Genomic DNA, 56163 nt, shown 5'->3' with positions numbered 1-56163 from the left:
CCGCCACCGCTGCCGTCGTTGCCAGCAGTGCCAAGTGAACCGCGACTGAACCGTTGCCGCTGTGGCGTCAGCCATGCCACTTTTTCTTTTATTTCACCCAATGAGCATCACCATGAGCCAACTTCCCGAAGTCATCCGTGACATCGAACGCGTCAGCGCCGATGTCGTTGCCAAAGCCAGTACCTTCCAGGCTGCCATCCTGGCCGACGTGGCAGGCCGCCGCGGCACCATGCACGCCCGCGTCGCCCCCGTGCACCAGGACATGAAGGTGGCAGGCCCCGCCTTCACCGTCGAGGTGCGCCCCGGCGACAACCTGATGATCCACGCCGCCATCGCGCTGGCGAAGCCCGGCGACGTGCTGGTGATCGATGGCAAGGGCGACCAGACGGCCGCCCTGATGGGCACGCTGATGCTCAGCGCCTGCAAGAAGATTGGCCTGGCCGGCGTGATCGTTGACGGTGCCATCCGCGACAAGCTGGAAATCCTGGACCTGGACTTCCCCGTGTTCAGCGCCGGCTTCAACCCCGCCGGTCCCACCAAGTACGTGCCCGGTCGCATCAACCACCCCATCTCGGCCGGCGGCACCGTGGTGAACCCCGGTGACCTGGTGGTGGGCGACGCCGACGGCGTGGTCGTGATCGAACGCGCCAAGGCGCCCGCCATGATGGCCCTGGCCGACAAGAAGGTGGCCGACGAGGCCGCACGCATCGAAGCGATCGCGCGTGGCGACACGGCATCGAAGTGGCTGCCCGCCGCACTGCGCGCCGCCGGCGTGCTGAAGGAAGGAGAATCGCTGTGAGCACCAAACCCGCCCTCATCATCACAGGTGCCGACCTGGCGCAACAGGCGCTGGACCTGCTCACCGGCTACGAGATCGTTTACGCCGGCAAGGCCCCCACCGAAGAGGACATGCTGGCCTTGTGCAAGCAGCACGACCCTGTGGCCATCATCGTGCGCTACGGCAAGGTGGGCGCGGCCGTGATGGACGCGGCCCCGTCGCTCAAGGTCATCTCCAAGCACGGTAGCGGCACCGACACCATCGACAAGGTGGCGGCGAAAGCGCGTGACATTGAGGTGGTGGCCGCTGTGGGCGCCAACGCCGCCGCCGTGGCCGAACAGGCCCTGGCACTGTTGCTCGCCTGCGCCAAGTCGGTGGTGCAGCTCGATGCCCGCATGCACGCCGGCCACTGGGACAAGGCCACGCACAAGAGCCTGGAGCTGGGTGGCCGCACCGTGGGCCTGGTGGGCCTGGGCGCCATCGGCCTGCGCTTCGCCAAGATGGCCGACGCCCTGGGCATGCGCGTGATCGGCTTCGACCCGTTCGCCAAGCACCTGCCGGACTATGTGCATAGCGTTCCGCTCGAAACCATCTGGCGCGAGGCCGATGCCATCTCGCTGCACTGCCCGCTGACCGACGAGAACCGCGGCATGCTGAACGCTGCCACGCTGGCGCAGTGCAAGCCCGGCGTGATCGTGGTGAACACGGCGCGCGGTGGCCTGATCGACGAAACCGCACTGTTGGACGCTGTGCGTTCCGGCCAGGTGATGGCTGCTGGCCTGGACAGCTTTGCGGTGGAGCCGATGACGGCCGGCCACCCCTTTCAGGGCGAGCCACGCTTCATCCTCAGCCCCCACATCGGCGGTGTGACCAGCGATGCCTACGTCAACATGGGTGTGGGCGCCGCGCGCAACGCGCTGGCGGTGTTGCACCGAACTGCCACGGTCTGAGAGGGGGCAATGGATCCGTCATGCGGATTCATTGCCCTTTCTGATGTGCATCCATTTCAATTCCAAAGGAGACCATAGGCCATGAATCGTCGCAATTTCAATGTGTTCGCCGCTGTCCTGGCAGCCTCAGGATTCGGCGCGCTTCCCGCTGCAGCATCGAACTGGCCGAGCAAGCCGATCACGCTGGTGGTGCCCTACGCACCGGGTGGCACTGCCGATGCTCTGGCTCGGGTGCTGGCCCAGCATCTGGGGACCAAGCTGCAAGTGTCTGTCGTTGTCCTGAACAAGGCGGGTGCCAGCGGTGTCATCGGTGCGGCATCGGTCGCGCAGGCTGCGGCGGATGGCTACACGGTGCTGTACGACGCAACACCGTTGTCTATCAACCCCCATCTGCAGAAGCTACCGTTCGATGCTGCGAAGGACCTGGAGCCGGTGGCGTTGGTTGGCGTGACGCCGATGCTGGCCGTGGTGCCCAAGAATTCGCCCTACAACACGCTGCAGGAACTCATCGCCGCAGCAGCCAATGCGCCAGGCAAGCTGACCTTCTGCTCCGGTGGCCAGGGCACGGTGCAGTACATGGGCTCCGAGCTGTTCAGCCAGGGCGTAGGTATCAAGATGTTGCACGTGCCGTACCGCGCTGGCGGATTGGCGTTGCAGGCGATTCTGGCGGGTGAAGTGGAAATGGGATTTTTCAACCTGCCCGCGCTGAGCAGCCACATCAAGGGTGGGGCGCTCAAGCCTCTGGCCATCACCTCGGGCAAGCGCAACCCTTTGTTTCCTACGGTTCCCACGATCAGCGAAACCGGTGTGAAGGGCTACGAGGTCTATGAGTGGAACGGCATGTTCGTGCCCAGCGCCACGCCCGCTGACATCGTGACCCGGCTCAACGCCGCCGTTCGGGAAGTGCTGGCGATGCCCGAGGTCAAGGCGCGCTTCGAAGCGCTGGGCTCTGAGATCGTGGGCTCGCAGCCGGATGAGTTCCGTAAGCGCCTTGCAGCAGAGTCTGCACGGTGGGCCGAGACCATCAAGGCCGCTGGCATCAAGAAAGAGTAGGCCTTTCTCAATCTAATCCTCGCCTGGAGCTTTACGGATAAGTAATAAATGCTATTTAATAAATAGCAAAAAGAGCCTGGTTTGCACAGGCCTAGCCTTTCAAGCCGGTGCAGTGGGTGTTTGGCCTTGCCGCCAGCGGCCCCACCGGCGTGGTGCAGAACAAGCCAGGCGCCAACGCCATCTTGGCGCGCAGCCTGGCATTTCCAATGGAGACAAAGCCCATGAATCGCATGAAATTAACCCTGTGCGCCGTCCTGGCGCTGGCTTGTGCCGCTGCCGGTGCACAGGCGCAAACGGCGTATCCGGAAAAGCCCGTCAAGATCGTCGTGCCGTACCCGCCCGGCGGCGCCGTGGACCAGGTGACACGCCGCATCGCGCAGAAGCTCACCGAGCAGACCGGTCAGAGCTTCTATGTGGAGAACAAGGCCGGCGCCACCGGCACCATCGGCGCGGCGCAGATGGCGCGTTCGCCCGGCGACGGCTACACGCTGATGGCCAACGACACCACGTACTCGATCCTGCCGCATGTCTTTAAGAAATTACCGTGGGACTATGCGCAGGACCTGGTGCCCGTGGCCGGCTTCAACTTCGCGCCCACGGCGGTGGTGGTGGCCGCCAACTCGCCGTTCAAGACACTGGGCGACATGGTGGCGTACTCGCAGGCCCAACCCGGCAAGCTCAACTACGGCACGGGTGGCGCCGGCACCATGCCGCACTTCGCCACCGTGGCGCTGGAAGGTGCCAGCGGATTGAAGGCCACCCACGTACCGTTCAAGGGCGCGGGCGAGGCCACGATGGCGTTGCTGAGCGGCACCATCGACTTCCAGATCGCCTCCACCCCCGGTGTGATGGGGCAGGTGCGCGGCGGCAAGGTGCGCCTGCTGGCCGTGAGCGGCGACCAGCGGCTGAAGGCAATGCCGGGCGTCCCCACCTTCGCCCAGGCGGGCGCACCCGCCTACAAGGTCGTCAATTTCACGGGCCTGTGGGCTGCCAAGGGCACGCCCGAGCCAGTGCTGGAAAAGCTGCGCAAGGAAATCGCAACCGCGATGGCCAGTGCCGATGTGCAGGCCTTCGCCGACGACCTGGGCGCGGTGCCCGGCGTGGTCAGCGGCCCGGCCTTCGCCGACAAGCTCAAGGCCGATGCGCAACTGTGGGAGGCCGTGGCCGCCAAGGTCGGCCTCGACAAGCAATGACCGCTGCCGTACCGCATTCCGTGGGCCTGAACCGGCCCGCGCGCGCGCTGCCGCCGCTGGCCTGCGACAGCCACATGCACATCTTCGACCCGCGCTTCGCCCCGTCGCCGCACTGGGAGCGCACACCGCCCGATGCGCCCGTGGCCGCCTACCGGCAATTGCAGCAGCGCCTGGGCACATCGCGCACGGTGGTGGTCACGCCTTCGACCTATGGCACCGACAACGCCTGCACCCTGGATGCGCTGGACCAGTTCGGCGACGATGCGCGTGGCGTGGCCGTGGTGGCACACGATGTGGCCGCGGCCGAGCTGGACCGCCTGCACGCGCGCCGGGTGCGTGGCCTGCGCGTGAATTTTGTCTCGCCGCAGTCCTGGGGCGAGACCACCACTGAAATGCTGACCACCCTGGCGCGCAAGGTGGCGCGCCTGCCGGGCTGGCACCTGCAGGTTTTCATGCACCCGCAGCAGATCGTGGCGTGGGCCCGCGTGCTGGCCGCGCTGCCCGTGCCGCTGGTCATCGACCACCTGGGCCGCATCGACCCGGCCCAAGGGCCGGCCGCCGAGGCCTGTGGCGCGCTGCGCCGGCTGCTGGATGGCGGCAACACCTGGGTCAAGCTCTCGGGGGCCTACATGCGCTCCACGGTGCACGGCCCCAGCTATGCCGACACGCTGCCACTGGGCCGCGCCCTGGTGCAGGCGGCGCCCGAGCGGCTGGTGTGGGGCAGCGACTGGCCGCACACCACCGAGGCCCCTGGCACGGTGAACGATGCCGACCTGGTGGACCTGCTGCAGGCCTGGTGTGGCGCCACGGCGGTCATGGACCGCATCCTGGTGGACAACCCCGCCCAGCTCTATGGCTTCGGCCACTGTTGACAATTTCATCGCCGGTCCCGACCCTGGGCACTGCAAGCCCAGGCCGGTCGGGCCCTGATTCCATCCCGAAGAAAGCTGCTTTCATGTTTTTGCTGCACCCTCCCGAAGTTCGTGAACTGGACACGTTCAGCACCATGCCCGATGCCTTCCGCCGTGCCCAGCGCAGCGCCTGGGCCGATGCCAACCGGGGCGGCACCATCACCGACTCCTTCCTCGAAGGCCCTGTGCTGGACGAGGCCGGCCATCTGTACGTGACCGACATCCCCTGGGGCCGCATCTTCCGCATCGATGCGCAGGGCGCCTGGAGCCTGGTGGCCGAGTACGACGGCGAACCGAATGGCATGAAGTTTCTGCGCCCCGGCACCCTGCTCATCACCGACTACAAGAACGGCCTGATGCAGCTGGATGTGGCCAGCGGTACCGTCACCCCCTTCCTGGAGCGGCGCAACAGCGAACGTTTCAAGGGCGTGAACGACCTGGTCTTCGATGCCGAAGGCAACCTGTACTTCACCGACCAGGGCCAGAGCGGCCTGCACGACCCCTGCGGGCGCCTGTACCGCCTGCGCCCGAATGGTCAGCTGGACCTGCTGCTGCACAACGTGCCCAGCCCGAATGGAGTGGCCCTGTCGCCCGATGGCTGTGTGCTGTACCTGGCGGTCACCCGCGGCAATTGCGTGTGGCGCGTGCCCCTGCTGCCCGATGGCAGCGTGGCCAAGGTCAGCCAGTTCTTCACCTCGTACGGGCCCAGTGGCCCGGACGGTCTGGCGGTGGACGCCCAGGGCCATGTCCTGGTGGCCAACCCGGGCCTGGGCTACGTCTGGGTGCTGAACCACCGGGCGGAACCGGTGCAGGTGCTGCGCGGCGTGCCGGGCAGTTCGACCACCAACCTGGCGTTTGGCGGCACCCTGCGCACGCAGCTCTTTGTCACCGACTCCACGCACGGCCGCATTCTGACCACCGTGCTGGACACCCCCGGGCTGCCGATCCACCGCGGTCCCGCGGGCTGAGTCCGTCGAACGATGGGGGCAGAAGTCCACGGCGGGCAGCGTCTGCACACAGGGTCACCAGCATCGGTGCCAGTGCCAGGCCGCCTTTCCGGGTGCTGCATGCAGCCAAATGTTGCATAAAATGCATGGAAAGGCGCTTAGTGCTTGAGCAGCATGCTATGCATTAAAAAGCGGTTCGGGGAGTGATCGGTATAAGTCGTGGGGCCGCATTCGTCTGGCGAAGTCGAAGCCCTGGTTTTCCAGGCCGGGGGGCAGTTGTGCCTAAGCATCGCCTCGGACCACACCGACCGCAAGCTGGAAGCCCACAGCGTGGCCTTGTCCAAGCAGGTCTGCGCCAAGCCCGCGGCCACCGATGCCTGGCTGTACGCCGATGTGGCGGACCACATCGATGCGCTGGTCCTGCGCTCGTGGATCGTGGAAGATGGCGAGCGCAAGCCCTACCAGGATGGCAGCATAGCCACGTTGCGCACCCCCGAAGACCTGATCCAGGGCTATCTGGGGGCGACCGGTGCCACGGCGTTTGCCGAAGGTCATGTCATGACCTGCGGTACCGTACCGGCCATCGGGGGTATCCGCCCCTCTCAGAATTTCGAGATGGAATTGCACGACCCCGTGCTGCAGCGCTCGCTGCGCCACCGTTACGAAGTTCAAGTTTTGCCCGAAGTCGCCTGATAAAACCGCCATGACCACGACCTCCCTCGAACGCACCCGCGCCGCTTTGCAGGCGATTGCCGATGCTGGCGCCGAAGGTGCGCGCATCTTCACCCAGGTGTATGCCGACACGGCCTTGCAGGCCGCCGCGGCGGCCGATGCTCGCGCGGCTGCTGGCATTTGCCTGGGGCCTCTGGATGGGCGCATCGTGTCCGTCAAGGACTTGTTTGATGTGGCGGGAGAGACCACGACTGCGGGCTCCAAGGTGCGGCATACGGCAGCGCCGGCCGAGCGCGATGCCGTGATCGTGCAGCGCCTGCGTGCTGCGGGCGCAGTCATCATCGGCAAGACCAACATGACCGAGTTCGCGTTCTCGGGCATCGGCATCAATCCGCATTACGGCACGCCGGGCAATGCCCGGGATGCAGCGCGCATTCCGGGGGGCTCTTCGTCCGGGGCCGGCGTGGCCGTGGCGCGGGGGATGTGCGAGATCGCCATCGGTTCGGACACCGGCGGTTCCATCCGCATTCCCGCAGCCTTGAACGGGGTGACCGGGTTCAAGCCCACGCAGGCCCGGGTGCCACGCGAGGGGGCGTTCCCGCTGTCGTTCTCCCTGGATACGGTGGGCCCGCTGTCGCGCAGCGTGCTGGACTGCGCCCAGACGGACGCCGTGCTGGCCCAGCAGCCCTGGGCGCCCCTGGTGCCACGCACGGTGGCGGGCCTGCGCGTGGCGGTGCCACGTGGCCTGCTGTTCACCCAGACGGAGGACCAGGTGCTGGCCGCGTTCGAGCAGACCCTGGCCGGGCTGCGCGCTGCCCAGGTGCGCACCACGGATGTGAATCTGGACGCTTGGCTGGGCGCACCGTTCCAGTTGCAGGAGCAGGGCACGTTGATCGCCGCCGAGGCCGCACACATCCACCGCGAGCTGCTGGCCGCGGGCCAGGCCGACCAGCTGGATGCCCTGGTGCTGTCGCGCATTCGCCGCGGCGAGACCATCACGGCCACCCATTACGTCGGGGTGCAGCAGGCCCGGGCGCAGTTGCAAACGCAGCTGGATGCCGCGCTGGCCGACTTCGACCTGCTGGCTCTGCCGACCGTGCCGGTGGTGGCGCCGACCATCGAGAGCCTGGACGATGCCGACACCTTCCACCGCACCAACATGCTGGTGCTGCGCAATCCCTCGGTGTTCAACTTCTACGATCTGCCCGCGGTCTCGCTGCCCCTGCCGCGCGCCGCCGGGGAACTGCCCGTCGGCCTGATGCTGGTGGGCAAGCGCCACAGCGACCGGGAGCTGCTGTCCGTGGCGGACGCGGTGCAAGCCCACCTGGCACGCTGAGCCTGGCTCCGGCCCCCACTGTATCGGCAGGCCTGCCCTGGACCACCCCGGGTCGTTTCCACGGGCGGCCTGCAGCGCCTCAGGGGCTGAACGGCCGTGTGGACAGGGCCTGCACGATGTGGTCCACAAAGCAGGTGATGCGTGGGGCCAGTGCCGTGTTGCGGTAGTAGACGGCATGGATGGCCTGGCGCACATCCAGCGTCGCGGCGGCAAACAGCGGCACCAGCGCCCCGCTGCGGCGGTCTGCGGCCGTCATGAAGTCCGACAGGCAGACGATCCCCAAGCCCTCCAGCGCCATCTGGCGCAGCGTCTCGCCGCTGGACGAAGCAATGCTGGGCTGGATGTGCACGCTGGCGCCACTGGCATCGCGCAGGGGCCAGTCGTTCAGGGTTTCGGGTTGGGTGAACCCCAGCAGCGCATGCTGGGCGAGCTGGCCGGGGTCCCGGGGCGTGCCGTGGCGCCGCAGGTAGTCGGGGCTGGCCAGCACCCGCACACGGCTGCTGCCCACCGGGCGGGCGTGCAGCGTGGAGTCTTTCAGCGCCCCGATGCGGAAGGCCACATCGGTGCGTTTTTCCAGCAGGTCGATGAAGCCCTCGTTCGAGGTCAGCTCCAGCTCCACCTCCGGGTAGCGCTCGCGAAAGCCCGCGATCAGCGGCACCAGCACATGCAGCATGAACGGGGTGGCGGCATCGACCCGCAGCCGGCCGGCCGGGCACGTGCGGCGTGCCGCCATCAGCTCTTCCGCCTCGTCCACGGACGCCAGGATGGCGCGGGCACGCAGCAGGAAGGCGGCACCTTCCTCGGTCAATTCCAGGCGCCGCGTGGTGCGGCGCAGCAACGTGGTCTGCAGCTTGTCTTCCAGCCGGGCCAGGGAGCGGCTGGTGGCCGACACCGTCAGCCCCAGCAGCTCTGCCGCGGCCGTGATGGAGCCCGCATCGACCACGGCCACCAAGGCCTGCAGCTCGTCGAGGGTGGTTTTCATTGTTGAATTGAATTCAAAAGAATTTGGCTGATAAGGGGCTTAATCTGCAAATATTAAGCGGGCACACTGCTGGCCATGAAATCTTCTCTTGCTTTGTTTGCGTTGGCCGTGGGTGCATTTGCCATCGGCACGACCGAGTTCAGTCCCATGGGTCTGCTGCCGGTGATTGCCGAGGGCGTGCAGGTCAGCATTCCCACGGCCGGCATGCTGGTGTCGGCCTATGCCATCGGCGTGATGCTGGGCGCGCCGGTGATGACCCTGCTGTTCAGCCGCTGGGGCCGCCGCAAGGCGCTGGTGGCGCTGATGCTGATCTTCACGGTCGGCAACCTGCTGTCCGCCCTGGCGCCGGGCTACACCAGCCTGCTGCTGTCGCGGCTGATCACCAGCCTCAACCACGGGGCGTTCTTTGGCATCGGGGCCGTGGTGGCCGCCAGCGTCGTGCCCAAGGACAAGCAGGCCAGCGCGATCGCGGCCATGTTCATGGGCCTGACCGTGGCCAACATCGGTGGCGTGCCGGTGGCGACCTGGGTCGGGCAGCAACTGGGCTGGCGCCTGGCGTTCGGCGGCACCGCCGTGCTGGGCCTGATCACGATGGTTGCCCTCTGGCTGGCACTGCCCGCAGGCGAGGCCGGCCCGCGCCCCAACGTGCGCCGTGAGCTGGCGGTGCTGGTGCAGCCGTCCGTGTTGCTGGCCATGGGGACCACGGTCCTCGGGTCGGGGGCGATGTTCGCGCTCTACACCTACGTGGCACCGGTGCTGACCGAGCTGACGCAGGCCAGCCCCGGCTTTGTGGCCCTGGCACTGGTGCTGATCGGGGTCGGTTTCACCCTGGGCAACAGCCTGGGAGGACGGCTGGCCGACTGGTCGCTCGACGGCGCCACCCTGCTCATCCTGGCGACGCTGGCCCTGACCATGGCCGTGCTGCCGCTGCTGCTGATGACCCAGCTGGGGGCCGCCATCGGTCTGGTGGTGTGGGGGGCAGCGGCCTTTGGCATCGTGCCGCCGGTGCAGATGCGGGTGATGCAGGCGGCAGCCCAGGCGCCCAGTCTGGCCTCGTCCGTGAATGTGGGCGCCTTCAACCTGGGCAACGCCCTGGGGGCGGCGCTGGGTGGGCTGGTGATCAGCCTGGGCTGGGGCTATGCCGCCGTGCCCTTGGTGGGCGCGGCCCTGGCCGCCAGCGGCCTGGGGCTGGCCTGGCTGGGCCGGCGTGACCGCAGTCCGGCGGCTGTCTGCACTTCTTCCTTGTGATTTTTCTGGAGTCTTGATATGACCAACATCCCTTGCTTTGGCGTCGGCACCTTTCGCCTGAACGGCCAGACCGTGATCGACTCGGTGCGCAATGCGCTGGACGTGGGCTACCGCGCCATCGATACCGCGCAGATCTATGGCAACGAGGCCGAAGTCGGCCAGGCCATCGCCGAGAGCGGCGTTCCGCGTTCCGAGCTGTTCGTGACCACCAAGATCTGGACCGAGCACTACAGCCGGGCCCGGCTGGTGCCCAGCCTGCGCGAGAGCCTGGCGAAGCTGCGCACCGACCAGGTGGACCTGACGCTGATCCACTGGCCTGCGCCCGGCAACGGCGTGGCACTGGCTGAAACGATGGCGGCCCTGGCCGAGGCCAAGGCCCTGGGCCTGACCCGCCAGATCGGCATCTCCAACTTCAACATCGCGTTCACGCAGCAAGCCATCGACATCGTGGGCCCCGGCGAGATCGCCACCAACCAGATCGAGCTGAGCCCCTACCTGCAAAACCACCGGCTGACGGCCTTCCTGCAGGCGCAGGGGATTGCCGTCACCTCGTACATGACGCTGGCCTACGGCAAGGTGCTGCAGGACCCGGTGCTGGCCCGGATTGCGGCCAAGCACCAAGCCACCGTGGCCCAGGTGGCCCTGGCCTGGGCGCTGCAGCTGGGCTATGCGGTGATTCCCTCCTCGACCCGGCGCGAGCACCTGGCCAGCAATCTGCGCGCGCAGGATCTGACCCTGGATGCCGAGGACATGGCCGCGATCGCCACGCTGGAGCGCCATGGCCGCGAGGTCAACCCCGAAGGGCTGGCGCCCGCCTGGGACTGAGGCGCGGGGCGCTCCCCCGCCACCGTGCCGTGTCAGTCGCGCGCCTGGGCCACGGCGTGGACCAGGCGCTGCACGGCCTGCTCGATCTGCGGCACATCCGGCGCGGCGAACGACAAGCGCATGGTGTGGCGGTCCGGGGCGTGCGGGAAGAACGCCTGCCCCGGCACGTACAGCACCTGGGCGGCCACGGCCGCGTCAAACAGGCGCTGCGGGTCGATGCCGTGGTCGATCTGGGCCCAGACAAACATCCCGCCCGCCGGTGGGCTGCAGCGGATGTGGCCGGGCAGGTGCTGCTGCAAGCCCTGCACCAGGGTCTGCATGCGCTGCTGGTAGGTGGCGCGCGCGCGCTCCACCGTGGCCGGGTAGCGGCCGCTGTGCAGGTAGCAGGCGGCCATGGCCTGGGTCAGCGGCGCGGTGCACAGGTCCACGGTCTGCTTGGCGATGGTGCAGCGGCGCAGCACGGCGGCATCGCCCAGCATCCAGCCCACGCGCAGCGCCGGCGCCACGGTCTTGGACAGGCTGGACAGGTAGAGCACCGGGTTGCGCCCTGCACCCACCGCCTGCTGGGCGGTGGCGTAGACGGTGGCGGGTGGGGGCGTTGCGTCCCCGCCGGCGGCATCGAAGCGCAGTTCACCGTACGGATCGTCTTCCACCACCCAAAAACCATAGCGCTGTGCCAGCTCCACCAGGGCGCTGCGGCGCGCTGCGCTCAGCAAGGTACCGCGGGGGTTGGAGAAATTGGGCACCGTGTACAGCAGCTTGGGCCGCTGTGCGGCGGGCAGCTCGGCCAGCAACTGCGCCAGGGCCTCGGTCTGCAGCCCCTCGGCGTCCATGGGCACCGGCACGATGTGCGCCTGCGCCAGGCGCAGGGCCTGCAAGGTGGCGGGGTAGGCGGGCACTTCCACCAGCACGGTGTCGCCGGGGGCCACCAGCACGCGCACCAGCAGGTCGAACGCCTGCTGCGAGCCGGTGGTCACCAGGATGTCGCTGGCGGCGGCCGCCATGCCGCGCGCCTGGCATTGGCCGGCCAGGGCTTCGCGCAGCACGGGCAGGCCTTCAGTGGCGCCATATTGCAGCAGCGCCGGGCCCTGGCCCAGGGCCTGGGTGGCCGCGGCCGCCAGTCCCTCGGCATCGAACAGGCTGGGCGAGGGATAGCCCCCCGCCAGGGAAATCATGCCGGGGCGGCTGAGGTAGGGGAACAGCTCCCGGATGGGCGAGCCCGCGGGCTCGGCAAACAGCGGGGCGAAGGCGGCCATGCCGTCCGCCGTGGAAGGGGTGTGCATACAGGGCAATCCAGTCAGGTGGCGGCCGGATCGCTCCGGCCGCCGGGGCCAGGCGGGGCGTTCAGGCGGCCACGGCGCCCAGGGCGGCGCGCACGGCGTCGATGGAGCGCTGCTGCGCCTGCGCGTACAGCGCGATCTCGTCGAGCACCGGGGCACCGAGGTCGGCCTCGAAGGCCTGTTGCGCGGCGTGGGCCTGGTAGTGCTTTTGCTCATCCCCGCCCAGGTTGGACTGGAAGATGCCGGCTGCGCTCACGGGCAGGAAGTCTTCGTAGGTGATGGGGTCGGCCTGGGCCAGGCCTTGGGCCAGCAGTTGTTCCAGGTCGGCGTCGGCCGCCAGATCGCCTGCCTGCGCCTGGCCCTGGGCCGTCAGGCTGTAGCGGTAGAAGGCCAGGCCCTGGCGGCGCAGCTCGGCGTGGCTGTCGGGGAATTGGGCGAAGGCCTGTGCCAGGCGCGTGGGGTAGTCGGCCGCGGCGCTGCCGGCATTGCCCATGCTGCGCACCTCGCCCAGCAGGCGGTCGTACAGGGCGCGGCCCTGGTGCGTCAGGGCGACGCCGCGCTGCTCGATCTCGCCGAAGCGCGCGGTGTGCGCACCGGCACGGTCCGCCCCGGCATCGGTGAAGCGCACGGCCTCCTTGAGGGCCTTGAAGCTGGTCTGACGCAGCAGGATGGGGCAGGCGCGGCGCGGCGGGCCTTCGACCACGTCCTTGGCATCCATGCCGCGTGCGGGCATGGCGGCTTGGGCGGCGTCGATGTCCAGGGTGCGCGGCGTCAGGTGGTTGATGTGCGGGCCCTTGAAGCACACCACATCGGCCACCAGGCGGTGGGACTTTTGCAGCGCGTCGTAGGTGGCGGCATCCACGGTGGCCTCGCTGTGCCAGCGGAAGGTTTCCAGCGCTTCCCGCACGAAGCGGTCGGCGTCGGCACTGTCCAGGCCGCCGGCGGCTTCGGCCTGGACGATCAGCTCCAACACACCGGGGGTGAAGATGTTGCGCCGCGCCAGGATGGCGGCCGCCTGCGCGCGCAGGGCCGGGTCGGCGATCAGCTCCAGGCGCAGCAGCGAGGTGAAGACGCGGAACGGGTTGGCCAGCAGGGCCGCATCCGTGACCGGGCGGAAGGCGGTGGAGTGCACGGGCACGCCGGCCACCGACAGGTCGTAATAGCCCACGGGCTGCATGCCCATGACGGCAAACAGGCGGCGCAGCGTGGCCAGCTCCTGGGCCGTGCCCACGCGGATGGCGCCGTGGCGCTCCACGTCCAGGCGTGGCAGCTCGCCGCTGTGCGCCATCTGCGCCTGCAGGGCAGGGTCGGCCTGCAGCACCTGGGCGTTGATGTCGGCCACCAGCTCCACCAGCGTGCCGTACTGGGGCACTTCGGTGCGGTACATCTCGGACATGGCGCGCGAGAAGCGGGTGCGAATCTCGTCGCTGGAGACCAGGTGGGCAGGGGTGTGGTGCGTGGTGCTCATGAGGGGGGGCAGTCGGGTTCCGGGGGAAAGGGGCGGGGCGGCCATGTGGCGGCACCGGCAGCGCCCCTGCGTATGGGGGAATGTAGGGGGGCGGATTGACCTGGGTCAAACGATAATCTGACCCCCAGGTCATACCCATACAGAATGACCTGCGGCGCGCAGCCCGCTGGCGGGCGCGTGCCGCCCTTGTTCCCCCGGAGTGTTCTTCCATGCAGCTGTCCCGCCGTTTCCTGCCCCCCATGTCCCTGCTGTGCGCCTTCGAGGCGGCGGCGCGGCACCAGAGCTTCACGGCAGCGGCAGCCGAGCTGCACCTGACGCAAAGCGCCGTCAGCCGGCAGATCCGCGCGCTGGAAGAGCGCCTGCAGGCCGAGCTGTTCGTGCGCGAGCGCCAGACCGTGCGCCTGAGCCCCGCCGGCCATGCCTATGCGCAGGAGATCCGCGGCGCGCTGGCGCGCATCGCCAGTGCCACGCTGGGCTTCAAGGCCAATCCCCAGGGCGGCAGCCTGAACCTGGCCATCCTGCCCACCTTCGGCACGCGCTGGCTGGCGCCGCGGCTGCCGCAGTTCCTCAGCGCGCACCCTGGCATCACCATCAACCTGACCACGCGGCTGTCGCAGTTCGACTTCCAGCTCGAGGCTGTGGACGCCGCCATCCATTTCGGCCTGCCGCACTGGCCGGGGGCCGAGATGGCGCTGCTGATGACCGAGACCGTGGTGCCGGCCTGCAGCCCGCAGGTGCAGGCGCAGTACGGCTTCAGCCAGCCGCAGGATCTGCTGCAGGCGCCGCTGCTGCACCTGGCCTCGCGCCCGGATGCGTGGCGGCGCTGGCTGCACGGCCATGCCGTGACCAGTGGCGATCCGCAGGGCATGCTGTTCGACCAGTTCGCCACCGCCGCGCAGGCGGCGATTGCCGGCGTCGGCGTGGCGCTGCTGCCGCGCTTTCTGATCGAGCGCGAGCTGGCCCAGGGCGACCTGGTGCGCGCCCTGCCGCAGCTGCCGGAGATGGAAAGCGCCGAGCGCTACTACCTGGTCTGGCCCACCAGCCGCGGCGACTACCCGCCGCTGCAGGCGCTGCGCACCTGGCTGCAGGCGGCCGCGGGCGATTTCATGCTGGCCTCGGCCGAAGGCTGGTCGGTGCCGGCGAAGCCATAAAAAAAAGGAGCTGCTGGCGCAGCTCCTGATTCGGTTTCAAGTCGCAATGGGTGTGAAACCCATGTTTGGCGTGCGCCAGCCGCTTTGGTTTACATAGCTACCGAGCGGCCGAGTGCGCAGCCCGTTCAGCTGGCGTAGGCTTCCAGCGGCTTGTCGTTGGGCTCCTGCATCAGGCGCTTGAGCGTGTCGCCCATGGGCAGGTTCAGCGGCGCACCCTTGGGCGGGATGGGCTGCATGAACCACTTGTCGTAGATCTTGGCCACTTCGCCAGACTGCATCATCTGGCGCAGCGCCCCGTCCACGGCCTGCTTGAAGCTCGGGTCGTCCTTGCGGAACAGCAGGGCGATGGGTTCCGAGCCCAGCACCTCGCCGACGATCTTGTAGCCCTGGGGCGCCTTGGAGTTGGCGATCACGCCGGCCAGCAGGTTGTCGTCCAGCACAAAGGCTTCGGCGCGGCCCGACTCCAGCATCAGAAAGCTTTCAAAGTGGTCCTTGCCCAGCACGGTGGGCAGTTCCACGTTGTGCTCGCGGCCGTACTTGCGCAGCAGCTGCACGGCGGTGGTGCCGGCCGAGGCGGCCACGGTCTTGCCGTTGAGCTGCTTGAACGAGGTCACGGGCGAATCCGCGCGCACGGCCATGCGCACCTCGCTGACGTAGGTGGTCAGGGCGAAGGCCACCTGCTTTTGGCGGCCCAGGTTGTTGGTCGTCGGGCCGCAGCCCAGGTCCACCGTGCCGTTCTGCACCAGGGGCAGGGTGTTTTGCGCCGTCATCGACAGGTATTCGATGGTGGCCTTGGGGGCGATCTGCGCCAGCACCTTCTCGCACAGCTCCACGTGGTAGCCCACGAACTTGCTGTTGGAGCCCAGCGCATAGGCCATCGGGGCCGAGCTTTCGCGCACCCCGATCACGACCTTGCCGGCCTTCTCGATCTTGGACAGCGTGCTGCCCTCCACGGATTGGGCATGGGCGCCCAGGGCGGCGGTCAACAGCGAACAGGCCAGGGTGAGGCGACGTACCAGAAAGCGCATTCTTCTTTTCCTTCCAAAACAGCAGGCGGGGCAAGGGTCGTGCTGATCGCGGCAGATCGTGGTGGCTGCGCTGCGTCAAGCACTTGCATCAACTATCCCGTAAATGCTGGCCCTGTCATAACGATGAAACGGAAGGAGGTCATGTGGGCCCTGCATGACCCCGCCCTGCCATGGTGCGCTGGCGGCCAGCGCCGTGCCCGGGCTGCGCCTGCAGCGCTGAGGCTGTCAGGGGGCCTGGTCTGCCACCCGGCGCAGCCCGGTGGCCGGGGTTGGTGGTTGGCGATGGTGGGGCGTGGGGCCTGCAGGCGCTGCCGCCACCGCAGCAGCTTGGGCCCGCGCAGCAGGCTGGTGCAGGTGGACCTGTGGGGCGCTCGCTGCTAGGTGCCATCGAGTTGCGGCGCCACCCTGCCGCCGGTGCCGGTGTATGCGGCCGCGCTGCCGCCGTGCAGCGCTGAAAAAAATAGCGGCCTGCGCACGCTGTATCTGCGTGGCAGGCCGTTGCGGCATGCAATCGCCCGGCTCAGGACGGCATGCGCGGCACGTCCACGAAGTCGTCCAGACGCAGGCCTTTTTCCTGCAGCAGGGCTTCCAGCACCGGCTTGAGGCGGCCCAGGCTGGCCTCGACGGTCTCGCGCACCGTGTCCACCACCACCTGGGTGCTGCGTTCGATCTCGATGTTGACCAGGTCGCCCACGCGCTTGTGGCCGAAGACCGTCATGCGCAGGGTCTCGGGGATCAGCCAGACCTCGAACCAGCCGGCCTGGCGGTCCACCTCGGCCACCGTCAGGCTGGCGCCATTGATGGCGATGTAGCCCTTGGCGAACACGTAGGGGCGGAAGGCCTCGGGGATGCCGAAGCGGATCTTGTGGTTGGTTTCGGTGCTCAGCACCTCCAGCACCGACGCGGTGAAATCGACGTGGCCGGACAGCGGGTGGCCGCCGATCTCGGCGCCATCCTTGGCGGCGCGCTCCACGTTCAGCACGTCGCCCACCTGGTACTGGCCCAGCGTGGTGATGGCCAGGCTCTGCTGCATCACGTCGAAGGTGGCGCGGGTGGGCGACAGCAACTCGGTCACCGTCAGGCACACGCCGTCGTGCGAGACGCTGGCGCCAATCGCCAGGTCCTGGCAGAAGCCTGCGGGAAATTCCATGGTGAAGGTGCGCAGACCGTCCTGGTCGTGCAGCGCGGCAATGCTTGCCACGGCTTGGATGATGCCGGTGAACACGGGGTGGGCCCTCGAAGAAACAGTGACTGCGCAGTGTACGGCGCGCCGCCGCGGCACGGCGGCGGTGCGGGCAATCAGCCGCCGAAGCGCTGGTACAGTGCCGCCGCCCAGACGCCGCCGCACAGCAGCAGGCTCAGCAGCACGGCGGCGCTGCCCACGTCCTTGGCCATCTTGGACAGGGCGTGCCATTCCGGGCCGATGCGGTCGATGGCCGCCTCGATGCCTGTGTTCAGCAGCTCGGTGATCAGCACCAGCACCACGACCACGGCCAGCAGCGCGGTTTCCACCCAGGTCTGCCCCAGCCAGAAGCTGGCGGGCAGCAGGCACAGCGCCAGCAGCACTTCCTGGCGAAAGGCGGCCGACTCCCTGAAGCCCGTGACCAGGCCGGCCACGGAATAGCCATAGGCGTGCCAGATGCGCGACAGCCCGCGGCGGTGCTTTTGGGCGTCTACGGCTTCGATCTCAGGGGGCATGGTTGGGCGCTCGCGCAGGTCAGGAAAGCCGCAAGCATAGCGCGCGGCGGCGGGTCGGTCGGCCATGCGGCCCGGGCGCGGGGCCGTGGGCTCAGGCCCAGGCCGGCGCCTGCTCTTCCCACCAGCCGCTGATCAGGGCCTGCGGCTTGCGCAGGGCGCGCACCCAGGCGCAGTCCGGCCAGGCGTCCATCTGCACGTTCATGCCGGCAAACACGTCATAGCCCGGGCCAGCGGCGATCTCGCCCTCGGCCTGCAGGGTTTCGCCCGCGCGGATGCTGCAGGCCGCACGGATGTCGCCGCGCGCCTTGATGCCCCAGCCGGCCTGGATGTGGTTGCCGCAGACGATGTCGCCCTGGGCCGCCAGGCCGTCGCCCACCTCCAGCAGCCCCTGCACTGCCACCGCACCCCCGGCGCGCAGGCCCTTGCCGCAGTGCAGGCCGGCCTGCACCTCCACGTCCTGGCCGATGAAGGCGCTGCCGCGCAGCGCCACCGGGCCGCCGCAACGCAGCTCCCAGCCGGTGCGCAGCTCCTCGGCGCGCAGCTGGCCCTGCACGTCCACGCTCCAGGCCGCCTTGATGCTGCCACCGGCCTGCAGCAGCGTGTCGGCAAAGAGGGCGCCGCCGCTGTGCAGGTCCTCGCCCACCTCCACCTGGCCGGCGCGCAGACCCCCGCCCACCTGCAGGCTGCGGCCCACCAGCAGCTGGCCGGGCACGCGCACGTCGCCGTGCACGATCAGCGTGCCGGCGAACACGCAGTGGTCGGCCTCCAGGTGGTCCAGCTCCAGCACCGTGTTGGTAGGGCCGAAGTTCTGCAGCAGCCAGCGCGCATCCTCGACGCGGCCGGCGCGCACCTGGGTGTCCATAGCGCTCTGGTAGTCCTTCCCGCCCAGCTCGTGGCGCACAAACCAGCGGTAGCCGGTGGCGCAGGGGTTTTTGCCGCGCAAGAAGGTTTGGGTCAGTTCCATGTCCATGGTGCAAGCTCGTCGGTTCCGGGGGAGGGGGAGAACGGGCGCGTGGCGGGGCCGGAACGTCGCAGCAGACGTGGTGGGGCCGTGGTGGCGCAGGCGCCCTTGCGGTGTGCAAGAGGTGGCGGCCGTGCGGAGGGAAGAGGGTGTGGGTCTTACACCTTCCGCACGGCGGCGGAAAGCATGGCCGTGACGCCGCTGAGGCTCACGAAGGCGGTCGGCACGCCATGGCGGCGTGTGCGCTGGTGCCGCAGCACGCGGGCACAGGCCTGCGGCACCTGGGCGAAAGCCGCAAGGCGCAAGCCGGCGAGGGTCGGTGCGAGCGTGGAGACCATGGGAAGGATGGATGTGAAGGCACCATTATGGTGCGATGCGGATGCCGGCACGCAGCAGTGCGACATTCGCCCGGAAGCCTTGGCGCCGGTCAAGGCATAGGGCTTTGGGTAACATCGGCCCTCCTGCGGGCGCGCGCCCGTCAGCCGGCGTGTGGCGCGGCCCCGCCCCGCGCGCCCTGTCCCCATTTTTTGCGGACCTGCATCCCCGGTGCCTGTGCACGGATGCCGGCCTGGCCTGAGACCCACCATGAGCTCCAATACCCCTCCCTCGTTCCTGAGCCGCATCGCCATCGCGATCGGCAGCTTCTTCGCCATCCTGGGCAATGGCCGCCTGGCCGCCGATGTGACCCGCCTGCGCGCCGGTGAGGCCCTGGCCGCCGACGTCGCGCCGCGCGAAATCCGTGTCGAGGTGCCCGTCGAGAAGATCGTCGAGGTCCGCGTGGAAGTGCCCGTGGAAACCATCGTCGAAAAGACGGTCGAGCTGCGCGTCGAGGTACCCACCGACACCGCCGCCCTGCAACTGCTGGGCCTGCTGCAGCGCGAGGCGCGCTTCGTGGACTTCATCCAGGAAGACGTGCCCCCCTACACCGACGCCGAGATTGGCGCCGCCGCCCGCGTGGTGCACGCCGGCTGCCGCAAGGTGCTGGGTGAGCACTTCACGATCGCCCCCGTGCGCCCCGAGGCCGAGGGCGCGCGCATCACCTTGCCCGCCGGGTTTGACGCCGCCGCCGTGCGCCTGACCGGCCATGTCGTCGGCCAGGCGCCCTTCACCGGCACCCTGGGCCACCGCGGCTGGCAGGTGACGCAGGTGCAGCTGCCTCAGCTGACCGACCCCCAGGCCGCCAAGGTGCTGGCCCAGGCCGAGGTGGAGCTGTAAACCATGAACATGCTGGCTTCCATCGCCGCCGCCGGGGCGGTACCACCCGCGGCCGCGCCTGCAAATACCGTAGCACCCAGCGAAGACACCACCAGCGCTGCAGGCCAAAATGGCTTGAAAACTGCGGGCGCGCGCTACAGCATCGGCATTGACCTGGGCACCACGCACTGCGCGCTGTCCTATGTGGACAAGGCCGCCAGCGACGGCGAACAGGTGGTGCAGGGCGTGCTGGACATTCCCCAGCTCACCGCGCCCGCCAGCGTGGCGGGCCAGCCGCTGCTGCCCTCCTTCCTGTACCTGCCGCACGAGAGCGAACTGACCGTGGCCGAGCGCACGCTGCCCGGCCAGGCGCCACACGCAGCCGACAGCGCCTTCATCACCGGCGAATTCGCCCGCAGCCGCGGCGCGGCCACGCCCATCCGCCTGGTGTCCAGCGCCAAAAGCTGGCTGTGCCACCCCGGTGTGGACCGCCGCGCGGCCATCCTGCCGGCCGATGCCCCGGCTGAAGTCGCGCGCATCTCGCCGCTGACCGCCTCCACACGCTATCTGGAACACCTGCGCTGGGCCTGGGAGCAGGCCCACCCCGAGGCCCCGTTCGCCCAGCAAGACATCACCGTCACCATCCCCGCCTCGTTCGACCCCGCCGCGCGCGAGCTGACGGCCGAGGCCTGCAAGGCCGCCGGCTTCCACAATCTGACGCTGCTGGAAGAGCCCCAGGCCGCGCTGTACAGCTGGATCCAGGCCAGCGGCGGCCAGTGGCGCAAGCAGGTGCGCCACGGCGACATCATCCTGGTGGTGGACGTGGGCGGTGGCACCACCGACCTGTCCCTGATCGCCGTGCTGGAGCGCGACGGCAACCTGGCGCTGCAGCGCATTGCCGTGGGCGAGCACATCCTGCTGGGTGGCGACAACATGGACCTGGCCCTGGCCTATGGCGTGGCGCGCAAGCTGGCGCAAGAGGGCAAGCCGCTGGACGCCTGGCAGACCCGCGCCCTGGCCCACGGCTGCCGTGCCGCCAAAGAGCAATTGCTGGCCGATGCCCACCTGCAGGCTGTGCCCGTGGTCGTGCCCAGCCGGGGCAGCAAGCTGATCGGCGGCAGCATCCGCACCGAAGTTACGCGCGACGAAGTGCTGGCCCTGCTGGTCGAAGGCTTCTTCCCCAAAGTCCAGGTCAGCGACAAGCCCCAGATCCGCGCCCGCGCCGCGCTCACGCAGCTGGGCCTGCCCTATGCGCAGGACGCCGCCGTCACGCGCCACTTGGCCGCCTTCCTGACGCGCCAGGTCCACGCCCTGGCCGAGATCGACGGCCTGAACGGTGACCAGGTGGACGGCTCCACCTTCCTGCACCCCACGGCCATCCTGTTCAACGGCGGCGTGCTCAAGGCCCCGCAGATCGAGCAGCGCATCCTGGAAGTCATCAACGGCTGGCTGGACGACGAGGCCTGCGAGCCCGCGCGCCTGCTGGATGGCGCCAACCTGGACCTGGCCGTCGCCCGGGGAGCGGCCTACTACGGCCACATCACCACCACCGGCCGCGGCGTGCGCATCCGTGGCGGCACGGCCCAGTCGTACTACGTGGGCGTGGAGTCCAACATGCCCGCCATCCCCGGCATGGAGCCGCCCATTTCCGCCCTGTGCCTGGCCCCGTTTGGCATGGAAGAGGGCACCGAGGCCGCGCTGAGCGACCTGGAGCTGGGCCTGGTCGTGGGCGAACCCGTGCGCCTGCGCTTCTTCGGCTCCAGCGTGCGCCGCAGTGACGCCGTGGGCACCATGCTGGACTTCTGGGGCCCCGAGGAGCTGGTCGAGCTGCAGGAGATCGAACTGCACCTGCCCGCCGCCGGCCGCGCGGCTGGCGAGGTCGTCCCCGTCACCCTGGCGGCGCGCGTCACCGACATTGGCACCCTGGAGCTGAATGCCGTGCCGGTGGGCGGCACGGAGCGCTGGAAGGTGGAATTCGATGTGCGTGCGGAGACTGCGTCTGACGAGGGGTAAGCGGCCTCCTCGCTCCAGCTTGTGAAAAGAGCTTTTCAAAGCCTGCTGGCCTGGTGGTCAGCAGGCTTTTTGTTTGGTGGGTGTTTTTTTAGTGTTTTTTGGCTCTAGCGCTTTTGGGGATTGCGCATGTAGCTATGTTTTTGTTGTGTGTTTGCTTGCAGAGGCCGCTTATCGCGCGGCGGCGACCCGATTTCTTTTGTCTTGCCAAAAGAAACCGGGGAAAGAAAAGGCGCGCCTTGCAGGCGGCTGTCCGGCGGAACTCACTGCGCTCCTGCGTCGCTGCGTTCAAACAGCCGCCGGAAATATGAGGAACATCCACGAGATGGGGCGCGCGACGCTTGCGCGCGCGGGTGGCGCTGTGCGTTGGGCAAAGAGGATGGTCCGTTTGAACGGCACGACAACTTCATTGCTTCTGGACCTGCAAATTTTCTATAGTCCGAGGCGAGCTGGACATGCATCTGGTATGCCGTCGATAACCCCAATTAGATAACTGAGGAGAAAGCGCATGGCGCGTCGATTTACAAAGGCGGAGAGCACGGGCATAGGAGTTTTTGCACTGATTGCGCTTCCTATTGCTGGTATCGCAAAGATTTTCGAAGCCGTGGGCTGGATCATTCCCGTCGTTGTGCTTGCCGGAGCGGTGGCATTCTTCTTTTGGTTTCAGCACGACAAGAAGCAAAAGCGTCTGCTCTATCTGCGAGGGAAGTACGCGAACGAAGAGGTGGTGCAAAAAATATTTCAAGGATATTTTTGGCAAGGGCAAAGTGAGGCGCAGCTGCTTGATGCCCTTGGCCCACCAGTTGCTGTGGATCACAAGCTTCTTAAAACTAAGACGCGCGATGTGTGGAAATACCGCCATCAGGGTGGCAACCGGTTTGGTCTTCGAATCACGGTGGAAGACGGCTACGTTACTGGTTGGGATCAAAAAAATTAACTGCTCATAAAGTGTCGGCATGGGGGCTGCCAATACGTGGCGCTAGCAGGGTTCCTTTCTTTTGCTTCCTTTTCTTGGGAAAGCAAGGAAAGGAAGTCGCCTGCCGCGCGACAAGCGGCCAGCAAAACCTCAAACAACAATCAGAGCCAAATCAGCCTTTAGCGCTTATCCAGCAAGCGCCACCTGCTCACATTGCTGAAAAAAACTTTCTACCCCCACGCACAGAGCAAGCAGGCACAGGGTCTCGCCACCTACCCCTTCTGCCCGTGCCGAGGCGCGCAGAGCGCAGGGTGGGCCGATGCGCCGTAGGACGCATCGGCTTCGTGACCTGACTGGCCGCAGCTGTTTGAACGGAGCGGCATAGCCGCGCAGTGAGTTCTGCGGCCCTACCCTGGGATCGAGCACAGAGGCTGCCCGCTTGGGTTTTGCGTAGCAAAGCCCAAAGGGGCACGGGTAGAGGTGTGCACTTCTTTTGCTTACTTTTCTTGTGCAAGCAAGAAAAGTAAGTCGCCTGCCGCGCGACAAGCGGCCAGCAAAATCTCAAACAACAATCAGCATCAAATCAGCCTCTAGCGCTGATGTAGCAAGCGCCACCTGCTCACATGGTTGAAAAGAACTTTCCACCCCCACACACAGCGCATGCAGGCACGGGGTTCCGCCTCTCACCCCTTCGACCTGTGCCGAGGCGCCGCAGGAGCGCAGTGAGTTCTGCGGCCCCACCCTGGGACCGAGCACCGCAGGTTGCCCGGAGCGCAGCGCAGGGTCACGGGCAGCAGGGCGCGCTTCTTTTGCTTACTTTGCTTGCACGAGCAAGAAAAGGAAGTCGCCTGCCGCGCGACAAGCGGCCGGCAAAAGCCAAAACAGCAACCAGCACCAAATCAGCCTCTAGCGCTTATCCAGCAAGCGCTACATGCTCCTCTTTTCAAGCCACCCCCAAAACCCTGCTCGCCAACAGGGCGCCCACCTCACAACTGGCCGAATGCTGGGCATGCATCGGTATGATATTGATAAATCCTTATCAATAAACCGTGAAAAACTTCTCTGCTTCTGCGCCCAGTGCGCTGGCTGGCGCTGGCCGGCTGCAATCCATCGATGCGCTGCGTGGCCTGGTCATGCTGTTCATGCTGCTGGACCATGTCCGCGAAACCTTTTACCTGCACCTGCAGGTGCCCGACCCGATGGTGGTGGCCGACACGCCGCCGGGCCTGTTTGTCCCGCGCATGCTGGCGCACCTGTGCGCGCCGGTGTTTGTGTTCCTGACGGGGCTGAGTGCCTACCTGTACGCCAGCCGCCATGCCGATGCCGGGCAGGCGCGGGCGGCGGCCTCGGGTTTTCTGTGGCGGCGCGGCCTGTTCCTGGTGCTGCTGGAAGTGACGGTGATCAACTTCGCCTGGACCTTCCAGTTTCCGCCGGCCAAGGTGTTCCTGCAGGTGATCTGGGCGATCGGTCTGTCCATGCTGGCGCTGTCGATGCTGGTGTGGCTGCCGCGCCGGGCCTTGCTGGTGCTGGGCGTGGTGCTGGTGGCGGGGCACAACCTGCTGGACGGCCTGCATTTCCCCGCCGGCCATCTGCTGCATGCGCCCTGGGCCATCCTGCATGACCGGGGCTGGCTGGAGCTGGCCGGGGTGCAGCTGCGCACCTCCTACCCGGTGCTGCCCTGGGTGGGCGTGATCGCCCTGGGCTATGGCATCGGCCCCTGGTTTGGCCAGGCCTGCGATGCAGCGCGGCGCCGGCAGTTGCTGCTGGTGGCGGGGGTGGCCAGCCTGCTGGGCTTTGCGCTGCTGCGCACGCTGAATGTCTATGGCGATGCGCCCTGGCAGGCGGGGGCGACCACGCTGCACACGGTCATGGCCTGGTTCAACGTGACCAAGTACCCGCCGTCGCTGCTGTTCCTGCTGCTGACGCTGGGCGTGGGCCTGCTGCTGCTGCGCGGGTTCGAGGCGCGGGCCGGTGCCCGCTGGCTGGCGCCGCTGGCCACGCTGGGGGCGGCGCCCATGTTCTTCTATGTGCTGCACCTGTATGTGCTGAAGTGCATGTACCTGGCGGCGGTGGCGGCCTGGGGCACCAACCAGGGCCAGTTGTTCGGGCTGGACCGCCTGCTGTGGCTGTGGGTGATCTCGGCCCTGCTGGCCGTGGCCCTGTACCCGGCCGTGCGCTGGTTTGCCGCGCTCAAGCAGCGCCGGCGCGACCTGACCTGGCTCAAGTACCTGTAGGCCACCGTCGGAGGGGCCACGGCGGCACAATACCGCTTCCTTGAGAAGCCGCCCCCGCCGCCATGAACTCCTCCATGCAACGATCCACCAAGCAGCGCACCGCCATCCAGCAGGCCATGACGCAGGCCGACCGGCCGCTGGCGCCGCAGGAGGTGCTGGAGCTGGCGCAGGCCACGCTGCCGGGCCTGGGGATTGCCACGGTGTACCGCGCGCTCAAGGCCATGGCCGAGGAGGGCCTGCTGCGCGAGGTGCACCTGCCCGGGCGCAGCCCCATGTACGAGGTGGCCCACCACGGCCACCACCACCACTTCCAGTGCCGCGTCTGTGCGCGCGTGTTCGACGTGCATGCCTGCCCCGGCGATCTGGCCAGCCTGGCGCCCCCGGGCTTCGAGGTGGACAGCCACGAAATCACGCTCTACGGCCGCTGCAGCGACTGCGCGGCGCAGCCGGCCTGAGGGGGCACACCGCGTGACGATGTCCCCTGCCAGCGCGGCCTTTGTCGTCGGGATCGACCTGGGCACCAGCCACACCGTGGTCGCCAGCGTGCCCGTGCGCGGCACGGCGGCCGACATCGCCCTGTTGAACCTCCCGCAGCGCAGCGCGGCGGGCGAGGTCGTGGCCCAGCCCCTGCTGCCCTCGGTGCGCTACCAAGCCACCCCGGGTGAGCTGGGCGAGGCCTGGCAGCAGCCCTGGCCGCCGCAGGGTGCCTCGGCCGCCGCACCGGCCGTCATCGGTCGCTGGGCGCGCGAGCTGGGCGCGGCCGTGCCCGGGCGGCTGGTGGCCAGCGCCAAAAGCTGGCTGTCGCACACCGGGGTGGACCGCACGGCGCCCATCCTGCCCTGGGGCGCGGGCGACGAGGTGGTCAAGGTCTCGCCACTGGCGGCCTCGGCCTCGTACCTGGCCCATGTGCGCGCCGCCTGGGACCAGGCCCACCCGCAGGCCCCGCTGGCGCAGCAAAGCGTGGTGCTGACGGTGCCCGCCTCGTTCGACGAGGGCGCGCGCGCGCTGACGCTGGAGGCCGCGCAGCTGGCCGGCCTGCCGCAGGTGCAGCTGCTCGAAGAACCCAAGGCCGCCTTCCACGACTGGCTGCTGCTGCAGGGCCCGCAACTGGCCGCACAGCTGGCCGACAGCCGCCTGGTGCTGGTGGTGGACGTGGGCGGCGGCACCACCGACCTGACCCTGATCCGGGTCGAGCCTGCGGCCGACGGCGGCCTGCCCCTGCTCACGCGCACGGCCGTGGGCGAGCACCTGATGCTGGGCGGCGACAACATGGACCTGGCCCTGGCCCACCAGCTGGAGGCCGCGTTGGCCGGCGCCGGCCAGCGCCTGCCCGCGCAGCGCTTTGCCCAGCTGGTGCAGCGCTGCCGCGTGGCCAAGGAACAGCTGCTGGCCGCCGGGGCGCCCGAACAGGTGCGCATCACCCTGCTGGGCGGCGGCAGCCAGCTGCTGGCCCAGGCGCAGTCCGCCACGCTCACGCGCGCCCAGGTGCAGCAGTGGGTGGTGGAAGGCTTTCTGCCACCCGCGCCGATCGATGCGGTGCCCGCCCGGCGCCAGGGCGCGCTGCGCGGCTTTGGCCTGCCGTACCCGGCCGATGCCGCCATCAGCCGCCACCTGGCGCAGTTCCTGCGCCAGCACGCCGACGGCGCGCTGCCCGACACCGTGCTGCTCAACGGCGGTGTGTTCCACGCCCATGCGCTGGTGCAGCGGCTGACGCAGTTGCTGGACGGCTGGCGCGGCCGCCCGGTGCGCGTGCTGCACAACCCGCACCCCGACTGGGCCGTGGCGCGCGGCGCAGCGGCCTATGGGCTGGGCCTGCAAGCGCTACCGCCAGCGCAGGCATCTGTATCCAATCAGCCTCTGGCGCATAGCCAGCGCGCGCCTGTAGCTATCAAAACCATGCCGCGCATCGGCGGTGGCTCGGCGCGCAGCTACTGGCTGCTGCTGCCGGGGGCGCCCGGCGCTGCCCCGCAGGCCCTGTGCCTGCTGCCCAAGGGCACGGAAGAGGGCGTGCGCCTGGTGCTGTCGGGGCGGCGCTTTGCGCTCAAGCTGGGCCAGGCCGTGCGCTTCAACCTGCTGGCGCACAGCCACAGCCAGCCCGTGGCGCAGGCCGGGCAGATCACCGCAGTGACCGGCGACGGCTGGGTGGAGCTGCCGCCCATCGCCACCGTGCTGCCCGCCCCTGAAGGCCGGGCCCAGGCCCAGGTGGAAGTACAGTTGCAAGCCCGCATGACCGAGGTTGGCACGCTGGAGGTGCGCTGCCTGCGCGTGCAGGACGGCGTGGCCGACGCGGCCCAGTCCTGGCTGCTGCCCTTCAACACCCGCGGGGCGGTGGCACCATCGGAAACCATAGCGGTCAGCGCAGATACAGCCAGCGCAGAAGGCCAAAAAGGCTTGAAACCCCTGGCCACGCAGCTGCCGGCCGCCGTGGCCCTGATCGACCGCATCTTTGGCACCCAGGCCCAGGACGTGAGCGCCAAGGACGTGCGCCAGCTGCGCCCGGCCCTGGAAAAGCTGCTGGGCCCGCGCGACAGCTGGGAGCTGGGTCTGCTGCGCGCCCTGTTCGACGCCCTGCTGGCGCGCGCCAAGCGCCGCCGCCGCACGGCCGACCATGAGCGCGTGTGGCTGAACCTGGCCGGCTGGTGCCTGCGCCCCGGCGTCGGTGCCGAGCTGGACGCCTGGCGCATCAGCCAGGTCTGGGCCTTGTACGCCGCCGGCCTGGGCCACGCCAGGGACCCGGCCAACTGGACGGAGTGGTGGGTGTTCTGGCGCCGCGTGGCCGCGGGCCTGGACGAAGCCCAGCAGATGCAGGTGCTGGAGGCCGTGGCCGCCGCCATGCAAAAGACGGTGCAGCAGGCGACGCAGCGCAACGGCGGCAAGAGCAGCCACGGCAGCTACGACGACATGCTGCGCCTGCTGGCAGCCATGGAGGCCGTGCCCTGGCAGTACCGCCAGGAGATGGGCCAGTGGATGCTGCAGCGCCTGCAGCGCCCGGATGCCTCGCCCCAGACCTGGTGGGCCATCGGCCGCCTGGCGGCGCGGCAATCCCTGGCGGCGAATGCCCATCTGGTGATGCCGCCCGAGGCCGCGCAGGAGTTCCTGGACGCCACGCTGGCCCAGGACTGGCGCAAGCACGAAACGGCGATGTTTGCCGCGGTGCAAATGGCCCGCATGACCGGCGACCGCGCGCGCGATTTGCCCGATGCCGTGCGCGCCCAGGTGCTGGACAAGATGCGCGCCGCCGGAGCGCCCGCGCGCTGGCTGGCGCTGGTGGACAGCGTGGTGACCATGGATGCCGAAGACCAGCGGCGCAGCCTGGGCGACAGCCTGCCGCCGGGGCTGGTGCTGCTGTGAGGGCCTGTGTGGCCGGCCTGCCGCGGTGCCTAGAATCCACAGATCACCACTGACACAACACGGGAGACACCATGGGATTGCTGGACGGCATGCTGGGCAACGCATCGAAGATCGATGCGCACAAGATCCAGGCGGAATTCGCGCAGATCCTGGCACCGGGCGAACGGGTCGAGCACGCCTACCAGCTGATCCGCGACTACTTCGTCTTCACCGACAAGCGCCTGGTGCTGGTCGACAAGCAGGGCATCACCGGCAGCAAGGTCGAATACCACTCGCTGCCGTACAAAAGCATCACCCATTTCAGCATTGAGACCGCCGGCACCTTCGACCTGGATGCCGAGCTGAAGATCTGGGTGTCCGGCACGGCGGCGCCGTTCCAGAAGCAGTTCAACAAGAAGCTGAGCATCTACGAAGTCCAGGCCGTGCTGGCCAGCTACGTGCTGAAGTGAGGCAGCCCGGGCATGCCGTGGGCTGACGGCAGGCTGGCCCCCGGGGCTTGCCAGGGGGCACCACCGGCGCTGCCGTCTCTATGCTGCGGGGCAGGGCGCGGCCTCCCCGGCACAGGGGGCGCCGCGCCGACCGGTCGCGCGCGCCCGCACCCCTGCAGCGCGCGGCCGGCTTGCCCGCCACAAGCCGCAAGTCCCCCTGCTGTTTGCATTCATGGACGAACTTGGTACTGCGATGTCTTTGCCCACTTTTCTTTCCCGCCGCCAGGCCGTGATGGCCACCACCACCGCGCTGCTGTCGCTGTCCGGCACCGCCGCCCTGGCCCAGGCCAGCTGGCCCACCAAACCCATCACCTTCGTGGTACCCCAGGCCCCCGGCGGGGCCAATGACGTGATTGCCCGGGCCGTGGCGCAGGGCCTGGGCACCAGCCTGGGCGAGCCCGTGGTGGTGGAAAACCGCCCCGGTGCCAACGGCAACCTGGGCACCGGCCAGGTGGCGCGCAGCGCGGCCGACGGCTACACCTTTCTGGTGACGGCGCAGAGCGCTTACACCATCAATCCGGCGCTCTACAGCAAGCTACCGTTCGATCCGATCAAGGACTTCACGCCGGTGATGCAGCTGGCCGTGGCGCCGTACCTGCTGGTGGTCAACCCGAACTTCCCGGCCAAGAGCCTGGACGAGCTGGTGGCCTATGCCAAGGCCCACCCGGGCAAGGTGGAATACGCCTCGGCCGGCAACGGCACGCTGAACCACCTGCTGGGCGAGATGCTGAAGAAGCAAAAAGGCCTGAATCTGTTGCATGTGCCCTACAAGGGCGCCTCGGCCGCCGCCACCGATGTGGTGGCCGGCCAGCTGCCCATGACCTTTGGCAGCTTTCCGGGCGTGATGCCCTTCGTCACCAGCGGCAAGCTGCGCGTGCTGGGCGTGGCGGCGGACCAGCCCACCTCGCTGGCGTCCGACATTCCCGTGCTGGGCAAGGGCCTGGCGGTGACCAGCTGGTACGGGCTGTTCGCCCCGGCCGGCACGCCGCAGCCGATCGTGGACAAGCTGTACCAGGCCGTCCAGGCGGTGCTGGCCAAGCCCGAGATGGCGGAGCGCTTCAAGACCCTGGGCGCCGAGCGCGTGGACTCCAACCCGCAGAGCTTCAAGGCCATGCTGCCGGGCGAGCTGGCGCACTGGAAGCAGGTGGTCCAGGACTCGGGCGCGCACATTGATTGAAGTGATTGAAGCGCCGCCGCCAGCGGCGCGCTGAGCGGCGACCATCGCGGTTTTTCCTCGCCGGCCGCTGTGCGTCCGGCCGACTGCGCCTTGCCGTGATGCCGTCCTCTGCTGCCCCTGCCTGCCCCCGCTCCCGCCCGCTCCTCGACCTCCTGGCCCTGGCCGTCATCGCCGTGGGCCTGGCCTCGCGCCGGGGCTATCTGCCCTTGCCCGCCGTGTGGGGCAACTACCCCGGCGATGCGCTCTGGGCCTGGGTGGTGCTGCTGTGCGTGGCCTGGGTGCGGCCCGCCATCGCGCCCGGGCGGCTGGTGGTGGTGTCGCTGGCCATCGCCTTCGCGGTCGAGTTGCTGCAGCTCTACCAGGCACCCTGGATGCAGGCGCTGCGTGCCCACCCGCTGGCCTATCTGGTGCTGGGCAATGGCTTTGATCCGCTGGACCTGCTGGCCTATGTTATCGGTATTGCCGGTGCTGCGGTGGTGGATGGGCTGTGGTGGCGAACGCTCCATCGCACACCAGGAGTGAATGGTGGGTGATACCGGTGAGGGGCGCCACCGGCGCGCGTGGGTGCTGTGCGCGCTGCTGGGGATCACGGGGCTGTCCGGCGCGCAGGCGGCCGCATCGGCCTCGCAACTGCGTTGCGGCTGGTGGCAGAACCCGACCCCGGGGAATGCCTGGCTGCACGACCGCCATGGTCGCTGGACCGTGGGCAGCCAGGGCGGCGCCCAGGCCGAGGGCGACTGGCCCAGCTTCACCGAGGCGCAATGGGTGCGCACCCATGGTTACTACGGCCATGGCTGCGCCTGTGTGCGCGTGGTGGCCGATGCGCGCACCCAGCGGGTGACGCACATCCTCTCGGCCACGGCGAAACCGCTGGCCGCCTGCCGCCAGGACCGCCACCTGCGGGAGCCATCGCGGCCCGAGTGACGCGGCAGTGCCACCGTGCGCAGGAGGCACGGGTGGACCGCACTGCCAGGCAGCCACAGGCCGGCACCAATACCTCTAGGACCGCGTGCGCAGGCGGTGCCGCCCGTCATCGGCGGCCTGGGGCATGGCGGTGCCAAGGTGGCCGTCGCAGTCCCGGGCCAGTTCATGGATGGCCATGTGAACACGGAATGTTGGTGGTGAAAAATGCCTTAGGCGCTTGTAGGTTATGCGCTGATTGCTATTTTTTGCGGAGTACTTGTCCGCGGGTGCAGATTGCTGAACAGCGTGCGGTAGGACAGGCGTGGCCGACCGCCACCGCGCGGGCGCATCTGCACCGGCACGGCTCCCACACCCCGCGGGGGCATGCGCACCACGGTGGCAGGGCAGTGCGGCAGCGGACACACAGGGCTTCCCTGGGGCGCCCCGCGGATGGCCCTGGTGCCCGCTCGGTGCGTGACAGGCCCTGCGGGCCGCAGCGGTTATCGTAGAGCCCTATCACGGTGCGCAGTCTGCGCCAGGGAGACGGGGGAGGCTCTGCCAAGAAACCATCGCGCGGGCGATGGCCGGCGGTGCTCTGCCGGGCCTGGGCACGCAGGCGTGCGCACGGGCCTGCGGGCCGTTTGTATCCACCGCCTTCGAAGGAGTTTCATGCCCACCCCCAACCTATTCAAGCGCGCCTTGCAGGCGGGCCAGCCGCAGATCGGCCTGTGGTCCACCTTGCCGTCGCCCTATGTCAGCGAGCTGCTGGCGGGCAGCGGTTTCGACTGGCTGCTGCTGGACACCGAGCACACGCCCACCGATGTGCCGCAGATGGTGCAGCAGCTGCAGGCCGTGGGCGCGGCCCAGGCGCGCACCGGCTGCACGCCCACGCAGGCCGTGGTGCGCCCGGCCTGGAACGACAAGGTGATGATCAAGCGCTACCTGGACATCGGCGCGCAGACGCTGTTGCTGCCCTTTGTGCAGAACGCCGACGAGGCCCGGGCCGCGGTGCAGGCCGTGCGCTACGCCCCCGATGGCGTGCGCGGCATGGGCGGCAGCATGCGCGCCTCCAACTTCGGGCGCGATGCCGAGTACGTGCGCCGCGCGCACGAGGAAATCTGCCTGCTGGTGCAGGTGGAAACGCGCGAGGCCCTGGTCAACCTGGAGGAGATCGCCCAGGTCGACGGCGTGGACGGCGTCTTCATCGGCCCGGCGGACCTGTCGGCCAGCCTGGGCTATGCCGGGCATTCCACGCACCCGGACATGACCTTCATCATCGACGACGCGCTGCAGCGTATCCGTGGCTGCGGCAAAGCGCCAGGCATCCTGGTGACCCAGCCCGAGCGCGTGCAGACCTGCCTGCACCAGGGCGCGCTGTTCGTGGCCGTGGGCATGGACATGCTGCTGCTGCGCCAAGGGGCGGATGCGCTGGCCCAGCGCTTCAAGCCCGGCCACATCCACACGGGCGCCAGTGTTTCCATGTATTGAGGCGCTGGGCCGGCTTCCTACAATGGGCCGCGCGGTTTTGCCCCGTGGCGCAACATGGAAAACAGAAGCAGGCCGCGCTCTGATTGTTTGGCTTTGCGGTATGTTTGTGCTTCTGATCCTTGATTGGCCAGCGCAAGCAGCTATCAAAACCTTGGCGGCCTGCGCACGGTGCGGGGGCCGACTTTTCTTCTCCCAGGCTGAGTACCCACCATGTCCCCTGCTTACCCCGACACCCAGTTGCTGATTGATGGCCAGTGGCAAGACGCTGCTGGCGGCAAGAAGATTCCCGTGCACAACCCGGCCACGGGCGCCGTCATCGGCCATGTGGCCCATGCCAGCAAGGCCGATCTGGACCGCGCGCTGGCCGCCGCGGCCAAGGGCTTTGCGATCTGGAAGCACACCAGCGCCCACGACCGCCAGGCCGCGATGCGCCGTGCGGCGGCGCTGCTCAAGGAGCGCGCCGACACCATCGCCGCGCTGCTGACGCAGGAGCAGGGCAAGCCCCTGGCCGAAGCCAAGGGCGAGGTGCTGGCCGGTGTGGGCATCATCGAATGGTTTGCCGACGAGGCCCTGCGCCTGTACGGCCGCATCGTGCCCGCGCGCCGGGGCGATGTGCAGCAGCTGGTGATCAAGGAGCCCGTGGGCCCCGTGGCGGCCTTCACGCCCTGGAACTTCCCGGTCAACCAGATCGTGCGCAAGATCAGCGCCGCGCTGGCCACGGGCTGCTCCTTCCTGTGCAAGGCGCCCGAGGAAACCCCGGCCTCGCCGGCCGCGCTGTTCCAGTGCTTTGTGGATGCGGGCGTGCCCGCCGGCGTGATCGGCCTGGTGTATGGCGATCCGCACGAAATCTCCAGCTACCTGATTCCCCACCCCGTGATCCGCAAGATCACCTTCACCGGCTCCACCCCCGTGGGCAAGCAGCTGGCGGCCCTGGCCGGCGCGCACATGAAGCGCTGCACCATGGAGCTGGGCGGCCACGCCCCCGTGATCGTGGCCGAGGACGCGGACGTGGAGCTGGCCGTGAAATCCGCCGGTGCCGCCAAGCTGCGCAACGCCGGCCAGGTCTGCATCTCGCCCACGCGCTTTTTGGTGCACCAGAGCCTGCAACAGCAATTCACCGAGCAGGTCGTGGCGTACTTTGCATCTATCAAGGTGGGCAACGGCCTGGAGGCCGACAGCAAGATGGGCCCCCTGGCCAACCCGCGCCGCGTGACCGCCATGCAGTCGCTGGTGGCGAACGCCCAGGACAAGGGTGCCAAGCTGCTGATGGGCGGCCAGACGCTGGGCGATGCGGGCAACTTCTACGCCCCCACCATCCTGGCCGACGTGCCGCTGGATGCCGAGGTGTTCAACAACGAACCCTTCGGCCCCATGATCGCCATGCGCAGCTTCGATAAGCTGGAAGAGGCGATTGCCGAGGCCAACCGCCTGCCCTATGGCCTGGCAGCCTATGCCTTCACCGCCTCGCTGAAGAACGCGCACCTGCTGAGCCAGCACGTCGAGTCCGGCATGCTGTGGATCAACCAGCCGGCCGTAGCCTCGGCCGAAATGCCGTTTGGTGGCGTGAAGGATTCGGGCTATGGCTCCGAGGGCGGCACCGAGGCGCTGGAGGCCTACCTGATCCCCAAGGCCGTTTCGATCGCCATGGTCTGAGCCGCGCTGCGCACCCGTTCCCAGGCCTCCCCCGGGCGGCCTTTTCCTTTTCTTTGCGCCTGCGCCGCGTGCGCGGTCACCGTGCGGTCCAGGCTGCGGCGCTGCGCGTTGAAAAGAACTTTTCAGTGCGCGCCAACCGACCAGCGCGACCGCGTGGGCACACAGCCCGGTGCTGGGCAGTCCTACACGCCGGGCGCAGCAACTGGTGCAAGATGGGGGCATGGCCGGGCACTGCCCGGCTGCAAAGGCTTTTTCCCATCACAACATGGAGGATGCGATGACCACGTTGACCCCTGGTGAATCCCAACCCGGCTTTACCGAACTGTTTGCCCAGTTGGGCCTGCCCAACGATGAAGCCAGCATCCAGCAGTTCATCCGCCAGCACCACCCCCTGGCCGATGACCTGCTGCTGCACGATGCGCCGTTCTGGAGTCCCCAGCAGGCGCAGATGCTCAAGGAGAAGATCCGCTGCGATGACGACTGGGCCATCGTGGTGGACCAGCTGAGCCTGGCCCTGCGCAAGGCGCCGGAGCTGCACAAGTAGGCAGCCTGCGCCCGCACCACCTCCAGGGCCGCGTTGCGGCCCTGGGTTTTTGGCGGTGTCATTCGGGTGTCGTGGTGATGGGCGGGTGCAGCGCTATGTTTGGGTTTAGGTGCCTCAACAAAGATGGTCGCCCCGTCCGGCGGTGCGACCGCGTGCGTGCCGTGGGACCAGGTCAAGGCCCGGTCAGGCCAGCCACTGCGTGAACAGCAGGCCCGCGCCCAGCAGCCAGGCAAACAGCAGGGCCGCCAGCAGCAGCGGCTTGACCCCCGCGGCCCGCACGGCCTGCACATGGGTGGTCAGGCCCAGGGCGGCCATGGCCACGGCCAGCAGCAGGTTGTCCAGCTGCACCCCCCATTCCACCAGCGGCCGGGGCAGCACACCCAGCGAGTGGATGCCGGCCACCACCACAAAGCCCAGCGCAAACCAGGGCAGGCGGATGCCGCCCAGGCCCGTGGCCTGCGCCGTGCCGTCCTGGCGGTCCTCCCGGGCCTGCCACAGCGCCAGCAGCAGCAGGAAGGGCGCCAGCATCATCACCCGCACCATCTTGGCGATCACGGCGGTGCTGGTGGCCTCGGGGCTGATGGCCGCGCCCGCGGCCACCACCTGGGCCACCTCGTGCACGGTGGCGCCCACGTACAGGCCGTAGCGCTGCGCGTCCATGGCAATCCAGCCGTGGTCGGCGTTCCACTGGTACAGCGCCGGGTACAGGAACATGCCCACGGTGCCGAACACCACCACGGTGGCGATGGCCACGGCCACATCCTGGGCGCGGCCCTTGGCGACCGGGGCCGTGGCCAGCACGGCCGCCGCGCCGCAGATGGAGCTGCCCGCACCGATCAGCAGGCTGGTGCGCCGGTCCAGGCCCAGCAGGCGTTGGCCCAGCAGGCAGGCCAGGCCAAAGGTGCTGGCCAGCACCAGGGCATCCAGCGCAATGCCGCTCCAGCCGACCTGGGCGATGTCCTGGAAGGTCAGGCGCAGGCCGTACAGCACGATGCCGGCGCGCAGCAACTGCTGTTTGGCCAGGCCCACGCCGGGGCCACTGGCGGTGGCCAGGCGCGGGTAGACGGTGTTGCCCAGCAGCAGGCCCAGCACGATGGCCAGGGTGAGGGCGCTGAGCCCGTGCGCGGCCGCCCAGGGCTGGGCCGCCAGCCCCAGGGCCAGCAGGGCGATGGCGGTGCTCAGCAGCAGGCCGGGGGCGGTGCCGCGCAGCCACTGCAGGGGGGTATCGAGGGAAAAGGTAGAAGGTAGCGTGTTCATGACCGGGCTGGCGCAGGGGACAGTGGCGCCGAGCTGGGGATCACTTTAGATAGTTTGGTTATATTTGTATAACGAATAGTTTTTCTTGAATCTACCTGTCAAACAGGTTGAAGAAGGGATGCCCCCGCATGTTGCACCTGACCTTGCGCCAACTCGACATCTTCAGCGCCGTGGCCCGCCACGGCTCGACGGTGGCCGCCGCGGAGGCCGTGGGCCTGTCGCAGTCGGCGACCAGCGCTGCGCTGCAGCAGCTGGAGACCGGGCTGGGCGTGCAGCTGTTCGAGCGCGTGGGGCGGCACCTGGTGCTCAACGATGCCGGGCGTGCCCTGCTGCCGCAGGCGCAGTCGCTGCTGGAGCAGGCGCGCGGCATTGAGCAGGCGTTTGGCCCGCACGGCCCGGGCCTGCCGGTGCGCCTGCGCGTGGCGGCCAGCACCACGGTGGGCAGTTATGTGCTGCCCAGCGTGCTGGCGGCGCTGGCGCGCAGCCACCCGCACATCAGCGTGGATGTGCGCATCGGCAACACGCGCGAGGTGGCGCAGGCCGTGGAGGCGCTGGAGGTGGACGTGGGCCTGATCGAGGGCAGCAGCCACTGGGCGGGCCTGGCGGTGCAGCGCTGGATGCAGGACGAACTGGTGATCGTGGCGGCGCCGCAGGACCCGCTGTGCCAGGCCGCGCGCGACAAGCCCCTGGGCGTGGCCGTGCTGCGCCAGGCGCGCTGGCTGCTGCGCGAAGAGGGCTCGGGCACGCGCGAAATGGTCGAGCACGCGCTGCTGCCGCGCCTGCAGCAGCTGCCGGCGGCGGCGGTGCTGGGCAGCTCGGAGGCGATTGCCCGCTGCGTGGCCCAGGGCCTGGGCATCAGTTGCCTGCCGCGGGTGCTGGTGCAGGCCATGCTGGACGATGGCAGCCTGGTGGTGCTGCCCACGGCCTTGCCGCGCATGGAGCGGCATTTCTCCATCGTGCAGCGCGCGGGCAAGCATGCCTCGCCCGCGCTACAGGCCTTCACCCAGGCCTGCGCCGCGCATGCGCGGGCGCTGCAGCCCTGACGGCCCATCTTTCAAAAGCGCAGCGGCTGGCGCTGGAATGCATTGGCTCTCAAGGTGATTTCATTCTGAAAACACCGCCCAATCTGCGCTTCCAGCTCTCTTTTTTTTACTTCAACGGAATCGGTGTGCTGCGCGGCACGGGCACAGCAGTGACGCTGTTTTGCGGCGAGCCTTCGATCACGCGGTCCGAGTAGGTCATGTAGACCAGGGTGTTGCGCGTGCTGTCCACCATGCGCACCACGCGCAGGCGCTTGAACAGCAGCGAGGTGCGCTCGGTGAACACCTCTTCCTGCTGGCGCAGCGGTGCCGGGATGCTGATGGTGCCCGTGGCATGGCAGCTGATGGAGGCTTCCGAGCGGTCCTCGGCCAAGCCCAGGCCGCCCTTGATGCCGCCGGTCTTGGCCCGCGACACGTAGCAGGTCACGCCCGGCACCTTGGGGTCGTCGTAGGCGTCGACCACGATCTTGTGGTCCGGGCCCAGCAGCTTGAACACCGTGTCCACGGAGCCGATGGTTTGCGCCTCGGCCAGCGCCTGCCCGCAGCCCAGCAGCAGGGCGCAGGCCATCCAGAGTCGTTGAGTTTTCGGTTGCATGGCTGCAAGCATACGGGCTGCGGGCCTGCAGGGGGGGCGCCGGCATGCACGACCTGCCAGGGGTGTCTTGTATACAAGCGGCCGCATGCGGAGCGCTGGCGCGCGACAATGCCGTCCCTTTGGCATGCGCGTGCCCCCGTTCCTGGGGCCGGCAGCGCGTGGCCTGCCGTCTGCAGGCCGCAGGCCGCTTTGGACCCGTGATCTTCCCTATGTCTTCTTCTTCGATGGCGCCGCCCTCCGTGCTGGCAGCGCCCGCTTTGCTATTGATGGCCGTGGCCTGCGGCCTGTGTGCCGGTGGCAACTACTACAACCAGGCCTTGCTGCATTCGATTGCGCTGCACTTCGGCGTCGACCAGGCCGCCGCCGGCCTGTCGGTGACCGTGGCGCAGGTGGCCTATGCCGTGGGCCTGTTGTGCATCACCCCGCTGGGTGACAAGCTGGAGCGCCGCCGCATGGCCGTGGTGCTGATGCTGCTGGCCGCCGTGGGCCATGCCCTGGTGGGTTGGTCCGGCAGCTTTGCCATGTTCATGCTGGGCACGCTGGTGGCCGGCCTGTTCTCGGTCGCGGCCCAGGTGCTGGTGCCCATGGCGGCGGCACTGGCCGCGCCCGGGCATGCGGGGCACAATGTGGGCCTGGTGCTCAGCGGCTTGCTGGTGGGCATCTTGCTGTCGCGCAGCGTGGCCGGTGGCCTGTCCACCCTGGGTGGCTGGAGCCTGGTGTACCAGGTCACGGCCGTGGCCATGGCCGTGATGGCGCTGTGCATGCGCCGCGTGCTGCCCACCTCGCGCCACCCCCAGCCCCTGCCGTATGCGCAGGTGCTGGCCTCGATGGGGCATCTGTTGCGCACCCAGCCGGCACTGCGCCAGCGCACCCTGGCCAGTGCGCTGGCCTTTGCCGCGGTCAGCGTGATGTTCGCCACCATGGCCCTGGTGCTGTCCAGTGCGCCCTTGCAACTCAGCGATGCGCAGATCGGCCTGGTCGGCCTGGCGGGGGTGACCGGGGCCCTGATCGCCAACCTGGCGGGCAGCTGGGCCGACCAGGACAAAAGCCATGTGCTGCTGCGCCTGGGCGCGGCGCTGCTGCTGCTGTCCTGGCTGCCGCTGTGGTGGGGGCAGGCCAGCGTGGCCTGGTTTGTGGTGGGCGTGCTGCTGATGGACCTGGGCCTGCAGGCCATCAACGTGACCAACCAGTCCAGCGTGGCCAGCCTGCTGCCCGAGGCCCGCAGCCGCATGAATGCGGTCTACATGACCGGCTATTTCGCCGGCGCCTCGGCCGGCTCGGCCCTGGGCGTGTGGGCCTGGAACCTGGCCGGCTGGCAGGGCGCTTGCAGCGTGGGCGCCGGGCTGGCCGCCCTGGCGGGCCTCAGCGTCTGGCGTGGTGTGCGTTGGAGCCAGCGCCAGGCACTGGGTCAGGCCCAGGCCGCCTGAGGGCTGCAGCGGCCCGCACGACTGGCCCCAGGGCCGCTGCGGTCAAGCGTGAGCGTGTCGGGTGGTCATGGGGCCTGGACCAGGTTGGGCACTGCCACGTGCTCGATCCGGTTGCGGCCGTGGTGCTTGGCGGCGTACAGCTGCTGGTCCACCGCATGCAGGAAGTCGGTGTGCAGGGCCGCTTCGTCGGGCACCACCGTGCCCGCACCGATGCTGACGGTCACGCGCCGGCTGAAAGGCGACAGCGCGTGCACGATGGCCTTTTTCTCGATCAGGCGCTGGCAGCGCTCGGCCACCTTGTGCGCGGCGTCGGCGTCGGCGCCGGGCAGCAGCACGACAAACTCCTCACCGCCGTAGCGCGCCACCAGGTCCCGTGGGCCGTCCAGGGCCAGGCTCAGCGTCTGGGCGATATCGATCAGGCAGGCATCGCCCTGGATGTGACCATACAAGTCGTTGTACTGCTTGAAGAAGTCCACGTCGAAGAGCAGCACGGACAAGGGTTGCTGCTCGCGCTGCGCCTGCTCCCAGGCCGCTTCGAAGTGGGCGTCGAAGCTGCGGCGGTTGGCGATGTTGGTCAAGCCGTCCTTGAAGGACAGGACCTCCAGCTCCTTTTGCAGGCTCAGCAGTTTTTCCTCGGTCTTCTTGCGTTCGCTGATGTCGAACATGAAGCCGATCAGGGCCTCCACCTCGCCCTGGGGGTTGCGCACCACGTGCACCACGTCGCGGATCCATACATAGCCGTTGTCCTTGGTCAGCGCCCGGTAGTCTGCCTCGTGGTCCACCCCGCACTGGGACTGGGAGACGCAGAAATTCACCACGCGTTCACGGTCTTCCGGGTGCATGCGCATGGCCCAGTCCTCCACGCTGACCCAGCTGTCGACGCTCCAGCCCAGCAGGGCCTCGATCTGCGGACCGATGTAGCTGAACTTCATCGAGGCCCAGTCGATCTTCCAGGGAATCGCCTGCGTCGATTCCAGCAGGGTCTTGTACACGCCGTCGTTGTTTTCGAAATCACCAGCCTTGGACATACTCATTTCCTCTCCTGATCACCACTGCGCTGTGGGTGTGCGATGTAGCAAGTTGTGTGCGCGGTGGCAGAGCATACCGGGATGCGATGACCAGTCTGTAAGTGCTTGCCCGCTGGTTGACTGCAGTGCCAGGGTAGGGGGGGGCGAACTGCGCAAAAAAATGGCCCCTCAGGGAGGAGCCATTCGTTGGAGGCGCATGCCGGTCAGGCCTTGGCCGCCGCTTCCACGTGCTGGCGCAGGTGGGCCAGGGCTTCTTCCACCTGGTCGACCAGCACCAGGCACAGGTCACCGGGTTGCAGGCGCGCCAGCGCATGGTCGATGGCCAGGAACTCGCCGTGGATCTCCGTGCTGTAGCTGGTGCGGGAGGCTCCCACCAGGCCCTGCTTGAGCAGGGCCAGCACTTCGCCGTCTTCACGGCCGCGCTGGCAGGCATCCTGGTACAGGATCACGTCGTCGAAGGCGGCGCCCAGGATGCGGGTCTGCTCCACGATGTCCTGATCGCGGCGGTCGCCGGCGCCGCTGATCACCACACTGCGGCGCTGCGCCGGCATGCTGGACACGGCCTGGGTCAGCGCGCGGATGGCGTCGGGGTTGTGACCGTAGTCGGCAATGATGGTGGCGCCGCGGTAGTCCATCACATTGAAGCGGCCGGGGGCGTTGGCGCTGTCGTTGTGGAAGCTGGCCAGGCCGCGGCGGATGGTGTCCCAGGGCAGGTCGGCGGCCCAGGCGGCACCGATGGAGGCCATGGCGTTGTCGACCTGGAAGCCGATGCTGCCGTTGCGCGTCAGCGGGATCTCGGCCAGTGCCAGGGTTTCCTTGAAGGCCCCTTCGGCGCAGACGATGTGCTCGCCTTCCACGTACACCACGCGGTTGCCCTGGGCACGGTGCGTGGCCATGATGGGGTGGTGGCGGTCGGCGCCAAAGTAGATCACCTTGCCCAGGCAGACGTTGGCCATGGGCGCCACGTGCGGGTCGATGGCGTTCAGCACCGCATAACCGTTGGGGGCCACGTTCTGCACGATGACGCGCTTGAGCAGCATCACGTCGTCCACGGTGGTGATGAAGTTCATGCCCAGGTGGTCGCCTTCGCCCACGTTGGTGACCACGGCCACCTGGCAGCGGTCGAAGCCCAGGCCTTCGCGCAGGATGCCGCCGCGCGCGCATTCCAGGATGGCGGCGTCGACCTCGGGGTGGGCCAGCACGTTGCGCGCGCTCTTGGGGCCGGAGCAGTCGCCGCTGTCGATCTGGCGGCCGTTGACGTACACACCGTCGGTGTTGGTCATGCCCACGCGCAGGCCTTGCGTGGCGAAGATGTGCGAGATCAGGCGCGTGGTCGTGGTCTTGCCGTTGGTGCCGGTGACGGCGACCACGGGGATGCGGCCATCCTCGCCGGGGCCGAACAGCAGGTCGACCATGGGGACGCCGACGTTGCGCGGCTTGCCGAACGAGGGCGCCAGGTGCATGCGCAGGCCGGGGGCAGCGTTGACCTCGACGATGCCGCCGTTCTGCTCTTCCAGCGGCTTGAGCATGGTTTCGCAGACCACGTCCACGCCGCAGATGTGCAGGCCCACGCAGGCCGCGGCCTCGATGGCGCGGGCGGCGATCTCGGGGTGCACGTCATCGGTCACGTCGGTGGCGCTGCCACCGGTGGACAGGTTGGCGTTGTTGCGCAGCACCACACGTTGGCCCTGGGCGGGGATGGAGTCGGGGGTCAGTCCTTCGGCGGCGATGCGGCCCAGGGCGATGTCGTCCAGGCGGATCTTGGTCAGCGCCGTGCCGTGGCCGGAGCCGCGGCGGGGGTCCAGGTTGACGAGGTCCACCAGCTCGCGGATGGTGTGCTCGCCATCTCCCAGCACCTGGGGCGGGTCGCGGCGGGCGGCCGCCACCAGCTGGTTGCCGACCACCAGCAGGCGGAAGTCGTGACCGGGCAGGAAGCGCTCGACCATGACCACGGTGCCGAACTCCATGGACGTAGCATAGGCCTTGTCCAGCTGCTCGCGGGTGGTGATGTTGACCGTCACGCCCTTGCCCTGGTTGCCGTCCTGGGGTTTGACCACCACGGGCAGGCCCACTTCCAGCGCCACGGCCCAGGCGTCGTCCACGTCCTTCACGGGGCGGCCCATGGGCACGGGCACGCCGGCGGCGTGCAGCAGGCGCTTGGTCAGGTCCTTGTCCTGGGCGATGGTCTCGGCCACGGAGCTGGTCTGGTCGACTTCGGCCGCCTGGAACTTGCGGGCCTTGGAGCCCCAGCCCAGCTGCACCAGGCTGCCGGCCGTGAGGCGGCGGAAGGGAATGCCACGTGCCAGGGCCGCATTGACCAGCGAGCCGGTCGAGGGGCCGACGCGTTCGTCCTCGTCCAGCTCCTGCAGGGCATGGATGGCGGCCTTGGCGTCGAAGGCAGTGTCGTTCAGCGCGGCCTGGATCAGTTCCTCGGCCAGCGCCATGGCGCGCTTGCCCACGGCTTCCTCGGTGTACTCGACCACCACCTGGAAGGTGCCGGGCTCCACCGTGGCGTGGGTGCGGCTGAAAGTGACCTGGCATCCAGCCTGGGCCTGTAGGGCCAGGCCAGCGGCTTCCAGCACGTGGGCCAGGGACAGGGTGTTGTCCATGCCCTGGGCTTGCAGGCTGCCGATGGCTGGGAAGCGGGCGCGCAGCTTGTCTTCGAAGCCGGCGATGCGGGTGAAGTCGGCTTCGTCGGGCGTGCAGTGCACGACGCATTCGATAGCGGTGTTGCGGCTCCAGATGTTGGGGCCACGCAGGGCACGGGTGCGGGAAATTTCCATGGTCTGTCTTTCCGCTAAATTTGGGTCAAATTGGCATTCAACGTAGATCTAGCAAGCGCTGGTAGCTATCTTTTTAATTACAGAGACTGGTAGTCGAAGGTCTTGATGCCGGCGGCGATCAGATCGGGCGTGATGTCCAGCGCACAGGCCGTAGCGATCGCGGCCAGCAGGGCCGGGGTGTCCGGCTCGAAGCCGTTGACGGGGCGCAGCACCTCCAGGGTGCCCAGCACGCGTTCGGAGGTGCCGTGCACCAGCACCACATCGCTGCCGTTGAGCACCACGGCGCGGCCACCGCCTTCGCGGTGGGTAACGACAAGCGGGTGCTTGGGGTCCTGGGTGTAGAACAGCACTTGGCCGTCGCACAGGCGGGCCAGGTCGGCGGCCGGGGCGTCGTCGGCATTCAGCACGCCGGCGCCGTGGCTCAGCACCACGTCGATCTGGGTGCGCAGCACGCGGGTCATCTGGTCGGCTTCGAGCACGTCGTGGTCGGCCAGGCCTTCAAAACCGTCCAGGTCCGTGACCACGCCAACCTGGCAGCGGTCATAGGCCAGGCCTTCTTCGAGAATGGAGCGTGCCGTGGTCTGGATGACCGCGGCTTCGGCCAGGCGATTGACCAGCAGACGGTGTGCGGCATGCCAGTGGGTGTTGTCGCCCTTTTGCGTCAGGCGGCCTTCCAGGAAGGTGCCTTCGCTGCTGGCCACGCCGGTGCGCTTGCCCGACAGCTGCAGCAGCCAGCCCACCAGGCGGGCAATGAAGGCGTTGTGGCGTGTGCCGGCAATGCCGACCACGGGAATGCGGGCGGCCTGGCCTTCGGTGTCACCGTCGGTGGCGGGGAACAGGTGCTCCACGATGGCCTGGCCCACCGGGCGGGACACGCCCACGCTGGGCTTGAGGTGCATCAGCAGGCCGGGGCCGCCGTTGACTTCCAGGATGGCGCCGCCCTGGGTGTGCAGGGGCTGGCGGATGTCCTGGCAGACCAGGTCCACGCCGGCAATGTCCAGGCCCACGACCTTGGCGGACAGGGCCGCCATGTAGGCGACGTCGGGATGCACCTCATCGGTGCAGTCCACGGTGACCACCTTGGCGCGCGGGTTGTTGCGGCCTTCGGGGTACTCGCCGCGCGAGGCGGCCACGACCTTGTCGCCCACCACCAGCAGGCGGTGCACATGGCCTGGGATGTGGCGCTCGACCATCACGTAGCGGGTCAGCTTGCGTGCCTCGTCATAGGCGGCGCGCACTTCGGCTTCGGTTGTGAGGTTCACGCCCACGCCCTGGCCCTTGTTGGAGTTGTAGGGCTTGACCGTCACGGGCAGGCCCATGTAGTCGGCCTCTTCCCAGGCGTGGTCGGCGGACTTCACCAGCTCCCAGTCGGGCACGGGCACGCCGCAGGCCTTGAGCAGTTGCTTGCTCAGGTCCTTGTCCTCGGCGATGCCGAAGCCGATGGCGCTGGTCTTGTCGGTCTCGGTGCTCCAGATGCGGCGCTGCGCGGCGCCATACCCCAGTTGTACGAGGTTGCCGTCGTTCAGGCGGATGAAGGGGATGCGGCGCGTTGCGGCCGCATTCACGATGCTGGCGGTGCTGGGGCCGAGGTAGCGGTTCTCGATCTCGGCCTTGATGGCCTGCACGGCGGCGGGCACGTCGAAGGGCTGGTTGTTGATCGCGGCCATGATCAGGCCGTGGCCCTGGCGCAGGGCCACGTGGGCCACCGATTCCTCGGGGCAGCGGAACACCATGCGGTAGACGCCGTGCTGCGAGACGCTGCGCGTCTGGCCGAACTCGGCCGGCATGCCGGCCATGTTCAGCAGCTCGATGATGGTGTGCTCCAGCACATGGCCGCACCAGGTGCCTTCGGTCAGGCGCTCCAGAAACCCGCCCCGGTGGCCGACGCCGCAGTGGTGCTCGATCAGGCCGGGCAGCCAGGTCGTCAGGCGTTCGGTGAAGCCTTCGATCTTGTTGGAGGGGTAATCTTCAAGTTCACCAAGGTCCAGCCACACTTCAAGCACTGGACGGTATGTCCAGACGCTGGGGCCACGCAGGTAGGTGGTACGAAGCAGTTGGATGTCTTTGAATGTCGCCATGGATGTCAGCGTTGGTGTGGAGGCTGGGGTCAAAGGCCACAGTCTGAAAAAGAGAGGACCATCGTGTGCGGGAGGCAAAACCGGGGCTGCTTGTCAGCCAAACTCGCTCTTGCTGCGTTGAAAGGTGCAGCTCCTACTCGGAGACCACGTGTTCTTGCAGAGAATACGCTATGTCCCACCCCTTTGGCAGCTTGGCCAACGCAGGGTTCTAACGATTCAACATGCAACATCACCATCCTGTAGACGCTTCCAGTGTCTTCAATGACCCTTTGGGGGCTGAATTGCGGGCGCAGCTCGCACCCCATGAGAACGTCCAAGCCGCACTGTCGGTTGACTTGACGGTGTCGCTGCGCTTTGCGCAGGGGCTGCTGGTGCTGACGGATCAGCAGATTGTCGGCAAGAGCGCGGACGGCGACTGGCAGCGCTGGCCGCTGACGGCGGACCTGACGCTGCGCTTCATTGACCACGCTGGCGTGGGCACACTGGAGCTGCACAACCCCCAGCAACGCCTGGCCCTGTGGCGCTTCACCCTGGGCCAGCAGGCCCAGGCGCTGCGCTTTCTGCAGCGCTTCGAGCAATTCCGCGAAGCCCTGGTGGCCGGTGACATCCGCCAGGCCCTGGTGCCGGTCGAGGAAAACCGCTGCCCCGTGTGCAGCGAAATCCTGCCCCCGGACAGCGACGAATGCCCGGCCTGTGCCCGCCAGGCGGGCCCCAAGGCCTCGACCTGGGTGTTGCTGCGCATCGGCCGTTTCGCCAAGCCCTACCAGGGCCTGCTGATCTGGGGCTTCGTGCTGACCCTGCTGTCGACGGCGGCCACGCTGGTGCCGCCGTACCTGACCATCCCCATCATGGATGACATCCTCATCCCCTACCAGAAGAGCGGTCAGCCGATTGATCCCTACCTGGTGGCGCTGTACCTGGGCGGCCTGCTGCTGTCGGCCCTGCTGGCCTGGGGCCTGGGCTGGGCGCGCACCTGGGTGATGGCCAAGGTGTCGGAACGGATTGGTGCCGACATGCGCACCACCACCTATGCCCACATGATGAAGCAATCGCTGGAGTATTTCGGCGGCAAGCGCACCGGGGACCTGATGAGCCGCATCAGCGCCGACACGGACCGCATCAACATGTTCCTGTCGCTGTACGCGCTGGATTTCGTGACCGATGTGATCATGATCCTGATGACGGCCGTCATCCTGGCGTCCATCAACCCCTGGCTGGCCCTGGTGACACTGGTGCCGCTGCCCTTCATCGCCTGGTTGATCCAGAAGGTGCGCGGACGCCTGAGCGTGGGCTTTGACCGCATCAGCCGGGTCTGGGCCGATGTGACCAACGTGCTGTCGGACACCATTCCCGGCGTGCGCGTGGTCAAGGCCTTTGCCCAGGAAGAGCGCGAGATCGAGCGTTTCCGCCTGGCGAACGTGCACAACCTGGAAGCCAACGACCGCGTGAACAAGGTCTGGTCACTGTTCTCCCCGACCGTGGGGCTGATGACGGAAATCGGCCTGCTGGTGGTCTGGGGCTTTGGCATATGGCTGGTGGCCCAGGACCAGATCACCGTGGGTGTGCTGTCGGCCTTCATCGCCTACATCGGGCGCTTCTACGTGCGCCTGGACTCGATGAGCCGGATTGTGAACATCACGCAAAAGGCCGCCGCGGGTGCCAAGCGCATCTTCGACGTGCTGGACCAGGTCAGCAGCGTGCCCGAACCGGTCAACCCCGTGCCCCTGCCGCAGCCTGTGCAGGGCCGCATCAGCATGCATGACATCGGTTTCCGCTATGGCAGCCGTCAGGTCATCCGCAGCCTGAACCTGGACATCCAGCCGGGCGAGATGATCGGTCTGGTGGGCCACAGTGGCTCGGGTAAGAGCACCCTGGTCAACCTGATCAACCGTTTCTACGACGTGACCGAGGGCAGCATCCAGCTCGACGGCATCGACATCCGTCGCCTGGCGGTGTCCGACTACCGCAGCCAGATCGGTCTGGTGCTGCAGGAGCCCTTCCTGTTCTTTGGCACGGTGGCGGAGAACATCGCCTACGGCAAACCCCATGCCACGCGCGCCGAGATCGTGGCGGCGGCCCGCGCCGCCCATGCGCACGAGTTCATCCTGCGCCTGCCGCACGGCTATGACTCGGTCGTGGGCGAGCGTGGCCAGGGCCTGTCGGGTGGCGAACGTCAGCGCATCAGCATTGCGCGCGCCCTGCTGATCAACCCGCGCCTGCTGATCCTGGACGAGGCCACCTCGGCCGTGGACACCGAAACCGAAAAGGAAATCCAGAAAGCCCTGGACAACCTGGTGCAGGGCCGCACCACGATCGCGATCGCTCACCGTCTGTCGACGCTGCGCAAGGCCAGCCGCCTGGTGGTCATGGACCGCGGCGAGATCGTCGAAGTCGGCCCGCACGAGGAGCTGATGGCGGCCAAGGGGGCCTACTGGCGTCTGTACGAGGCCCAGGCGCGCCGCGCCGAGGAAGATGCCCAGGCCGCAGGCCTGGTGGTGACACAACAGGAGAGTGCCCGATGAGCCCCGAAATCCGTCTGGAGCGCAACCGCCATGGGCGGCTGTGCGTGCAACTTGCCGACGGCACCCGGCACGACACGGTGACCCCGGTGCGGGCCTTCCCCCTGGAGGCGCCGCTGGAAGCGATTTCCCTGGTGGGCCCGGATGGCAAAGAGGTCTGCTGGATCGAGCACCTGGACCACCTGCCGGCCGACCAGCGCGCGCTGCTGGAGGAAGACTTTGCCGTGCGCGAGTTCGTGCCCGTGGTGCAGCGCATCGAGGCCATTGATGCCATCTCCGTGCCCAGCGTCTGGACGGTCATGACCGACAAGGGGCGCACCACGCTGACGCTGCGGGCCGAAGAAGACATCCGCAAGCTCAAGGACCAGCACCAGTTGCTGATCGCCAGCCGGGATGGCGTGCAGTACCTGATTCCGGACGCCCGCCAGCTGGACCGGCAGTCGCACAAATTCCTGGAGCTGTTCCTGTAACGGCGGCGGCGACCAGCGGTTCCGACGAGCGGCAGTCAAAAAGTTGAAAAATTTCCTAAATTTTCACCACAAGCTGCCGATAGAACAGTCGGAACCTGTTTTTGTCGCCGCTTTTATTCCGTGAATCGAGGGCCTCGCCATGTCAATACCACCTGTAGAACGTACTCCCATCCAGTGGACCAACACCCAGGGTGCCAATCTGTACTCCACAGGTGCGTCGGGACCGGCGGCGGTGCGTCCCGTGCACGCGGTGAATGCCGTGGAGTCCGCGGACAAGCTGGGTGAGGGCGTGACCGTCACCATCAAGAGTCCGGAAAAGCCCTCGGACAAGAGCCTGGAAGACCGCGACTGGACCGAGGTGCAGGAGAAGAAGGTCAAGGAAGAAGAGCAGGAGCCGCCCAAGGAGCCCATCTACAAGCAGCTGATCGAGCACATCCAGTCGATGTGGCGCGCCAGCGCGATGGCGGTGGAAGCGGCCCAGGAAGCGCAGAAGACCGACCAGCAGGAGCGCAACATGCTGCAGGTGCGCACCGAGCCACTGACCTACGCCGAGCCCAAGGTCAAGCGCACCGGCGGTCTGTAAGCACCCCAGCGTCCACCCCATTAGCCACCGTCAGGTGGCTTTTTCATGGCTGCGCCAGTCAGGGTGTGGCGTTGGCGATGCCGCTGCGCACATGGCCCGCAGGCACGTGGGCGCTGGCTGACTGGACATGGCCGGTCTGGTCGTCGAAGAAGAAGTCCGGTGCGAATTCGCGCAGGAACTCCCCCTTGGGCAGGCCACCGAGGAACATGGCCTCATCCACTTCGATCTGCCAGTCCATCAGCGTGCGGATGGCGCGCTCGTGCGCGGGCGCGCTGCGGGCCGTGACCAGGGCCGTGCGCAGGCGCATGCCGCCGGTCTCGCCCCCCTGGGCGGCCTGCTGCAGGCGGTGCAAGGCCGCCAGCAGGGGCTTGAAGGGGCCGTCGGGCAGGGGTTGCGCCACGTGCTCGACCTCGTGGCGCAGGAAGGCATCCAGCCCTTCGGCCTGGTAGACGCGCTCGGCCTCGTCGGAGAACAGCACCGCATCGCCGTCGAAGGCGATGCGCACTTCCTGCGGGTGGGCGCTGCTGGCGCCGGCCGATTCCGTCAGCACGCGGGCGGCGGGGTAGCCCAGGTTCAGCGCCTGGGTCACATCGGCCGCGTTGGCCGACAGAAACAGGTGGGCGCCCAGCGGGCGCAGGTAGCCGAACGGGTCGCGCCCCTGCGTGAACACGCCGCGCTGGATGCTGTCCAGACCATGGGCCTTGGCGCTGCGGAACACGCGCATGCCGCTGACCGGGTCGTTGCGTGACAGCACCACCACTTCGACCCGCCGCCGGTCGCCCTGGTTGAAGGCCAGCAGCTTGCGCACCAGGGGCAGGGCCACGCCCGGCGGCGCAGGCAGGTCCAGCCGCTCGCGCTGCAGTTGCTGGTAGGCGCCCGGGTCCTGGTTGAAGACCTGGTTCTCCTCTTCAAAGTTGAACAGGGCGCGCGAGGAGATGGCAACAACCAGTTGGTCGTGGAGGCTGACGGCCATGTGGGATCAGTCGGTGTAGGCAGGCATGGCCACCATGGTAGCGGGGAATGTCCGGCGCCGGCCGGCAAGCCGCTCCAGGGCCGGGCCTCAGGCCGTGGCCAGTTCGGCCTCGTTGAGCGCGAGGGCGCGCAAGGACGCCGGACGGTCCAGCAGCGGCAGGCTGTAGGCGCTGAACTCGGGCAGCGGCGGCAGCAGCTTCATCGTGTGCCCCCAGCGCAGGTAGCTGACCATCAGCAGGTCGGCCGCCGTGAACTGGTCGCCGCACAGGTAGCGCCGTCCAGCCACGGCCTGGCGCCGCGTTTCCACCACGTCCTCCAGGCGCCCGTAGCCGGCCATGGAGGCGTGTTCGGGCGTCTGGTCGGCCAGGTGGCCCAGGTGCTGCGCAGTCAGCGCGGCATCGGCAGGCCCCGCCAGGTAGAACATCCAGCGGAAATGGCTGCCGCACAGCGCGCTGCCCGGGGCGGGGGCCAGTTGCTGCTCGGGAAACAGCTCGGCCTGGTAGGCCACGATGGCGGCCGTTTCGGTGATGACGGTGTCGCCGTGCAGCAGCGTGAGCACCTTGCCCATGGGGTTGAGGGCCAGGTAGCCTGGCGACTTCATGTCGGCACCGAATTCCAGCCGCGTCAGGGCGTAGCGGGCGCCGCATGCCTCCAGCATCCAGCGCACCATGGCGGCGCGCGAATGGGGGTGGAAGAACAGGTGCAGGGCAGGGGCGCGAGGTGTCATGACAGAGGGGCAACACATGGCAACAGCGCCATGGCCGCGACTGTAGGCAGGCCTGCTGACAGTTTCTGTCAGCAGCGCAGCGCGGCCGTGGTGGCGTGAAAGGTGCCCGGGCCGCCCTGCCATGGGCGCAGGTTGGCCGCTGCGGCGGCCCGCGCCGGGGGCATGTGGCGCGGCCGTGTCAGCAGCGGTCGGTGCGGCTGCACAACTGGCGCGACCAGCGCTCGATCAGGTGGGCACGGGGTTCCGGGTAGCGCTCGGACAGCGCCGTGACCGAGCGCACGCGGTCGGCGCGGAAGTGCCGGAAATCCTGGCGCAGCTCGCACCAGGCGGCCAGCACGCGGTGGCGGTCAAAGAAGGCCATGGCAAACGGCCAGATGCAGCGCTCGCTGGGCTGGCCCTTTTCATCGCGGTAGTGCAGCACGATCTTGCGCTGGTGACGGATAGCGTGGCGCAGCGGCGTCTGCCTGGGCTCGGTTGGGGCGTCGGCCCGGTCCATGGCGGGCACCAGCAGCCCGCTGGTGTCCACCTCGATGCGCAGCCCCAGCGGCAAGGCGCTGCGCACGCGGTCCAGCGCGGTCTGGGCGGCCTGGGCCAGTGCGGGGTCGGCCTGCTGGCTGGCCCAGCGTGCGCCCAGCAGCAGGGCCTCCAGCTCATCGGGGGTGAACATCAGCGGCGGCAGCACAAAGCCCGGGCGCATCTCGTAGCCCATGCCGGGTTCGCCGGCAATCGCCGCGCCCTGCTCGCGCAGCGTGGCAATGTCGCGGTACAGGGTGCGCAGGCTGATGCCCAGCGCCTGGGCCAGGGCCGGCCCGGTCTGTGGCTGGCGCGCGCGGCGCAACTGGTCCAGCAGCTGCAGCAGGCGGGCGGAGCGGCTCATTGCGGGGCGCTGAAGGGGCGTCAGCCCGCCAGGGCCTGGGCGCTGATTTCCAAGCTGCGCAGGCGCAGCGCGGGGCTGTGGATGTCGGTGACCAGGATCAGCTCGTCCGCCTCGGTGCTCTGCTGGATCTGTGCAAAGCCCTGGCGCACGGTCTCGGGGCCGCCGACCACGGCCAGCGCCAGGAAGTCCTGGATGGCGGCCTGCTCGCGCGGGCCCAGCTGCTGCAGGAAGCCTTCGACGGGCAGGGGCAGCTTGCCGCGCTGGCCGGTCAGGATGCCCAGCACACGCTGCTGGGTGCTGGTGGCCAGGAACTGCGCCTCGGCATCGGTGGGGGCGGCCACCACGGGCACGCCGACCATGACATACGGCTTGTCCAGCACGGCGGAGGGGCGGAACAGCTGGCGGTACAGCCCGATCGCCTGGTGCAGGAAGCGCGGCGCAAAGTGCGAGGCGAAGGCGTAGGGCAGGCCCTTCATGGCGGCCAGCTGGGCGGAATACAGGCTGGAGCCCAGCAGCCATATGGGAATGTGGGTGTCGCTGCCGGGGGTGGCGCTGATGCGCGCGTTCGGGTCGGCCGGGCCCAGCAGGCGCTGCAGCTCGGCCACGTCGCGTGGGAAGTCCTCCTCGGACTCGACACGGTCCCGGCGCAGGGCGCGCATGGTGGCACCGTCCGTGCCGGGCGCGCGGCCCAGGCCCAGGTCGATGCGGCCCGGGTACAGCTCGGCCAGGGTGCCGAAGGCTTCGGCCACGACCAGCGGCGGGTGGTTGGGCAGCATGATGCCGCCCGAGCCGACGCGGATGCGCGTGGTCTGGCCGGCGATGTGGCCGATCAGCACCGCCGTGGCGGAGCTGGCGATGCCCGGCATGTTGTGGTGCTCGGCCAGCCAGTAGCGGGCAAAGCCCAGGGCCTCGGCCTTTTGTGCGGTTTGCACGGCAATGTCCAGTGCCTGGCGCACCGTGCCGCCTTCGCGCACGGCCACCAGGTCCAGCATGGACAGGCGCGGTATCTTGAAATGCATGGGGAACTCCACTCTTCAAACCGAAGCGTTCAGCGCAGGCTGCAGGCGGATTTCAAATGGAAAAGCATCGGAAATCCGCAGAAAACCAGCGCTGTCAGCTCACTTTTTGTTGTCTTTGCGCAGGGCCACGGCATTCTTGCTGATGATGGCCACGGCCACTGCCCAGACGATGGCGACCACGGCGATGCCCCAGTGCTGCTCGCCCATTTCCATGGCGATGATGGTCAGCGGCAGGGCAATCAGCGCACCCAGTCGGATGAAGCGCTGCAGCGTGAAGCTGCTGAGCCGCTGCTTGTACAGCTGCAGGCCCACCACGCTGGCCACGGCCAGCACGCTGATGTAGAGGAAGACGTCGCCACCGTAGGGGGTGGCCCAGGTACGCAGGGATTCAAACATGCGTTCATTGTGCAGCTTGCGCATGACCCCGGTGCCGGCAGGTTATGCGGCACCGGCTGCCGCCCTAGCGGCTGCGGGTGCGCGGGCGCGGCGGCTAGAAGCTGAAGGCCTCCTGGTGCACGTCGATGTCGATCTCGGTCACGCGCTGCTGCATCTGGGCCTGGGCGTCGGCCACGCCCTGGTTGTAGGCCAGCGGGGCGATCTCTGCCAGGAAGAACTTCAGCAGGCCTGCGGCGGCGACATTGCCGATGGGCTCGTCCATGTGTTCGCGGAAATAGCGTTCGATGGAGGCCACGGCCTGCTGTTGCGTGGTGTCGGGCAAGGTGATCGGCATGGGGTGGACAGGGTTCAGCGTTGCAGGGTCCGCACGGTGGTCGCCATGCCGGCCAGCGGCAGGCGCAGCCATTCGCCGAAGGCGGGGGCGGGCAGGGTCCAGTCCTGGGCGCGGGGCTGGGCATGGCCGTATTGCAGCAGCCACTGCACGCAGCGGATCACGCCGGCGTGCGTGACCCAGACCACGTCGCGCTGGCCGTGCCGGCTGTCCTGCGCCCAGCTGTGCCGCAAGGCGCTGGACACGCGCTGCAGCATGGCGGCCAGGCTTTCGCCGCCACCGGGGGCGGTGTGGTACAGGTCCTGGCCCCAGGCGTCCAGCTCGGGGCGGGCGATGGTGCTCCAGGCCTGGCCTTCCCAGTGGCCGAAGTGCATTTCCTGCAGGCGCGCATCGGGCACCAAAAGTGCCTCCGGCGCTTGCAGGGCGTGGGCCAGCTGCTCACACCTTTGCAGGGGCGAATGGCGCACGACGGCCTGCCGCGGCAGCGCCGCGCCGGCGCCCAGGGCGGCCTGCAGGGTGTGCTGCGGGTCGGCCGGCACATCCAGCTGGCCGTAGCAGACGCCGGGGGCAATCAGCGGTTGGGCGTGGCGCAGCAGCCAGAGGGCGGGGGCGGCCATGGCTCAGAGCACGTACTGGGCCAGCAACAGGCCCGCGACCAGGTACATGGCCAGTTCGCACAGCTGCTGGGTGGCGCCCAGGCAGTCGCCCGTCATGCCGCCCAGGCGGCGCTGGAAGCGCCAGCCCAGGTACGCAGTGACCACGGCCCCCGTCAGCAGCAGCGCCAGCACGGTGGCCTGGCCCAGGTAGACGTACACCGCCGCCAGCGCCGGCAGGCACCACAGCAGCCCGGTCAGCACGCCGCCCCAGCCCAGCGGGCTGCCCGCGATGTGCAGGGTTTTGGAGGCGTCCGGCTTGCTCACGTGCGCCAGGGTGCGCATCAGCACCAGCGGCGCGGCGCGCGACAGCACGTGCACGCAGCACAGCAGCAGGGCCGCGGCGGCCACGTCGATCTGCACCAGCAAGGCCACGAACACCACCTTGGCCAGCAGGCCCAGGCACAGCGCCATGGCGCCATAGGCGCCCAGGCGCGAATCCTTCATCACTTCCAGCGCCCGCTCGGCGGGCAGGTGGCCGCCCAGGCCATCGGCCACATCGGCCAGCCCGTCTTCGTGAAAGCCGCCCGTCACGCACAGCGTGGCCGCCGTGCTTAGCACCGCCGCCACCCAGGGCAGCATGGGGTGCGTGGCCAGGGCGTAATGGCAGGCCAGCACCACGGCGGCGGCGACCAGGCCGACCAGCCAGCCCACGCCGGGCAGGTGGCCGGCACTGGCGCGCTGCAGGGCCGGGCTCCAGCCCACCCAGGTCGCCAGGCGGCCGGTCACGGGGATGCGGCTGAAGAACTGGAGGGCCAGCAGGAAGTGGCGCAGAGGCTGCATGAAAGGTATGAAAAGTAGAGCTGCTGGCGCTTGCTGCATGAGCGCCAAGTGCCAAAAACATGCCCAATCCGCAGGCGGCGCCGGTGGGCGGGGGCCTACGGGGCCGTGCGCCGGCGGGCGGGGTGGTGGTTGCCCCACCGGAGCCCGCCCCGCCCGGGGCGCGTTACTTCAGGAACAGCTGGTAGGCCGGGTTGTCGGTTTCCTCCACCCAGGGGTAGCCCAGCTGCTTGAGGAAGGCGTCGAACTTCTTGCTGTCCTTGGCCGGCACCTGCATGCCAACCAGGATGCGGCCATAGTCCGCGCCCTGGTTGCGGTAGTGGAACAGCGAGATGTTCCAGGTCGGCGCCATCAGGCTCAGGAACTTGAACAGGGCGCCGGGGCGCTCGGGGAAGACGAAGCGCAGCAGGCGTTCGTCCTGCGCCAGGGGCGAATGGCCGCCGACCATGTGGCGCAGGTGTTCCTTGGCCATTTCGTCGAAGGTCAGGTCCAGCGCCTCGAAACCGTGCTTGTGGAAGTTCTTGGTGATCTTCTCGGACTCACCCTTGGTCGGCGTGGTCAGGCCGACGAAGACATGGGCCTTGTTCTGGTGGCTGATGCGGTAATTGAACTCGGTCACGCTGCGTGGGCCGCCGGGCAGCTTGCCCACCACCTCGCAAAAGCGCTTGAAGCTGCCGCGCTCCTCGGGGATGGTCACGGCGAACAGGGCTTCGCGCTCCTCGCCCACCTCGGCGCGTTCGGCCACAAAGCGCAGGCGGTCGAAGTTCATGTTGGCGCCGCACAGGATGGCGGCGTAGGTCTCGCCCTTGGTCTTGTGCTTGGCCACGTACTGCTTGATGGCGGCCACGGCCAGGGCGCCCGAGGGCTCGACGATGGAGCGTGTGTCGACAAAGATGTCCTTGATGGCGGCGCAGACGGCGTCGGTGTCGACCACCACATAGTCGTCCACCAGGTCCTTGGCGATGCGGAAGGTCTCCTCGCCCACCAGCTTCACGGCCGTGCCGTCGGCAAACAGACCCACGTCGGGCAGTTCCACGCGCTCGCCGGACTGCACGGACTGCAGCATGGCGTTGGAGTCCTTGGTGTGCACGCCGATGACCTTGATCTCGGGGCGCACGGCCTTGATGTAGTTGGCCACGCCGCTGATCAGGCCGCCGCCGCCAATCGCCACGAACACCGCATCCAGGCGCGGGCTGCCCAGCTTTTGCAGCTGGCTCAGCATTTCCATGGCGATGGTGCCCTGGCCGGCGATCACGTCCGGATCGTCAAACGGGTGGACAAAGGTCAGGCCTTCGGTCTTTTGCAGCTTGACGGCGTGCTTGTAGGCGTCGGAGTAGCTGTCGCCGGCCAGCACCACCTCGCCGCCCAGGGCCTGGACGGCATCGATCTTGACCTGGGGTGTGGTCGTGGGCATCACGATCACCGAGCGGCAGCCCAGCTTCTTGGCCCCCAGGGCCACGCCCTGGGCGTGGTTGCCGGCCGACGCGCAGATCACGCCGCGCTGCAGCTGCTCGGGCGACAGGTTGGCCATCTTGTTGTAGGCGCCCCGCAGCTTGAAGCTGAACACGGGCTGCTGGTCCTCGCGCTTCAGCAGCACCTTGTTGTGCAGGCGGCGGCTGAGGTTCTTGGCGGGTTCCAGGTCCGACTCCACGGCCACGTCGTAGACACGGGCCGTCAGGATCTTGGTCAGGTAGTCAAAGGGGGTGAGGTGCTTGGTAGTGGTCATATGCGGCAAACCAGGTCTGGCGCGGGCATGAGTGCCGGGCCATTCCAAGGGGGTCCATCATAGGCATTCACCCTGGGGCACGTCATGACGGAGCTGGATGACAGGCATCGCCAGGCAAAAAAAAAGCCCCAAACCGAGGGGCTTGGGGCTGAATCCACCGTTAGAGGAGGTGGAGGAGACAACTGGTGCGCTACAGTAGACCACGCCACTGTGGGCATCGCGGGTGAAAACCTCGGCGATCCAACGCATGGCGGGCATTGTAGCATTGGATAATGCTGCGTTGCAACAAGATTTCAGGGTTTTCTGAACATTCAGGTTTGCGTGCTGCAATTCTGTTGGGCGGAACACCCCACTCAATGACTGCGTGAAGCAAGGAGAAAATGGACATGGAATGCACAGTCAGCTGGACCGGCGCGGCAGGAACCCGCTCGGGCATGGGCTTTATCGCGGAAACCGGCAGCGG

Annotated in this window: 51 protein-coding genes and 1 pseudogene (1 of these 52 only partly in view); 30 read left to right on the top strand and 22 right to left on the bottom strand. The window is 68.2% G+C overall.

The window, feature by feature from the left end; genetic code table 11:
* The first annotated feature begins 112 nt into the window (after window positions 1–112).
* The 8 genes and pseudogenes from CA2_RS07800 to CA2_RS07765 all read left to right on the top strand — a co-directional run bounded on the left by CA2_RS07800 (window position 113) and on the right by CA2_RS07765 (window position 7840).
* Window positions 113–799 (top strand): RraA family protein, encoded by a 687-nt coding sequence (locus tag CA2_RS07800; protein WP_042414969.1) that lies wholly within the window; start codon window positions 113–115, stop codon window positions 797–799.
* Window positions 796–1728, top strand: a complete 933-nt coding sequence (locus tag CA2_RS07795) for an NAD(P)-dependent oxidoreductase (protein ID WP_042414877.1) — start codon at window positions 796–798, stop codon at window positions 1726–1728. The genes CA2_RS07800 and CA2_RS07795 overlap by 4 nt, the downstream gene beginning before the upstream one ends.
* An 81-nt stretch (window positions 1729–1809) precedes the next feature.
* On the top strand, window positions 1810–2781 hold the full coding sequence (locus tag CA2_RS07790) for a Bug family tripartite tricarboxylate transporter substrate binding protein (RefSeq protein ID WP_042414874.1): 972 nt from the start codon (window positions 1810–1812) through the stop codon (window positions 2779–2781).
* A 221-nt stretch (window positions 2782–3002) separates the two neighbouring features.
* A complete protein-coding gene (locus CA2_RS07785; protein WP_042414966.1) occupies window positions 3003–3974 on the top strand; it encodes a Bug family tripartite tricarboxylate transporter substrate binding protein in 972 nt (323 codons plus the stop codon).
* A complete protein-coding gene (locus CA2_RS07780) occupies window positions 3971–4846 on the top strand; it encodes an amidohydrolase family protein (protein WP_042414871.1) in 876 nt (291 codons plus the stop codon). Before CA2_RS07785 ends, CA2_RS07780 begins: the two co-directional genes overlap by 4 nt.
* 83 nt (window positions 4847–4929) lie before the next feature.
* On the top strand, window positions 4930–5853 hold the full coding sequence (locus tag CA2_RS07775) for an SMP-30/gluconolactonase/LRE family protein (protein ID WP_042414868.1): 924 nt from the start codon (window positions 4930–4932) through the stop codon (window positions 5851–5853).
* Window positions 5854–6048: 195 nt separating this feature from the next.
* Window positions 6049–6525 (top strand): annotated as a pseudogene (locus CA2_RS07770) (DUF2848 family protein); the annotation flags it as partial.
* Between the two features lie 10 nt (window positions 6526–6535).
* On the top strand, window positions 6536–7840 hold the full coding sequence (locus CA2_RS07765) for an amidase (protein ID WP_042414865.1): 1305 nt from the start codon (window positions 6536–6538) through the stop codon (window positions 7838–7840).
* A gap of 79 nt (window positions 7841–7919) precedes the next feature.
* On the opposite strand, the gene CA2_RS07760 is transcribed toward CA2_RS07765, so the two are convergent.
* Window positions 7920–8822: a LysR family transcriptional regulator gene (locus tag CA2_RS07760; RefSeq protein WP_042414863.1), complete on the bottom strand. Its 903-nt coding sequence runs from the start codon at window positions 8820–8822 to the stop codon at window positions 7920–7922.
* A 75-nt stretch (window positions 8823–8897) separates the two neighbouring features.
* On the opposite strand from CA2_RS07760, the gene CA2_RS07755 reads away from it, so the two are divergent.
* The gene (locus CA2_RS07755) at window positions 8898–10070 is read left to right on the top strand and encodes an MFS transporter (RefSeq protein WP_042414860.1); all 1173 of its coding nucleotides are present in this window, start codon (window positions 8898–8900) and stop codon (window positions 10068–10070) included.
* Between the two features lie 18 nt (window positions 10071–10088).
* Complete coding sequence (gene dkgB / locus CA2_RS07750) at window positions 10089–10895, top strand: 2,5-didehydrogluconate reductase DkgB (protein WP_042414857.1); 807 nt, start codon at window positions 10089–10091, stop codon at window positions 10893–10895.
* 32 nt (window positions 10896–10927) lie between these two features.
* Here the strand turns inward: dkgB and CA2_RS07745 are convergent, their stop codons facing one another.
* Window positions 10928–12178, bottom strand: a complete 1251-nt coding sequence (locus CA2_RS07745; protein ID WP_245620908.1) for an aminotransferase-like domain-containing protein — start codon at window positions 12176–12178, stop codon at window positions 10928–10930.
* A gap of 61 nt (window positions 12179–12239) precedes the next feature.
* On the bottom strand, window positions 12240–13643 hold the full coding sequence (hglS, locus tag CA2_RS07740; protein WP_042414854.1) for a 2-oxoadipate dioxygenase/decarboxylase HglS: 1404 nt from the start codon (window positions 13641–13643) through the stop codon (window positions 12240–12242).
* Window positions 13644–13852: 209 nt separating this feature from the next.
* On the opposite strand from hglS, the gene CA2_RS07735 reads away from it, so the two are divergent.
* Window positions 13853–14794 carry a LysR family transcriptional regulator gene (locus tag CA2_RS07735; RefSeq protein ID WP_042414851.1) on the top strand — a complete coding sequence of 314 codons (942 nt, stop codon included), beginning with the start codon at window positions 13853–13855 and terminating at the stop codon, window positions 14792–14794.
* Window positions 14795–14919: 125 nt separating this feature from the next.
* Here CA2_RS07735 and CA2_RS07730 read toward each other — a convergent pair whose 3' ends face one another.
* From CA2_RS07730 to CA2_RS07710, 5 genes are all read right to left on the bottom strand, one after another.
* A complete protein-coding gene (locus CA2_RS07730; protein ID WP_042414850.1) occupies window positions 14920–15822 on the bottom strand; it encodes a transporter substrate-binding domain-containing protein in 903 nt (300 codons plus the stop codon).
* A gap of 520 nt (window positions 15823–16342) precedes the next feature.
* The gene (locus CA2_RS07725) at window positions 16343–17047 is read right to left on the bottom strand and encodes a riboflavin synthase (RefSeq protein WP_042414847.1); all 705 of its coding nucleotides are present in this window, start codon (window positions 17045–17047) and stop codon (window positions 16343–16345) included.
* 74 nt (window positions 17048–17121) lie between these two features.
* Window positions 17122–17520: a diacylglycerol kinase gene (locus CA2_RS07720; RefSeq protein ID WP_042414956.1), complete on the bottom strand. Its 399-nt coding sequence runs from the start codon at window positions 17518–17520 to the stop codon at window positions 17122–17124.
* A gap of 91 nt (window positions 17521–17611) precedes the next feature.
* A complete protein-coding gene (locus CA2_RS07715) occupies window positions 17612–18490 on the bottom strand; it encodes a hypothetical protein (protein ID WP_042414844.1) in 879 nt (292 codons plus the stop codon).
* A gap of 149 nt (window positions 18491–18639) precedes the next feature.
* On the bottom strand, window positions 18640–18819 hold the full coding sequence (locus tag CA2_RS07710) for a hypothetical protein (RefSeq protein ID WP_042414840.1): 180 nt from the start codon (window positions 18817–18819) through the stop codon (window positions 18640–18642).
* A gap of 247 nt (window positions 18820–19066) precedes the next feature.
* Here CA2_RS07710 and CA2_RS07705 point away from each other — a divergent pair, with 247 nt between their 5' ends.
* The 13 genes from CA2_RS07705 (at window position 19067) to CA2_RS07645 (ending at window position 34439) form a co-directional block, all read left to right on the top strand.
* Window positions 19067–19696: a DUF2760 domain-containing protein gene (locus CA2_RS07705; protein WP_042414837.1), complete on the top strand. Its 630-nt coding sequence runs from the start codon at window positions 19067–19069 to the stop codon at window positions 19694–19696.
* A gap of 3 nt (window positions 19697–19699) precedes the next feature.
* On the top strand, window positions 19700–21688 hold the full coding sequence (locus CA2_RS07700; RefSeq protein ID WP_081888907.1) for an Hsp70 family protein: 1989 nt from the start codon (window positions 19700–19702) through the stop codon (window positions 21686–21688).
* A gap of 505 nt (window positions 21689–22193) precedes the next feature.
* Window positions 22194–22622 carry a hypothetical protein gene (locus CA2_RS07695; RefSeq protein WP_052369868.1) on the top strand — a complete coding sequence of 143 codons (429 nt, stop codon included), beginning with the start codon at window positions 22194–22196 and terminating at the stop codon, window positions 22620–22622.
* 1028 nt (window positions 22623–23650) lie between these two features.
* Entirely contained in the window at window positions 23651–24835 is a 1185-nt protein-coding gene (locus CA2_RS07690) for an acetyltransferase domain-containing protein (protein WP_081888906.1), read from the top strand.
* Window positions 24836–24909: 74 nt separating this feature from the next.
* A complete protein-coding gene (locus tag CA2_RS07685) occupies window positions 24910–25290 on the top strand; it encodes a Fur family transcriptional regulator (protein WP_042414945.1) in 381 nt (126 codons plus the stop codon).
* A gap of 19 nt (window positions 25291–25309) precedes the next feature.
* Window positions 25310–28186: an Hsp70 family protein gene (locus CA2_RS07680; RefSeq protein WP_081888905.1), complete on the top strand. Its 2877-nt coding sequence runs from the start codon at window positions 25310–25312 to the stop codon at window positions 28184–28186.
* Window positions 28187–28257: 71 nt separating this feature from the next.
* Window positions 28258–28635, top strand: coding sequence for a PH domain-containing protein (locus tag CA2_RS07675; RefSeq protein WP_042414832.1), 378 nt, complete (start codon window positions 28258–28260; stop codon window positions 28633–28635).
* 271 nt (window positions 28636–28906) lie between these two features.
* Window positions 28907–29851 (top strand): Bug family tripartite tricarboxylate transporter substrate binding protein, encoded by a 945-nt coding sequence (locus tag CA2_RS07670; protein ID WP_439708930.1) that lies wholly within the window; start codon window positions 28907–28909, stop codon window positions 29849–29851.
* A 98-nt stretch (window positions 29852–29949) separates the two neighbouring features.
* The gene (locus tag CA2_RS07665) at window positions 29950–30384 is read left to right on the top strand and encodes a ribosomal maturation YjgA family protein (protein ID WP_042414827.1); all 435 of its coding nucleotides are present in this window, start codon (window positions 29950–29952) and stop codon (window positions 30382–30384) included.
* Entirely contained in the window at window positions 30377–30775 is a 399-nt protein-coding gene (locus CA2_RS07660; RefSeq protein WP_245620906.1) for a DUF4087 domain-containing protein, read from the top strand. The genes CA2_RS07665 and CA2_RS07660 overlap by 8 nt, the downstream gene beginning before the upstream one ends.
* A gap of 648 nt (window positions 30776–31423) precedes the next feature.
* On the top strand, window positions 31424–32242 hold the full coding sequence (locus tag CA2_RS07655; RefSeq protein WP_042414824.1) for an aldolase/citrate lyase family protein: 819 nt from the start codon (window positions 31424–31426) through the stop codon (window positions 32240–32242).
* 210 nt (window positions 32243–32452) lie between these two features.
* Window positions 32453–33895, top strand: a complete 1443-nt coding sequence (locus tag CA2_RS07650) for an NAD-dependent succinate-semialdehyde dehydrogenase (RefSeq protein WP_042414821.1) — start codon at window positions 32453–32455, stop codon at window positions 33893–33895.
* A 277-nt stretch (window positions 33896–34172) separates the two neighbouring features.
* A complete protein-coding gene (locus tag CA2_RS07645; RefSeq protein WP_042414942.1) occupies window positions 34173–34439 on the top strand; it encodes a DUF2789 family protein in 267 nt (88 codons plus the stop codon).
* 183 nt (window positions 34440–34622) lie between these two features.
* On the opposite strand, the gene CA2_RS07640 is transcribed toward CA2_RS07645, so the two are convergent.
* Window positions 34623–35696, bottom strand: a complete 1074-nt coding sequence (locus tag CA2_RS07640) for a YeiH family putative sulfate export transporter (protein WP_042414816.1) — start codon at window positions 35694–35696, stop codon at window positions 34623–34625.
* A 128-nt stretch (window positions 35697–35824) separates the two neighbouring features.
* On the opposite strand from CA2_RS07640, the gene CA2_RS07635 reads away from it, so the two are divergent.
* Window positions 35825–36739 (top strand): LysR family transcriptional regulator, encoded by a 915-nt coding sequence (locus CA2_RS07635; RefSeq protein ID WP_042414814.1) that lies wholly within the window; start codon window positions 35825–35827, stop codon window positions 36737–36739.
* Window positions 36740–36845: 106 nt separating this feature from the next.
* Here CA2_RS07635 and CA2_RS07630 read toward each other — a convergent pair whose 3' ends face one another.
* Window positions 36846–37304 (bottom strand): CreA family protein, encoded by a 459-nt coding sequence (locus CA2_RS07630; protein ID WP_042414811.1) that lies wholly within the window; start codon window positions 37302–37304, stop codon window positions 36846–36848.
* A 236-nt stretch (window positions 37305–37540) separates the two neighbouring features.
* Between CA2_RS07630 and CA2_RS07625 the strand changes: the two genes are divergently transcribed.
* Window positions 37541–38758 (top strand): MFS transporter, encoded by a 1218-nt coding sequence (locus CA2_RS07625; RefSeq protein WP_042414809.1) that lies wholly within the window; start codon window positions 37541–37543, stop codon window positions 38756–38758.
* Between the two features lie 65 nt (window positions 38759–38823).
* On the opposite strand, the gene CA2_RS07620 is transcribed toward CA2_RS07625, so the two are convergent.
* The 3 genes from CA2_RS07620 to CA2_RS07610 form a co-directional block, all read right to left on the bottom strand.
* Window positions 38824–39786: a GGDEF domain-containing protein gene (locus CA2_RS07620; protein WP_042414806.1), complete on the bottom strand. Its 963-nt coding sequence runs from the start codon at window positions 39784–39786 to the stop codon at window positions 38824–38826.
* A gap of 203 nt (window positions 39787–39989) precedes the next feature.
* Window positions 39990–42569, bottom strand: coding sequence for a cyanophycin synthetase (gene cphA, locus CA2_RS07615; protein WP_042414802.1), 2580 nt, complete (start codon window positions 42567–42569; stop codon window positions 39990–39992).
* Between the two features lie 77 nt (window positions 42570–42646).
* Window positions 42647–44647 (bottom strand): cyanophycin synthetase family protein, encoded by a 2001-nt coding sequence (locus CA2_RS07610; protein ID WP_042414799.1) that lies wholly within the window; start codon window positions 44645–44647, stop codon window positions 42647–42649.
* Between the two features lie 221 nt (window positions 44648–44868).
* Between CA2_RS07610 and CA2_RS07605 the strand changes: the two genes are divergently transcribed.
* The 3 genes from CA2_RS07605 to CA2_RS07595 all read left to right on the top strand — a co-directional run bounded on the left by CA2_RS07605 (window position 44869) and on the right by CA2_RS07595 (window position 48219).
* Window positions 44869–47169 carry a cyanophycin metabolism-associated ABC transporter gene (locus CA2_RS07605; RefSeq protein WP_042414798.1) on the top strand — a complete coding sequence of 767 codons (2301 nt, stop codon included), beginning with the start codon at window positions 44869–44871 and terminating at the stop codon, window positions 47167–47169.
* Window positions 47166–47636, top strand: a complete 471-nt coding sequence (locus CA2_RS07600; protein WP_042414794.1) for a cyanophycin metabolism-associated DUF1854 family protein — start codon at window positions 47166–47168, stop codon at window positions 47634–47636. The genes CA2_RS07605 and CA2_RS07600 overlap by 4 nt, the downstream gene beginning before the upstream one ends.
* Before the next feature lie 139 nt (window positions 47637–47775).
* Window positions 47776–48219, top strand: a complete 444-nt coding sequence (locus CA2_RS07595; protein ID WP_042414790.1) for a hypothetical protein — start codon at window positions 47776–47778, stop codon at window positions 48217–48219.
* A 58-nt stretch (window positions 48220–48277) separates the two neighbouring features.
* Here the strand turns inward: CA2_RS07595 and CA2_RS07590 are convergent, their stop codons facing one another.
* The 9 genes from CA2_RS07590 to ilvA form a co-directional block, all read right to left on the bottom strand.
* Complete coding sequence (locus tag CA2_RS07590; protein ID WP_042414787.1) at window positions 48278–49192, bottom strand: 5'-nucleotidase; 915 nt, start codon at window positions 49190–49192, stop codon at window positions 48278–48280.
* An 87-nt stretch (window positions 49193–49279) separates the two neighbouring features.
* Window positions 49280–49918, bottom strand: coding sequence for a glutathione S-transferase family protein (locus tag CA2_RS07585; protein WP_042414784.1), 639 nt, complete (start codon window positions 49916–49918; stop codon window positions 49280–49282).
* Between the two features lie 178 nt (window positions 49919–50096).
* Window positions 50097–50795, bottom strand: a complete 699-nt coding sequence (locus tag CA2_RS07580) for a helix-turn-helix transcriptional regulator (protein ID WP_042414781.1) — start codon at window positions 50793–50795, stop codon at window positions 50097–50099.
* 20 nt (window positions 50796–50815) lie between these two features.
* Window positions 50816–51814: an LLM class flavin-dependent oxidoreductase gene (locus tag CA2_RS07575; RefSeq protein WP_042414779.1), complete on the bottom strand. Its 999-nt coding sequence runs from the start codon at window positions 51812–51814 to the stop codon at window positions 50816–50818.
* Between the two features lie 99 nt (window positions 51815–51913).
* Window positions 51914–52210 (bottom strand): hypothetical protein, encoded by a 297-nt coding sequence (locus tag CA2_RS07570; RefSeq protein ID WP_042414940.1) that lies wholly within the window; start codon window positions 52208–52210, stop codon window positions 51914–51916.
* Window positions 52211–52304: 94 nt separating this feature from the next.
* A complete protein-coding gene (locus CA2_RS07565) occupies window positions 52305–52544 on the bottom strand; it encodes a DUF2164 domain-containing protein (RefSeq protein WP_042414777.1) in 240 nt (79 codons plus the stop codon).
* A gap of 14 nt (window positions 52545–52558) precedes the next feature.
* Window positions 52559–53158 (bottom strand): histidine phosphatase family protein, encoded by a 600-nt coding sequence (locus CA2_RS07560; RefSeq protein ID WP_042414775.1) that lies wholly within the window; start codon window positions 53156–53158, stop codon window positions 52559–52561.
* Window positions 53159–53161: 3 nt separating this feature from the next.
* Window positions 53162–53977 carry an adenosylcobinamide-GDP ribazoletransferase gene (locus CA2_RS07555; protein WP_042414773.1) on the bottom strand — a complete coding sequence of 272 codons (816 nt, stop codon included), beginning with the start codon at window positions 53975–53977 and terminating at the stop codon, window positions 53162–53164.
* 163 nt (window positions 53978–54140) lie between these two features.
* On the bottom strand, window positions 54141–55700 hold the full coding sequence (gene ilvA / locus CA2_RS07550; RefSeq protein ID WP_042414771.1) for a threonine ammonia-lyase, biosynthetic: 1560 nt from the start codon (window positions 55698–55700) through the stop codon (window positions 54141–54143).
* 386 nt (window positions 55701–56086) lie between these two features.
* On the opposite strand from ilvA, the gene CA2_RS07545 reads away from it, so the two are divergent.
* Window positions 56087–56163, top strand: partial view of an OsmC family protein gene (locus CA2_RS07545; RefSeq protein WP_042414768.1) — the 5' portion only. The gene runs 373 nt beyond the window's last position; the window shows 77 of its 450 coding nt (coding positions 1–77); it begins with the start codon at window positions 56087–56089; its stop codon lies off the right edge, out of view.

Source organism: Comamonas aquatica NBRC 14918, assembly GCF_000739875.1.
GTDB classification, from domain to species: domain Bacteria; phylum Pseudomonadota; class Gammaproteobacteria; order Burkholderiales; family Burkholderiaceae_C; genus Comamonas; species Comamonas aquatica.
The sequence above is the reverse complement of the archived record's forward strand: the minus strand, read 5'-3'. Positions and strand labels throughout refer to the sequence as shown.

Excerpts from the sequence above, each read along its gene's own strand:
- CA2_RS07800 (WP_042414969.1), top strand. The coding sequence starts at position 113 with ATGAGCCAACTTCCCGAAGTCATCCGTGACATCGAACGCGTCAGCGCC.
- CA2_RS07790 (WP_042414874.1), top strand. The coding sequence starts at position 1,810 with ATGAATCGTCGCAATTTCAATGTGTTCGCCGCTGTCCTGGCAGCCTCA.
- CA2_RS07785 (WP_042414966.1), top strand. The coding sequence starts at position 3,003 with ATGAATCGCATGAAATTAACCCTGTGCGCCGTCCTGGCGCTGGCTTGT.
- CA2_RS07780 (WP_042414871.1), top strand. The coding sequence starts at position 3,971 with ATGACCGCTGCCGTACCGCATTCCGTGGGCCTGAACCGGCCCGCGCGC.
- CA2_RS07775 (WP_042414868.1), top strand. The coding sequence starts at position 4,930 with ATGTTTTTGCTGCACCCTCCCGAAGTTCGTGAACTGGACACGTTCAGC.
- CA2_RS07765 (WP_042414865.1), top strand. The coding sequence starts at position 6,536 with ATGACCACGACCTCCCTCGAACGCACCCGCGCCGCTTTGCAGGCGATT.
- CA2_RS07760 (WP_042414863.1), bottom strand. The coding sequence starts at position 8,822 with ATGAAAACCACCCTCGACGAGCTGCAGGCCTTGGTGGCCGTGGTCGAT.
- CA2_RS07755 (WP_042414860.1), top strand. The coding sequence starts at position 8,898 with ATGAAATCTTCTCTTGCTTTGTTTGCGTTGGCCGTGGGTGCATTTGCC.
- dkgB (WP_042414857.1), top strand. The coding sequence starts at position 10,089 with ATGACCAACATCCCTTGCTTTGGCGTCGGCACCTTTCGCCTGAACGGC.
- CA2_RS07745 (WP_245620908.1), bottom strand. The coding sequence starts at position 12,178 with ATGCACACCCCTTCCACGGCGGACGGCATGGCCGCCTTCGCCCCGCTG.
- hglS (WP_042414854.1), bottom strand. The coding sequence starts at position 13,643 with ATGAGCACCACGCACCACACCCCTGCCCACCTGGTCTCCAGCGACGAG.
- CA2_RS07735 (WP_042414851.1), top strand. The coding sequence starts at position 13,853 with ATGCAGCTGTCCCGCCGTTTCCTGCCCCCCATGTCCCTGCTGTGCGCC.
- CA2_RS07730 (WP_042414850.1), bottom strand. The coding sequence starts at position 15,822 with ATGCGCTTTCTGGTACGTCGCCTCACCCTGGCCTGTTCGCTGTTGACC.
- CA2_RS07720 (WP_042414956.1), bottom strand. The coding sequence starts at position 17,520 with ATGCCCCCTGAGATCGAAGCCGTAGACGCCCAAAAGCACCGCCGCGGG.
- CA2_RS07715 (WP_042414844.1), bottom strand. The coding sequence starts at position 18,490 with ATGGACATGGAACTGACCCAAACCTTCTTGCGCGGCAAAAACCCCTGC.
- CA2_RS07710 (WP_042414840.1), bottom strand. The coding sequence starts at position 18,819 with ATGGTCTCCACGCTCGCACCGACCCTCGCCGGCTTGCGCCTTGCGGCT.
- CA2_RS07705 (WP_042414837.1), top strand. The coding sequence starts at position 19,067 with ATGAGCTCCAATACCCCTCCCTCGTTCCTGAGCCGCATCGCCATCGCG.
- CA2_RS07700 (WP_081888907.1), top strand. The coding sequence starts at position 19,700 with ATGAACATGCTGGCTTCCATCGCCGCCGCCGGGGCGGTACCACCCGCG.
- CA2_RS07695 (WP_052369868.1), top strand. The coding sequence starts at position 22,194 with ATGGCGCGTCGATTTACAAAGGCGGAGAGCACGGGCATAGGAGTTTTT.
- CA2_RS07685 (WP_042414945.1), top strand. The coding sequence starts at position 24,910 with ATGCAACGATCCACCAAGCAGCGCACCGCCATCCAGCAGGCCATGACG.
- CA2_RS07680 (WP_081888905.1), top strand. The coding sequence starts at position 25,310 with ATGTCCCCTGCCAGCGCGGCCTTTGTCGTCGGGATCGACCTGGGCACC.
- CA2_RS07675 (WP_042414832.1), top strand. The coding sequence starts at position 28,258 with ATGGGATTGCTGGACGGCATGCTGGGCAACGCATCGAAGATCGATGCG.
- CA2_RS07670 (WP_439708930.1), top strand. The coding sequence starts at position 28,907 with ATGGCCACCACCACCGCGCTGCTGTCGCTGTCCGGCACCGCCGCCCTG.
- CA2_RS07665 (WP_042414827.1), top strand. The coding sequence starts at position 29,950 with ATGCCGTCCTCTGCTGCCCCTGCCTGCCCCCGCTCCCGCCCGCTCCTC.
- CA2_RS07655 (WP_042414824.1), top strand. The coding sequence starts at position 31,424 with ATGCCCACCCCCAACCTATTCAAGCGCGCCTTGCAGGCGGGCCAGCCG.
- CA2_RS07650 (WP_042414821.1), top strand. The coding sequence starts at position 32,453 with ATGTCCCCTGCTTACCCCGACACCCAGTTGCTGATTGATGGCCAGTGG.
- CA2_RS07645 (WP_042414942.1), top strand. The coding sequence starts at position 34,173 with ATGACCACGTTGACCCCTGGTGAATCCCAACCCGGCTTTACCGAACTG.
- CA2_RS07640 (WP_042414816.1), bottom strand. The coding sequence starts at position 35,696 with ATGAACACGCTACCTTCTACCTTTTCCCTCGATACCCCCCTGCAGTGG.
- CA2_RS07635 (WP_042414814.1), top strand. The coding sequence starts at position 35,825 with ATGTTGCACCTGACCTTGCGCCAACTCGACATCTTCAGCGCCGTGGCC.
- CA2_RS07630 (WP_042414811.1), bottom strand. The coding sequence starts at position 37,304 with ATGGCCTGCGCCCTGCTGCTGGGCTGCGGGCAGGCGCTGGCCGAGGCG.
- CA2_RS07625 (WP_042414809.1), top strand. The coding sequence starts at position 37,541 with ATGTCTTCTTCTTCGATGGCGCCGCCCTCCGTGCTGGCAGCGCCCGCT.
- CA2_RS07620 (WP_042414806.1), bottom strand. The coding sequence starts at position 39,786 with ATGTCCAAGGCTGGTGATTTCGAAAACAACGACGGCGTGTACAAGACC.
- cphA (WP_042414802.1), bottom strand. The coding sequence starts at position 42,569 with ATGGAAATTTCCCGCACCCGTGCCCTGCGTGGCCCCAACATCTGGAGC.
- CA2_RS07610 (WP_042414799.1), bottom strand. The coding sequence starts at position 44,647 with ATGGCGACATTCAAAGACATCCAACTGCTTCGTACCACCTACCTGCGT.
- CA2_RS07605 (WP_042414798.1), top strand. The coding sequence starts at position 44,869 with ATGCAACATCACCATCCTGTAGACGCTTCCAGTGTCTTCAATGACCCT.
- CA2_RS07600 (WP_042414794.1), top strand. The coding sequence starts at position 47,166 with ATGAGCCCCGAAATCCGTCTGGAGCGCAACCGCCATGGGCGGCTGTGC.
- CA2_RS07595 (WP_042414790.1), top strand. The coding sequence starts at position 47,776 with ATGTCAATACCACCTGTAGAACGTACTCCCATCCAGTGGACCAACACC.
- CA2_RS07590 (WP_042414787.1), bottom strand. The coding sequence starts at position 49,192 with ATGGCCGTCAGCCTCCACGACCAACTGGTTGTTGCCATCTCCTCGCGC.
- CA2_RS07585 (WP_042414784.1), bottom strand. The coding sequence starts at position 49,918 with ATGACACCTCGCGCCCCTGCCCTGCACCTGTTCTTCCACCCCCATTCG.
- CA2_RS07580 (WP_042414781.1), bottom strand. The coding sequence starts at position 50,795 with ATGAGCCGCTCCGCCCGCCTGCTGCAGCTGCTGGACCAGTTGCGCCGC.
- CA2_RS07575 (WP_042414779.1), bottom strand. The coding sequence starts at position 51,814 with ATGCATTTCAAGATACCGCGCCTGTCCATGCTGGACCTGGTGGCCGTG.
- CA2_RS07570 (WP_042414940.1), bottom strand. The coding sequence starts at position 52,210 with ATGTTTGAATCCCTGCGTACCTGGGCCACCCCCTACGGTGGCGACGTC.
- CA2_RS07565 (WP_042414777.1), bottom strand. The coding sequence starts at position 52,544 with ATGCCGATCACCTTGCCCGACACCACGCAACAGCAGGCCGTGGCCTCC.
- CA2_RS07560 (WP_042414775.1), bottom strand. The coding sequence starts at position 53,158 with ATGGCCGCCCCCGCCCTCTGGCTGCTGCGCCACGCCCAACCGCTGATT.
- CA2_RS07555 (WP_042414773.1), bottom strand. The coding sequence starts at position 53,977 with ATGCAGCCTCTGCGCCACTTCCTGCTGGCCCTCCAGTTCTTCAGCCGC.
- ilvA (WP_042414771.1), bottom strand. The coding sequence starts at position 55,700 with ATGACCACTACCAAGCACCTCACCCCCTTTGACTACCTGACCAAGATC.